This is a genomic window from Streptomyces sp. NPDC002671, assembly GCF_053592475.1.
Map to the genome: position 1 here is coordinate 1 of NZ_JBSFVU010000004.1, position 57,471 is coordinate 57,471.

47 protein-coding genes and 2 pseudogenes (1 of these 49 only partly in view) are annotated in these 57,471 nt (G+C 72.5%); 32 read left to right on the plus strand and 17 right to left on the minus strand.

The genetic code is table 11. The features are described from left to right. Positions 1-81: 81 nt before the first annotated feature. Positions 82-588 carry an ATP-binding protein gene (locus tag ACWD35_RS06820; RefSeq protein WP_451350086.1) on the minus strand — a complete coding sequence of 169 codons (507 nt, stop codon included), beginning with the start codon at positions 586-588 and terminating at the stop codon, positions 82-84. Positions 589-651: 63 nt separating this feature from the next. On the opposite strand from ACWD35_RS06820, the gene ACWD35_RS06825 reads away from it, so the two are divergent. The 3 genes and pseudogenes from ACWD35_RS06825 to ACWD35_RS06835 all read left to right on the plus strand — a co-directional run. Beyond that, positions 652-1,533, plus strand: a complete 882-nt coding sequence (locus ACWD35_RS06825) for a helix-turn-helix domain-containing protein (protein ID WP_451350087.1) — start codon at positions 652-654, stop codon at positions 1,531-1,533. 3 nt (positions 1,534-1,536) lie between these two features. Then, the gene (locus ACWD35_RS06830; RefSeq protein ID WP_451350088.1) at positions 1,537-1,740 is read left to right on the plus strand and encodes a DUF397 domain-containing protein; all 204 of its coding nucleotides are present in this window, start codon (positions 1,537-1,539) and stop codon (positions 1,738-1,740) included. Continuing rightward, positions 1,730-2,098: pseudogene (locus ACWD35_RS06835) on the plus strand (GNAT family N-acetyltransferase); the annotation flags it as partial. The gene ACWD35_RS06830 and the pseudogene ACWD35_RS06835, both read left to right, overlap by 11 nt. Here the strand turns inward: ACWD35_RS06835 and ACWD35_RS06840 are convergent. Both ACWD35_RS06840 and ACWD35_RS06845 read right to left on the minus strand, forming a co-directional pair. Continuing rightward, positions 2,048-3,439, minus strand: a complete 1,392-nt coding sequence (locus ACWD35_RS06840) for a glycosyltransferase (RefSeq protein ID WP_451350089.1) — start codon at positions 3,437-3,439, stop codon at positions 2,048-2,050. The pseudogene ACWD35_RS06835 and the gene ACWD35_RS06840 overlap by 51 nt on opposite strands. Before the next feature lie 149 nt (positions 3,440-3,588). After that, positions 3,589-5,337, minus strand: coding sequence for a TIGR03767 family metallophosphoesterase (locus tag ACWD35_RS06845; RefSeq protein ID WP_451350090.1), 1,749 nt, complete (start codon positions 5,335-5,337; stop codon positions 3,589-3,591). 483 nt (positions 5,338-5,820) lie between these two features. On the opposite strand from ACWD35_RS06845, the gene ACWD35_RS06850 reads away from it, so the two are divergent. After that, positions 5,821-9,132, plus strand: coding sequence for a S8 family serine peptidase (locus ACWD35_RS06850; protein ID WP_451350091.1), 3,312 nt, complete (start codon positions 5,821-5,823; stop codon positions 9,130-9,132). 52 nt (positions 9,133-9,184) lie between these two features. On the opposite strand, the gene ACWD35_RS06855 is transcribed toward ACWD35_RS06850, so the two are convergent. Both ACWD35_RS06855 and ACWD35_RS06860 read right to left on the minus strand, forming a co-directional pair. After that, a complete protein-coding gene (locus ACWD35_RS06855; protein ID WP_451350092.1) occupies positions 9,185-9,955 on the minus strand; it encodes a hypothetical protein in 771 nt (256 codons plus the stop codon). A gap of 1 nt (position 9,956) precedes the next feature. Then, entirely contained in the window at positions 9,957-10,508 is a 552-nt protein-coding gene (locus ACWD35_RS06860) for an RNA polymerase sigma factor (RefSeq protein WP_451350422.1), read from the minus strand. A 329-nt stretch (positions 10,509-10,837) separates the two neighbouring features. On the opposite strand from ACWD35_RS06860, the gene ACWD35_RS06865 reads away from it, so the two are divergent. Then, the gene (locus ACWD35_RS06865) at positions 10,838-11,857 is read left to right on the plus strand and encodes an aspartate-semialdehyde dehydrogenase (protein WP_451350093.1); all 1,020 of its coding nucleotides are present in this window, start codon (positions 10,838-10,840) and stop codon (positions 11,855-11,857) included. A gap of 126 nt (positions 11,858-11,983) precedes the next feature. After that, positions 11,984-14,620: an aminopeptidase N gene (gene pepN, locus ACWD35_RS06870; RefSeq protein ID WP_451350094.1), complete on the plus strand. Its 2,637-nt coding sequence runs from the start codon at positions 11,984-11,986 to the stop codon at positions 14,618-14,620. A 157-nt stretch (positions 14,621-14,777) separates the two neighbouring features. On the opposite strand, the gene ACWD35_RS06875 is transcribed toward pepN, so the two are convergent. Together ACWD35_RS06875 and ACWD35_RS06880 are read right to left on the minus strand one after the other, a co-directional pair. Further along, positions 14,778-15,791 (minus strand): hypothetical protein, encoded by a 1,014-nt coding sequence (locus tag ACWD35_RS06875; protein ID WP_451350095.1) that lies wholly within the window; start codon positions 15,789-15,791, stop codon positions 14,778-14,780. A 316-nt stretch (positions 15,792-16,107) separates the two neighbouring features. Continuing rightward, positions 16,108-16,236: pseudogene (locus tag ACWD35_RS06880) on the minus strand (alpha/beta hydrolase fold domain-containing protein); the annotation flags it as partial. Between the two features lie 87 nt (positions 16,237-16,323). Between ACWD35_RS06880 and ACWD35_RS06885 the strand changes: the two are divergent. Then, entirely contained in the window at positions 16,324-16,506 is a 183-nt protein-coding gene (locus tag ACWD35_RS06885) for a DUF6207 family protein (RefSeq protein ID WP_451350096.1), read from the plus strand. Next, a complete protein-coding gene (locus ACWD35_RS06890; RefSeq protein ID WP_451350097.1) occupies positions 16,503-16,979 on the plus strand; it encodes a DUF1203 domain-containing protein in 477 nt (158 codons plus the stop codon). Before ACWD35_RS06885 ends, ACWD35_RS06890 begins: the two co-directional genes overlap by 4 nt. Positions 16,980-16,984: 5 nt before the next feature. Here the strand turns inward: ACWD35_RS06890 and ACWD35_RS06895 are convergent, their stop codons facing one another. Beyond that, a complete protein-coding gene (locus ACWD35_RS06895) occupies positions 16,985-17,890 on the minus strand; it encodes a LysR family transcriptional regulator (RefSeq protein ID WP_451350098.1) in 906 nt (301 codons plus the stop codon). A gap of 9 nt (positions 17,891-17,899) precedes the next feature. After that, complete coding sequence (locus tag ACWD35_RS06900; RefSeq protein ID WP_451350099.1) at positions 17,900-18,772, minus strand: NAD(P)-dependent oxidoreductase; 873 nt, start codon at positions 18,770-18,772, stop codon at positions 17,900-17,902. A gap of 125 nt (positions 18,773-18,897) precedes the next feature. Between ACWD35_RS06900 and ACWD35_RS06905 the strand changes: the two genes are divergently transcribed. After that, a complete protein-coding gene (locus ACWD35_RS06905) occupies positions 18,898-19,755 on the plus strand; it encodes a helix-turn-helix transcriptional regulator (RefSeq protein WP_451350100.1) in 858 nt (285 codons plus the stop codon). On the opposite strand, the gene ACWD35_RS06910 is transcribed toward ACWD35_RS06905, so the two are convergent. Both ACWD35_RS06910 and ACWD35_RS06915 read right to left on the minus strand, forming a co-directional pair. Further along, positions 19,727-20,662 carry a DMT family transporter gene (locus ACWD35_RS06910; RefSeq protein ID WP_451350101.1) on the minus strand — a complete coding sequence of 312 codons (936 nt, stop codon included), beginning with the start codon at positions 20,660-20,662 and terminating at the stop codon, positions 19,727-19,729. The genes ACWD35_RS06905 and ACWD35_RS06910 overlap by 29 nt on opposite strands. Positions 20,663-20,698: 36 nt before the next feature. Then, positions 20,699-21,670 (minus strand): EamA family transporter, encoded by a 972-nt coding sequence (locus tag ACWD35_RS06915; protein WP_451350102.1) that lies wholly within the window; start codon positions 21,668-21,670, stop codon positions 20,699-20,701. 133 nt (positions 21,671-21,803) lie between these two features. Here ACWD35_RS06915 and ACWD35_RS06920 point away from each other — a divergent pair, with 133 nt between their 5' ends. Beyond that, positions 21,804-22,301, plus strand: a complete 498-nt coding sequence (locus tag ACWD35_RS06920; RefSeq protein ID WP_451350103.1) for a MarR family winged helix-turn-helix transcriptional regulator — start codon at positions 21,804-21,806, stop codon at positions 22,299-22,301. 24 nt (positions 22,302-22,325) lie between these two features. Here the strand turns inward: ACWD35_RS06920 and ACWD35_RS06925 are convergent, their stop codons facing one another. After that, positions 22,326-23,780: an FAD-dependent monooxygenase gene (locus ACWD35_RS06925; RefSeq protein WP_451350104.1), complete on the minus strand. Its 1,455-nt coding sequence runs from the start codon at positions 23,778-23,780 to the stop codon at positions 22,326-22,328. Between the two features lie 129 nt (positions 23,781-23,909). Between ACWD35_RS06925 and ACWD35_RS06930 the strand changes: the two genes are divergently transcribed. Further along, entirely contained in the window at positions 23,910-24,494 is a 585-nt protein-coding gene (locus ACWD35_RS06930) for a TetR/AcrR family transcriptional regulator (RefSeq protein WP_451350105.1), read from the plus strand. Positions 24,495-24,617: 123 nt separating this feature from the next. Here ACWD35_RS06930 and ACWD35_RS06935 read toward each other — a convergent pair whose 3' ends face one another. From ACWD35_RS06935 to ACWD35_RS06945, 3 genes are read right to left on the minus strand one after another with little or no spacing between them, the layout of a single operon-like run. Then, positions 24,618-24,878 (minus strand): hypothetical protein, encoded by a 261-nt coding sequence (locus ACWD35_RS06935; protein WP_451350106.1) that lies wholly within the window; start codon positions 24,876-24,878, stop codon positions 24,618-24,620. Positions 24,879-24,882: 4 nt separating this feature from the next. Continuing rightward, a complete protein-coding gene (malQ, locus tag ACWD35_RS06940) occupies positions 24,883-27,042 on the minus strand; it encodes a 4-alpha-glucanotransferase (protein ID WP_451350107.1) in 2,160 nt (719 codons plus the stop codon). Beyond that, positions 27,043-27,297 (minus strand): hypothetical protein, encoded by a 255-nt coding sequence (locus tag ACWD35_RS06945; RefSeq protein WP_451350108.1) that lies wholly within the window; start codon positions 27,295-27,297, stop codon positions 27,043-27,045. 193 nt (positions 27,298-27,490) lie between these two features. On the opposite strand from ACWD35_RS06945, the gene ACWD35_RS06950 reads away from it, so the two are divergent. The 3 genes from ACWD35_RS06950 to ACWD35_RS06960 are packed head-to-tail and all read left to right on the plus strand — an operon-like array spanning position 27,491 to position 30,136. Beyond that, a complete protein-coding gene (locus ACWD35_RS06950) occupies positions 27,491-28,024 on the plus strand; it encodes a PadR family transcriptional regulator (RefSeq protein WP_451350109.1) in 534 nt (177 codons plus the stop codon). Between the two features lie 16 nt (positions 28,025-28,040). Beyond that, positions 28,041-28,739: an ABC transporter ATP-binding protein gene (locus ACWD35_RS06955; RefSeq protein ID WP_451350110.1), complete on the plus strand. Its 699-nt coding sequence runs from the start codon at positions 28,041-28,043 to the stop codon at positions 28,737-28,739. Further along, on the plus strand, positions 28,736-30,136 hold the full coding sequence (locus ACWD35_RS06960) for an FtsX-like permease family protein (RefSeq protein WP_451350111.1): 1,401 nt from the start codon (positions 28,736-28,738) through the stop codon (positions 30,134-30,136). The genes ACWD35_RS06955 and ACWD35_RS06960 overlap by 4 nt, the downstream gene beginning before the upstream one ends. 76 nt (positions 30,137-30,212) lie before the next feature. Here the strand turns inward: ACWD35_RS06960 and ACWD35_RS06965 are convergent, their stop codons facing one another. After that, positions 30,213-30,749 (minus strand): HNH endonuclease, encoded by a 537-nt coding sequence (locus ACWD35_RS06965; RefSeq protein WP_451350112.1) that lies wholly within the window; start codon positions 30,747-30,749, stop codon positions 30,213-30,215. A gap of 304 nt (positions 30,750-31,053) precedes the next feature. On the opposite strand from ACWD35_RS06965, the gene ACWD35_RS06970 reads away from it, so the two are divergent. The 15 genes from ACWD35_RS06970 to ACWD35_RS07040 all read left to right on the plus strand — a co-directional run bounded on the left by ACWD35_RS06970 (position 31,054) and on the right by ACWD35_RS07040 (position 50,517). Then, positions 31,054-32,157 (plus strand): mechanosensitive ion channel family protein, encoded by a 1,104-nt coding sequence (locus ACWD35_RS06970; RefSeq protein WP_451350113.1) that lies wholly within the window; start codon positions 31,054-31,056, stop codon positions 32,155-32,157. A 140-nt stretch (positions 32,158-32,297) separates the two neighbouring features. Beyond that, the gene (locus ACWD35_RS06975) at positions 32,298-32,918 is read left to right on the plus strand and encodes a Uma2 family endonuclease (RefSeq protein WP_451350114.1); all 621 of its coding nucleotides are present in this window, start codon (positions 32,298-32,300) and stop codon (positions 32,916-32,918) included. A gap of 215 nt (positions 32,919-33,133) precedes the next feature. Next, the gene (locus tag ACWD35_RS06980; RefSeq protein WP_451350115.1) at positions 33,134-34,345 is read left to right on the plus strand and encodes an ROK family transcriptional regulator; all 1,212 of its coding nucleotides are present in this window, start codon (positions 33,134-33,136) and stop codon (positions 34,343-34,345) included. A gap of 55 nt (positions 34,346-34,400) precedes the next feature. Beyond that, positions 34,401-35,747 carry an ABC transporter substrate-binding protein gene (locus ACWD35_RS06985; RefSeq protein WP_451350116.1) on the plus strand — a complete coding sequence of 449 codons (1,347 nt, stop codon included), beginning with the start codon at positions 34,401-34,403 and terminating at the stop codon, positions 35,745-35,747. Between the two features lie 3 nt (positions 35,748-35,750). Next, positions 35,751-36,692 (plus strand): carbohydrate ABC transporter permease, encoded by a 942-nt coding sequence (locus tag ACWD35_RS06990; RefSeq protein ID WP_451350117.1) that lies wholly within the window; start codon positions 35,751-35,753, stop codon positions 36,690-36,692. Positions 36,693-36,694: 2 nt separating this feature from the next. Next, a complete protein-coding gene (locus ACWD35_RS06995; RefSeq protein WP_451350118.1) occupies positions 36,695-37,588 on the plus strand; it encodes a carbohydrate ABC transporter permease in 894 nt (297 codons plus the stop codon). Positions 37,589-37,594: 6 nt separating this feature from the next. Beyond that, on the plus strand, positions 37,595-38,860 hold the full coding sequence (locus ACWD35_RS07000) for a 6-phospho-beta-glucosidase (protein WP_451350119.1): 1,266 nt from the start codon (positions 37,595-37,597) through the stop codon (positions 38,858-38,860). Continuing rightward, positions 38,851-39,822, plus strand: coding sequence for an N-acetylglucosamine kinase (locus ACWD35_RS07005; protein WP_451350120.1), 972 nt, complete (start codon positions 38,851-38,853; stop codon positions 39,820-39,822). Before ACWD35_RS07000 ends, ACWD35_RS07005 begins: the two co-directional genes overlap by 10 nt. A 235-nt stretch (positions 39,823-40,057) precedes the next feature. After that, a complete protein-coding gene (locus tag ACWD35_RS07010) occupies positions 40,058-41,446 on the plus strand; it encodes a hypothetical protein (protein WP_451350121.1) in 1,389 nt (462 codons plus the stop codon). A 14-nt stretch (positions 41,447-41,460) separates the two neighbouring features. Then, complete coding sequence (locus ACWD35_RS07015) at positions 41,461-42,495, plus strand: glutamate ABC transporter substrate-binding protein (RefSeq protein ID WP_451350122.1); 1,035 nt, start codon at positions 41,461-41,463, stop codon at positions 42,493-42,495. A 55-nt stretch (positions 42,496-42,550) separates the two neighbouring features. Continuing rightward, a complete protein-coding gene (locus ACWD35_RS07020; RefSeq protein ID WP_451350123.1) occupies positions 42,551-43,840 on the plus strand; it encodes a hypothetical protein in 1,290 nt (429 codons plus the stop codon). Further along, a complete protein-coding gene (locus ACWD35_RS07025) occupies positions 43,837-46,323 on the plus strand; it encodes a tetratricopeptide repeat protein (RefSeq protein ID WP_451350124.1) in 2,487 nt (828 codons plus the stop codon). Before ACWD35_RS07020 ends, ACWD35_RS07025 begins: the two co-directional genes overlap by 4 nt. 3 nt (positions 46,324-46,326) lie before the next feature. Continuing rightward, positions 46,327-47,634, plus strand: a complete 1,308-nt coding sequence (locus ACWD35_RS07030; protein ID WP_451350125.1) for a PP2C family serine/threonine-protein phosphatase — start codon at positions 46,327-46,329, stop codon at positions 47,632-47,634. A 99-nt stretch (positions 47,635-47,733) separates the two neighbouring features. Continuing rightward, on the plus strand, positions 47,734-49,065 hold the full coding sequence (locus ACWD35_RS07035; RefSeq protein ID WP_451350126.1) for a vWA domain-containing protein: 1,332 nt from the start codon (positions 47,734-47,736) through the stop codon (positions 49,063-49,065). Between the two features lie 72 nt (positions 49,066-49,137). Next, positions 49,138-50,517 (plus strand): FHA domain-containing protein, encoded by a 1,380-nt coding sequence (locus ACWD35_RS07040; RefSeq protein ID WP_451350127.1) that lies wholly within the window; start codon positions 49,138-49,140, stop codon positions 50,515-50,517. Positions 50,518-50,539: 22 nt separating this feature from the next. Here the strand turns inward: ACWD35_RS07040 and ACWD35_RS07045 are convergent, their stop codons facing one another. Continuing rightward, complete coding sequence (locus ACWD35_RS07045) at positions 50,540-51,520, minus strand: methyltransferase domain-containing protein (RefSeq protein ID WP_451350128.1); 981 nt, start codon at positions 51,518-51,520, stop codon at positions 50,540-50,542. A 79-nt stretch (positions 51,521-51,599) separates the two neighbouring features. Here ACWD35_RS07045 and ACWD35_RS07050 point away from each other — a divergent pair, with 79 nt between their 5' ends. From ACWD35_RS07050 to ACWD35_RS07060, 3 genes are all read left to right on the plus strand, one after another. After that, complete coding sequence (locus tag ACWD35_RS07050) at positions 51,600-52,004, plus strand: globin (RefSeq protein WP_451350129.1); 405 nt, start codon at positions 51,600-51,602, stop codon at positions 52,002-52,004. 166 nt (positions 52,005-52,170) lie between these two features. Continuing rightward, positions 52,171-55,500 (plus strand): FtsX-like permease family protein, encoded by a 3,330-nt coding sequence (locus ACWD35_RS07055; protein WP_451350130.1) that lies wholly within the window; start codon positions 52,171-52,173, stop codon positions 55,498-55,500. A 1-nt stretch (position 55,501) separates the two neighbouring features. After that, positions 55,502-57,471, plus strand: the 5' portion of a protein-coding gene (locus ACWD35_RS07060) for an ABC transporter permease (RefSeq protein WP_451350131.1). Its footprint extends 763 nt past the window's final position; 1,970 of the gene's 2,733 nt are visible here — the first part of the coding sequence; it begins with the start codon at positions 55,502-55,504; the stop codon falls past the right edge of the window.

The following is a 57,471-nucleotide window of genomic DNA, read 5'->3' on the forward strand; positions in this document are numbered from 1 at the left end:
CTCAAGGGCGAACATGGCTCGGGCCCCCACTGCTCCCCCGGGCCGCTCGCTCGCTTCTCACCCGTGCTGGAGCGAGGCGAGTCAAGGGTGGCCCGCAGGGCCATCGCCGAAGGCGACGCGGGAGTGGAGCGCAGCGGAACGGGAGCGCCCTTTACTCGCCTCGCGGAAGCACGACACTGGCAAAGAAGCGAGTGGCCCAACGGCCACTTCTCGACCGGCCCCAGCTACAGCCACGGCCAACCGTGCGCGCACTGTCTTGCCTACCTCCGGCCGCAGGAACCACTCCAACTCCGCGGCGAGTTGAGCGACGACCAGGAGACCCCGCCCGCCCTCCCCTTCCTTCGCCCTGCCGACCGTCGGAAACACCCGCACCGGATCCGACACGTCCACGACGAGACCGCCGTCCTCCAACACCGTCATCCCGAGCCACAGTTCGTGCCCGGGGAGCTTTCCGTGCACCACGGCGTTGGCGACCAACTCCGCCGCGACGAGTACGGCGTCCTCGATGTCTCCGGCCCACCCCCACATCGTGAGTCTGCGGCGCACGTGCAGCCGGGCGAGGCCAACGCTGCGGGGCGCGGACCACATAGCCGATGTCACACTCTGCGCACAGCGCCGTACACAGAGCACTGAGGCAAGAGGGTGGTGCACATGGCAGCCAAACGCGGACGCACGGCTCAGCGGCTCGAACTGGGCTTGCAGCTACGCCAACTGCGCGAGAACTGCGCACTCGGCGACCGCGGGGGCGGGCTCACTCGAAAGCAGGCGATCCAGGGGACCCGCCTTTCCGAAGCCGCGCTGCAGAGGATCGAGACCGGATCCCTCAACTTCCGCAACGTAGGCGACCTTCGGAAATTGCTGGACAGGTACGCCGTCACCGACGAGGCTGTCGTCGAGTCGTTTATCAACCTCAACCACGAGTCCTCGAACCAGGATTGGCTTACGCAGTTCCGTGGTCTCATGCCCGCGGGCATGCCAGGGTTCGTCGGACTGGAGCCCGAGGCCCGCAGCATGAAGGCATATCACCCGACACTGGTCTACGGCCTTCTGCAAACCGAGGACTATGCGCTGGCGCTTCTTGAGATGCACAAGCCGATCGAAGAGCACACCTCGGAGTTCATCCGCAACAGCGTGGAGCTGCGGATGAGGCGTCAGGAGGTGATCAGCCAGGCTTGCCCGGTCAAACTGCACGTCATCCTCGGCGAGGCCGCCCTGCGGTATCCAGTCGGCGGCGACGAAGTGATGCGCGGCCAGTACGAGAAGCTCAAGGAGCTGTCGAAGCAGGACCACATCACCGTCCAGGTGCTGCCGTTCCGCCGCAGCTACCGCTCCACCAACGACTTCGCCATCCTCGACTTCGGCAGCGAACTACCACCGCGCGTACAGACGGACAGTGCCTGGGGGTCCGTATCCACCTCGGACAAGCCCCGTGAAGTGGACCGCTTCCACCGCCGGTTCGACGCCATGGCAGCATCGGCACTGCCTCCCGAGGACACCCCCGAGTTCCTGTCCCGACTAAACCGAGAGCTGTAGCCCATGCACCCGCGCCACACGGCCCCCGAACTCGCCCCCGAAGATGCCTGGTTCAAGTCCTCTTACAGCGACGGCACGGGAACCAACTGCATCGAAGCAGCCCGACTGACCCCCCACATCGCCATTCGCGACTCCAAGAACCCCGCCGGCCCCGCCCTTCTCATCCCCGCCCAGGCTTGGGCGGCGTTCCTCGCTCATGTCGGCTGAACCCATAACCCTCCGCCCCGTCGGTGAGGACGATCTCCCCCTGCTGGAGCGCTTCCTCACCGACCCGGACGCGGCAGGGCCCTTCCAGTGGTACGGGTACGCCGACCCCAGCCGCTTCCGCCGCCGGTGGGCGGAGAACGGGCTGCTCGGTGAGGACGGCGGGCAACTGGTCGTCACCGCCGGGGCGGAACCGCTCGGCTTCGTCGCCTGGCGGAAGGTCGTCGTCTCGCCGTCCACCTACTGCTGGAACATCGGCGCCCAGCTGCTGCCCGAGGCCCGCGGGCGGGGCATCGGCAGCCGGGCCCAGCTACAGCTCGTCCGCTACCTCTTCACCCACTCCCCCGTGATGCGGATCGAGGCCGACACCGAGGCCGAGAACCTCGCCGAGCAACGGGCCCTGGAGAAGGCCGGGTTCACCCGCGAGGGCGTACTGCGCGGCATCGTCTTCCGGGACGGGAAGTGGCGTGACGGCGTCGCCTACAGCGTGCTGCGGGACGATCCCCTGCCCGGCGACATATGAGGCGTACACCTCGTCCAGCAGCGTCGCGTACGCCGCGATCATCCTCGTACGGCTGAAGCGTTCCCGGCTCAGTTCCAGGGCCGAACCCAGCTCCGCGCGGCCGGTGATCGCGGCGGACCAGGCCAGGGCGACGGCTCCCGGGTCCGGCGGCGTGACAAAGCCGAGGCCCGCCACGATCGAGGCGCTGTCGCCGACGTCCGTGGTCACCGGGATCGCGCCGCACATCATGCCCTCGATCAGGCACAGCGGTGCCGCCTCCCCGGAGACGGAGGTCAGGGCGATGACGTCGGAGCCGGCGTAGACCGCCTCCATGTCGTGCCGTACGCCGAGGCGGTGCACACGGTCCGTGAGGGGCCGGTCACCGGCGAAGGCGTGCTCGATGTCCGCCTCCAGGGCGGGGTTGGCGTCGGTCATCCCGGCGCCGCACATCACGACGTGGCCGCCGCCCTCCTGGGCCAGCCAAGCCCGGGCGGCCCGCAGGAAGAGGGGGACGTTCTTCATGGGCGCGTAGCGGGCCGCGAAGACGACGACGGGGGCCGTGGCCGGGATGCCCAGGGAGGCGCGGAAGGCGCGGCGGGCGACCGCGTCCGGGCGGTAGCGGAGCAGGTCCACCCCGTTGGGGATGACGTGCAGCGCCTCGCCGGGGATGCCGGCCGCCTCGTACGCCTGCCGGGTCGACTCCGCGCAGCACACGGCCGCCGCCACCTTGCCGTCGGCGATCGCGGACCGCAGCTCGTCCAGGGCGGGGCCCTGGTTCTCGGGGTCGGAGCGGTGCAGGCCGACCACGACCGGGCGGCGGGGCAGTCCGCCCTGGTTGAGGAGGGCCAGCGGCTGCTCCTTCAGGGAGAGGATCACGTCCGCCCCGGCCATGGCCCGAGCGGTTTCGGCCAGCTCCGGTCCGCTGAAAACGGACGCCGCGACCGAGCCGTCCACCAGGCCCGCGCTGCGGCCCAGTGACGTGACCCCGACGCCACCGGCCGTGAGCGCCCGGTAACAGGGGTCGTCCTCCATCCGCTGCCGGGTGGCCTCGCGGTGGACCTCTCCGTGGATGCTGAGTACCTGGTGGGACTGGCCGCCCTCGGCCAGTCCCAGTACGACGTCGGTGTGTACGATCCTGGCTCCTCCGGAGAAGAAGCCCTCGTAGACCGACAGAACACGCAGTCCGCGCCTCGTGCGCACACGACCACCCGCCTTGCATAAATGATCGAGAAGATCGAGCCATCCCCGTCCATAGCGGGTTAGCCGATATGAGGCGGTACGGACATTACGGGCGGGTTAACACAAAGCGTCGCGCGTGAAACGTTGGCCAACAGAATCCCCGCCGATCTTCACCCCTTCTTGAGCACCAGCTCCGTGTTCCGGTCGGACGGGTTGCCCGCGAAGGTCTTGCTGGCGCCGGGGGCGTTGAAGGACAGCTCGCGGTAGAGGGCGGCGAGGCCGGTCTGGGAGAGGTCGGCGAAGTCGGTGCGGTGCGGGGCGGCGGACTCGATGAGGGTGGTGAAGACCGAGAGCGTGCCGTCCTTGTTGTCGACCAGCTCGACGACGCGGGCGAGCTGTGGGTAGTCGACGTGCGAGGCGGTGGAGATCTCCCAGAAGGAGCGGCCGTCGGAGGCCGCGTGCGGCGTGATGATGTTCTTGTGGACGTGGCCGTTCACCCAGGCCACGACGTTGGTGTGCGAGGCGAGGGCGGCGACCAGCTCGTCACCGGTGTGCCGGCGCTCGCCGGGGCGGGCCGGGTCGGGCCGGGTGTTGGTCATCGTCTTGCTGGTGTGGTGGCTGAAGACGATGGCGTGGGCGTCCCGGTTGTTCCGCAGCGTCCTGTGCAGCCAGTTCAGCTGGGCGGTGCCGATGGAGCCCTCGAAGTGGCCGCCGGCGTCGGTGGTGTCGAGGCTGATGCCGATGACGTCGTCGGAGATGCGGAAGGAGTAGTACTGGGTGCCGGCGTCCAGGTTCGCCGAGCTGTAGCCGTGGCCGACCGGGCCGGCGCCCTGGTAGGCGGGGTCCAGGTGGGCCTTCAGGTAGTCGGCCGGGGTGTACGGCACCCGCTGCTCGTCCGGAGTGACCGAGCGCATGGCGCGGGCGTGCGCCTTGAGGAACTCGCGGTAGCCGGAGCCCGTGGGGTCGAGGCCGTTCTTGTTGGTGTCCGCGAACTTCTGGGCCTCGGCGGCGGTGACGAGCATCAGCTTCTTGCCGCCGATGGCCGCTTCGGCGAGGTAGGGGTCGGCGTGGGAGCCGTAGACGCCGAGCTGGAGGCTGTCGTGGTTGCCGACGGTGGAGTACCAGGGCAGGTGCAGGCCGGGGCTCGTCGTCTCGCGGATCGCGGCGGCCAGGAAGCCCTTCAGATAGGGGAAGCCGAGCGCCTTGTCGCCGTCGCGGGCGGTGGAGTCGGGCTGCCAGTACAGCTTCAGGTCGCTGTTCTGGACGCCCTCGTAGTGCCGGGGGTCACCGGAGTTGGGGGTGATGCGGCCACCGCTCATCACCTTCATGTACCACTGGAGTTCGCACAGGGCGTTGTTGTCGGTGTTGTCGCCGGTGGCCATGACGAAGCTGAGCGGGGCGCCGGTGACGGGGGCGCCGCGCAGCGCGTTGACGCGCTCGACGAGCGAGATGGCGCCCTGCACGGTCAGCGCCTCCTGCGGGCGCCAGGCGTGCGGATCGGCGGCCCGGATGTACTCCGCGCGCAGCGGGTGCTGGACGTCCTGCAGGTGCATGTCGGTGAACTGCACGAACGCGGCGAGCGCCGTACGGCGGTCCGCGCGGCCGGACTTGGGGGCGGCCAGCTCGGTGCGCACGACCTGCGCCCAGCCGGGCCCGTCGCCCAGGCGCCGGTAGCCGGAGGGGTTCTGCGGGGCGGCGACGGAGGCGAGGGTGGTGCCCTTGGTGTAGGGCGCGAGGGGGGCCGAGGCACCGGTCCTGCCCGAGGCGGCGGGCGCCTCGTCGGCGGTGGCGGCCTGGCTGTCGGTGGGGCGCAGGGCGTATCCGACGCCCGCGGAGAGCGTGACCGCTCCGGCGGCGGCGAGGACGGTACGGCGGTTGGCCCCCAGCGCGGAGGTGGCTACAGAGCGTATGCGCGACATGGCGCGGTCTCCCCGAGTGCGAACGCGTCGGACGTGGTCGCGGGCCGTCGCTCACGCGAACACCCCGCTCACTTGGGATGCTTGGCACCGGGGATGACCTGCGCGTGAACGGGGCGGCAACGTGCAGCGCCGAACTGCGTACGTGGATCACGGGGCAGCAAGGACGCCATGGGGTGGATCACGGGCATCCAGGGGTCGGTCGCTCCCCGTTCATCTTCTCGGGTAGGGGAGGCGCTCCAGGTTCCTCAAGTCCGGTGAGAGGGCCTCACCTCAGCGCAGGGGTACGGCCGCTTCGGTCGCCACGGCCTCGGCTGAGCGCAGCCCTAAGCGCATCCGGACTCATTCAGCTCTTACCTGCACAAATCCCATCGCGGGTTTTCCCCATACATGGATCTCGATTCGGTCAACGGTCCCCAAAGTCCCAGGCCTTGGGTAAAGCTGAGCGCTCGCATTCGCTCGCTCCTTTACCTACAAGGGATGCCGATGACTCTCACCCCCGAGCGTGATCCCATACCCGGCCCGAGACGCCTGGCCCGCATAGCCGTGGCCGTGGGCGTGGTGGCCGCTCTCTCCGCGACCGGGCCGATACCCCTGGCCCTCGCCGCGGACGCGCCGCACGCCACGGCCGCCGACCCCGGCACCAAGTCCGCCGGTGAGAAGCTGGGTTCGGACGACACCGACCTGCTCGCCGAGGCCAAGGCCGACGGCGACAAGAACGTCACGATGATGATCGCGACGGCCCCGGGCCAGACCGACCAGGTCACCGAGGAGCTGGATGCGGTCAAGGGCGGCTCGGTGGGCCGTACCTACGACAAGCTCGGCTACGTCCGCGCCACCGTCCCCACCGCCCAGGCCGACTCGGTCATCAAGGCCGCGGCCAAGCTGTCCTCGGTGCACGCCATCGACCTGCGCCAGGAGATCCAGCTCGACGATCCGGCGCCGAGCGCGGACACCGCGAGGGACGCGAACAGCGCGGGGACGGCGGCCACTTACTCCGGTCCGGGCAAGGACACTCCGGCGGAGAACCCGTACAACCCGTCCTTCGAGACCGGTGCCGTCGACTTCGTGGACGAGCACCCGAAGGCCGACGGCCGGGGTGTCACCATCGGCATCCTCGACTCCGGCGTCGACCTCGGCCACCCGGCGCTGCAGAAGACCACCACCGGCGAGCGGAAGATCGTCGACTGGGTGACGGCGACGGACCCGATCCTGGACAGCGACGCGACCTGGCGTCCGATGATCACCTCCGTCTCCGGCCCGAGCTTCACGTACGCGGGCCAGTCCTGGACGGCGCCCGCGGGCGCGTACGGGATCAGCACCTTCAAGGAGTCCGCCACCACGGGCGGCGACGAGAAGGGCGACCTGAACCGGGACGGCGACACCACCGACAGCTGGGGCGTGCTGTACGACGCCGCGGCCGGCACGGTCACGCTCGACCTGAACAACAACCACGACTTCACCGACGACACGCCGATGAAGCCGTACAAGGACGGCTACCAGGTCGGCTACTTCGGCACCGACAACCCGGCGACCGACGTGGTCGAGCGGGTGCCGTTCGTCGTGCAGATCCGCAAGGACGTGGCGATGGACCCCTACGGCGGGTCCTGGGTCGGCAAGAAGGCCGACTTCGTCAACATCGGTGTCATCGAGTCCGAGCACGGCACCCACGTGGCGGGCATCACCGCCGCCAACGGCCTGTTCGGCGGGAAGATGAACGGCGCGGCTCCCGGCGCGAAGCTCGTCTCCTCGCGGGCCTGCACCTGGACCGGCGGCTGCACCAACGTCGCCCTCACCGAGGGCATGATCGACCTGGTCACCAACCGGCACGTCGACATCGTCAACATGTCGATCGGCGGCCTGCCCGCGCTGAACGACGGCAACAACGCGCGCGCCGAGCTGTACACGCGGCTCATCGACACCTACGGCGTCCAGCTCGTGATCTCCGCGGGCAACTCCGGCCCGGGTGCGAACACCATCGGCGACCCGGGTCTGGCCGACAAGGTGATCTCGGTCGGCGCCGCCATCTCCAAGGAGACGTGGGCGTCCAACTACGGCTCGGCCGTGGAGAAGAAGTACGCGATGATGCCCTTCTCCTCGCGCGGTCCGCGTGAGGACGGCGGCTTCACGCCGACCCTGGTCGCCCCCGGCGCCGCGATCAACACCACCCAGACCTGGCTGCCGGGCTCCCCGGTCGCCGAGTCGGGCTACTCACTGCCGGCCGGCTACTCGATGCTCCAGGGCACCTCGATGGCCTCCCCGCAGGCCACCGGCGCCTCCGCGCTGCTGCTGTCCGCCGCCAAGCAGAAGGGCATCGACCTGACGCCCGCGAAGCTGCGCACGGCACTGACCTCGACGGCCGACCACATCAAGGGTGTCCAGGCGTACGAGGAGGGCGCGGGCCGCATCAACATCGTGGACGCGTGGGACGCCATCCGCGACGACGCCGAGTCCCACGACTACACCGTGAAGGCCCCGGTCGACACCGCGCTCGACTCCGCGCTGAAGACCCCGGGCTTCGGCACCGGCCTGTACGACCGTGAGGGCGGCCTCCAGGCCGGCCAGAAGAAGACGTACGACATCACCATCACCCGTACGTCCGGCCCGGACCGCCCGGTCTGGCACGAGCTGGACTTCGCGAACAACGCGGGCGGCACCTTCCGGCTCGTCGGCGACGACATGGTGCGGCTGCCGCTGAACCAGCCGGTGACCGTCAAGGTCCAGGCGGCCCCGGCGTCGGCCGGCATCAAGAGCGCGATCCTTGAGGTCGACGACCCGTTCACGGAGGGGGTCGACAAGCAGATCCTCACCACCGTCGTGGTCGCCGCGCCGGTGAACTACACCTACTCCGCGTCGGGTTCGGTGCAGCGCAACAGCACGCAGTCGTACTTCCTGAACGTGCCCGCGGGCGCGAAGTCCCTCGAGGTCGCGATGAGCGGGCTCGCGGACAAGAGCCAGACCCGGTTCATCGCGATCCACCCGTACGGCACTCCGGTCGACACCACCGGCACCCCGTTCTGCTACAACAACTACCTCAACGGCAACGGCTGCAAGCCCGACGTGCGCTCCTACGCCGACCCGCAGCCCGGTGTCTGGGAGGTGGAGGTCGAGTCGCGCCGCACCTCGCCGCTGCTCGACAACCCGTACAAGCTGGACGTCACCGTGCTCGGCGCGGCCTTCGACCCGGAGACCGTGACCGTGCCCGAGGCCAAGGTCGGCACCCCGGCCACCGGCAGCTGGACGGTGACCGACAAGTACGCGGCCCTGGACGGCAAGCTCGTCGGCGGCCCGCTCGGCTCCTCGAAGACGGCCCGCCCGTCGATCAAGGAAGGCGAGACGCAGACCAGCACGGTGGACGTCCCGGCCGGCGCCACGTCCCTGGACGTCGCCATCGGCAACGTCTCCGACGCGTCCGCCGACCTGGACCTGACCGTGTACGACGCGAACGGCAAGCAGGTCGCGCAGTCCGCGGACGGCGACTCGGAGGAGGCCGTCTCCATCCCGAACCCGGCCGCCGGCACGTACACCATCAAGGTCGTGGGCTACTCGGTCCCGGCCGGCTCGACGGACTACGACTACCGGGACGTGTTCTTCTCCTCCGCGCTCGGCACCGTCTCCGTCGACGACTCGACGCCGGTCAAGCTCGGCACGGGCGACTCGGCCACGGTGAGCGGCCAGGTCACGGCCGCCACCGAGGCTCCGGCCGGCCGCGAGTTCTTCGGCCGGGTCCAGCTGGTGAACGCGCACGGCACGGTCGCGGGCCTGGGCAGCGTGAAGATCGAGAAGGTCACGCCGTAACGGTGTGAGTTCAGTTCGGTGAGGGGCGGACGTCCGGGGGGACGCCCGCCCCTCACTGTTCTCCGCACAGGTGGTGGCGGGACCCGGGCAGCGCCTCGGTGATCCAGGCCCGGTTGACGTCCACACGGTCGTCGCCGGCGGCCCACAGACTGGCGTTGTCCGCGTCCTGGTGGACCCCGATGAGCACGTGCTGGCCCACGCGGGGCGCCGGCCGGGCACCGTGGTCGAGGCGGAAGGAGACCTGGGCCGGGGTGCGCGCGGGCTTGTAGGCCTGGGACACGGTGAGCACGATCCGGGACCACGGCGACAGGTGCTCCGGCTCCACCTTCGCCACGGTGCCCTCCACGACCAGCCGGAAGCAGGCCAGCGTCAGCTCGGGGTCGTCCGGCCGGCCCCCGTCCCAGGAGTACTTGGCCGGCGCGTGGGCGTCGCTCTTCGCGCTGGCGTCCTGGCGGGACGCGCTGTCCCCCTGCGAGGCGACCCAGCCGAGCCCGACGGCCATCGTCAGGGCGGCGGCACCGGCGAGCGAGGCGAAGGCGATCCGCAGGGCCCGGCGGGGACCGGAGGGGCGGCCCGGACGCGGGGGGCGAGCAAGGCGGGCGGGGCTGACGGGGTGGGTGCTGCTCCGGGGGCGTCTGCCCGGCTTGACGCCGCGAGCCGGGGCGGTGGGCTCCGTGGACTCGGACTCCTCGGGTGCGGACTCCTGCGCCACCGAGGGTTCCTGCAACTCCCCCGTGAGCGCCTCCGCGAGCCAGGTCAGCTCTTCCTTCAGCAGGGCGTCCATACCGCCGTACTCCCCGCTGCCCTCGTGTTCGGCAGGCACGTCACACCACCTCGTCCTCGTGCAGGCGCTCGCGCAGCGCGCGGACCGCCGTGTGCAGCCTGCTCTTGACCGTGCCCTCGGGAATGCCCAGCTCGTCCGCGATGTCGCGCACCGGCAGGTCGGCGAAGAAACGCAGGATGACCACCTGCCGCTGGGTGCCGGGCAGTTCGTCCAGGCCCCGGGCGACGGCGAGGGAGAGCAGGCTGGTCTCCTCGCCGGAGGGGTGCGCGGGCTCACGCAGCGAGGCCAGCCGCTCCCCCAGCCGCTCCTGGCGCCGCTTGGCGCGGTGCCAGTCCATGGCGAGGTTGGAGGCGATCACCGCCGCCCACGCCGACACGTCGCGCGGCGCCTCGCGCCCGCTCGCGGCCCGCTCCAGCAGCCGCAGCCGGACCTGCTGCACCCCGTCCGGCAGGTCCGACTGCGGCACCCCGCCGAGCGCGAGCACCGCCCGCACCCGGCGTTCCTGAGCCGCGTCCAGCGGGTCGCCGCCGGTACGTCCGTCCGTACCGGCGGTGTACGCCCCCTGATCGCGGCGCGCCCCTCCGCGCAGCACACGCCACCCCCTCACACGTATGCACCTACGACGCGGCAGGCGGCCGAAACGTTCGGCCGTTCCTGGCGGTCCGCAGAGGCGTACGTCACACCCTCGCGTGGCCGGGGGCCGGGCGGGCAGGGGCGGGACAGCACAGCTTGCGGCGCGGAGCCCTCGGCGAGGGAATTTCTGCAGCTCAGCGAGGGGTTCGGCGAAGGTGTGGAACCGTCGGCCGGGTGTTCGTGTCCCACTCCTCGGGCACACCACGCAAAGAATTGGACAGGTGGACCGGGGTCGACCGCATGATGGACAGGCCCCGGTCATCCAAGAGACACGCAGAGGGAGTCACCGTGAGGGTCGGAATCGTCGGAGCCACCGGTCAGGTCGGCACGGTCTTGCGCAGCATCCTCACGGAGCGTAACTTCCCGGTCACGCAGCTGCGCCTGTTCGCCTCGGCCCGCTCGGCCGGGACCATGCTGGACGGCGTGACGGTGGAGGACGCGGCGACCGCCGACTACACCGGCCTGGACATCGTGATCTTCTCCGCGGGCGGCTCGACGTCGAAGGCGCTGGCCGAGAAGGTCGCCTCCCAGGGCGCCGTCGTGATCGACAACTCCTCCGCCTGGCGCAAGGACCCGGAGGTGCCCCTGGTGGTCTCCGAGGTGAACCCGCACGCGATCGCCGACCGGCCCAAGGGCATCATCGCCAACCCGAACTGCACGACGATGGCCGCGATGCCGGTGCTGAAGCCGCTGCACGAGGAGGCCGGCCTGGAGGCGCTGGTCGTCGCCACCTACCAGGCGGTGTCCGGCTCCGGCCTCGCGGGCGTCGCGGAGCTGCACGGCCAGGCGCAGAAGGTGGTCGCCGACGCCGACAAGCTGACCCACGACGGCGAGGCGATCGACTTCCCCGAGCCGCAGGTCTACAAGCGCCCGATCGCCTTCAACGTGCTCCCGCTGGCGGGCTCGATCGTCGACGACGGTCTGAACGAGACCGACGAGGAGCAGAAGCTGCGCAACGAGTCCCGCAAGATCCTGGAGATCCCGGACCTGAAGGTCTCCGGCACCTGCGTGCGCGTGCCGGTCTTCTCCGGCCACTCCCTCCAGGTCAACGCCCGTTTCGCCCGCCCGATCTCCCCGGAGCGCGCGACCGAGCTGCTCGCGGGCGCCCCCGGCGTCGTCCTCTCCGACATCCCGACCCCGCTCCAGGCGGCCGGCAAGGACCCGTCGTACGTCGGCCGCATCCGCCGCGACGAGACGTCCGAGCACGGCCTGGCGCTGTTCATCTCCAACGACAACCTCCGCAAGGGCGCCGCGCTGAACGCGGTCCAGATCGCGGAGCTGGTGGCGGCGGAGCTGTCCGAGAAGTAGGACGCCCAACTGGCGAAGGGCGGTCACCTGGGGTGACCGCCCCCATTCGCATGCCCGGGCTCATCGCGCTCCACGTGACCCGCATGGAAAGATGGCGCAATCCACACATCACGAGGAGATGACCGCGTGCCTGGCACAAACCTGACTCGCGAAGAGGCTCAGCAGCGGGCAGAGCTGCTCACCGTTGACTCGTACGAGATCGATCTCGACCTCTCCGGCGCGCAGGAGGGCGGCACCTACCGGTCCGTGACCACGGTGCGCTTCGACGTCGCGGATGGGGGCACCTCCCGGTCGAGCGGATTCGAGACTGGGGGAGGCGCGGCGTCCTTCATCGACCTGGTCGCGCCGACGGTCCACGAGGTGACCCTGAACGGCGACGCGCTCGACCCGGCCGAGGTCTTCAAGGATTCCCGGATCGCGCTGTCGGGGCTGCTGGAGGGCCGCAACGTCCTCCGTGTCGTCGCCGACTGCGCCTACACGAACACCGGTGAGGGCCTGCACCGCTTCGTCGACCCGGTCGACGAGCAGGCGTACCTGTACACCCAGTTCGAGGTCCCGGACGCCCGCCGGGTGTTCGCGTCCTTCGAGCAGCCGGACCTGAAGGCCACCTTCCAGTTCACCGTGAAGGCGCCCGAGGGCTGGACGGTCATCTCGAACTCGCCGACGCCCGAGCCGGCCGACAACGTCTGGACGTTCGCGCCGACCCCGCGCATCTCGACGTACATCACCGCGCTGATCGTCGGCCCGTACCACTCCGTGCACAGCGTGTACGAGAAGGACGGGCAGTCCGTGCCGCTCGGCATCTACTGCCGTCCCTCGCTCGCCGAGTTCCTCGACTCGGACGCGATCTTCGAGGTCACCCGGCAGGGCTTCGACTGGTTCCAGGAGAAGTTCGACTACCAGTACCCGTTCGAGAAGTACGACCAGCTGTTCGTGCCCGAGTTCAACGCGGGCGCGATGGAGAACGCGGGCGCGGTGACCATCCGCGACCAGTACGTCTTCCGGTCCAAGGTGACCGACGCGGCGTACGAGGTGCGTGCGGAGACGATCCTGCACGAGCTGGCTCACATGTGGTTCGGCGACCTGGTCACCATGGAGTGGTGGAACGACCTGTGGCTGAACGAGTCGTTCGCCACCTACACCTCCATCGCCTGCCAGGCCGCCGCGCCCGGCTCGAAGTGGCCGCACTCGTGGACCACGTTCGCGAACTCCATGAAGACCTGGGCGTACCGGCAGGACCAGCTGCCGTCCACGCACCCGATCATGGCGGACATCCGCGACCTGGACGACGTGCTCGTCAACTTCGACGGCATCACGTACGCCAAGGGCGCGAGCGTGCTGAAGCAGCTCGTCGCGTACGTCGGCGAGGACGAGTTCTTCAAGGGCGTGCAGGCCTATTTCAAGGCGCACGCATTCGGCAACACGCGCCTGTCCGACCTGCTGGGCGCCCTGGAGAAGACCTCCGGCCGCGACCTGAAGACCTGGTCGGGGAAGTGGCTGGAGACGGCCGGCATCAACATCCTGCGGCCCGAGGTGGCGACGGACGCGGACGGTGTCATCACCTCCTTCGCCGTCCGCCAGGAGGCCCCGGCGCTGCCCGCCGGCGCCAAGGGCCAGCCGGTGCTGCGCCCGCACCGCATCGCGATCGGCCTGTACGACCTCGACGAGGCGAGCGGCAAGCTGGTGCGCAGCGTGGGGGTCCCCCCGGCCGAAGGCTGGGGGAGGATCGAGCTGGACGTCGACGGTGAGCTGACCGCCGTACCGCAGCTGACGGGCACCCGCCGCCCGGCGGTCGTCCTCCTCAACGACGACGACCTGTCGTACGCCAAGGTCCGCCTGGACGAGCAGTCGCTGGCGTTCGTCACCGAGCACCTGGGCGACTTCGACGCCTCGCTGCCGCGCGCCCTGTGCTGGGCGTCGGCCTGGGACATGACGCGGGACGCGGAGCTGGCGACCCGCGACTACCTGTCCCTGGTGCTGTCCGGCATCGGCAAGGAGTCGGACATCGGCGTCGTGCAGTCGCTGCACCGCCAGGTGAAGCTGGCGATCGACCTGTACGCCGACCCGGCCGCCCGCGAGGCGCTGCTGACCCGCTGGACCGAGGCCACGCTGGCGCACCTGCGTACGGCGGAGCCGGGCGGCGACCACCAGCTGGCCTGGGCGCGGGCGTTCGCGGCGACCGCCCGCACGCCGGAGCAGCTGGACCTGCTGGAGGGCCTGCTGGACGGTACGCAGACGATCGAGGGCCTGGCCGTGGACACGGAGCTGCGCTGGGCGTTCGTGGAGCGGCTCGCGGCGGTCGGCCGCTTCGACGAGGCGGAGATCGCGGGCGAGTACGAGCGGGACAAGACGGCCGCCGGTGAGCGCCACGCGGCCACCGCCCGCGCGGCCCGCCCGACGCCGGAGGCCAAGGCGGAGGCGTGGGCGTCGGTCATCGAATCCGACAAGCTGCCGAACGCCGTGCAGGAGGCCGTGATCGGCGGCTTCGTCCAGACCGACCAGCGTGAGCTGCTGGCGGCGTACACGGACCGGTACTTCGAGGTCGTGAAGGACATCTGGGACGCCCGTTCGCACGAGATCGCCCAGCAGGTCGCTGTCGGCCTGTACCCGGCGGTCCAGGTCTCCGAGGAGACCCTGGCCAAGACGGACACGTGGCTGGCCGCGGCCGAGCCGAACGCGGCGCTGCGCCGCCTGGTCTCGGAGTCCCGCTCGGGTATCGAACGCGCGCTGAAGGCACAGGCGGCGGACGCGGCGGCGTCGTAGCCGACCGTACGGTCGTAGTGGTCCGTACGATCGCAGGGGCGCCCGGTGTTGCACCGGGCGCCCCTTCCGCTTGCGATCGCCGCGCCATCTACGCGGCGGGCGCCTCGGGGCCCACATGCGGCGGACAAAGACGCCGCACGGCGATAACCGGTCTCGATCAGCGTGCCGTGCGTACCGGAAGACCAGACGTGCCCGGGATGGTGGAGGTACCGGTGCCCGTGCCGTGACAGCCCTTCGGGACCGCCGGGAACGCTGTGACCGTCTCCGGCGCACCCTTGCCGCCCTCGACACGGCTGACCAGCTCAGGTGCCGCCGCGTTCGCACCCACTATCCGCGCCAGGATGCCGGCGTCAGCGGGCAGCGAGGGATGGTTCTTGTCCAGCGGCATCAGCACCGGCCCCTCCTTGCCGTCGTCGTAGACCGACGTGAAGGAGACCCGGGGCCCGCTGGGGCGGTTGCTCATGTGCGCCAGGATGCCCGCCCCGATGGACTTCACGCGGGTCGCGGTGCACTTGTCCGTCGGAGGCTCACCGCCCGTGGCGGCCTGCGGGTCGAAGGAGGTGATGACGCCGTCCGCGCTCAGGACGACGTAGATCGCCTTGCCGCCCGGGTCGACGATCTCCTGCCCGGCGTAGACGTGGGACAGCGTGCCGTGGCCGTCGTCGACCGCGTGCGTCTGAAGGGTCAGGAACGCACCGCCTGCGGGCCGACTCAGTTTCGCCCGCCACTGGTTCTTGCCGGTCTGCTCGACGATCGCGGTGTAACCGCGGGCGATCGTGAACGTGCCGGGCCCGCGGAACTGGTTCTTGCCCGAGACAGCGATCCAGTCCCCGAAGTGCCCCTGCGGGGTGAGGAACATGTACTCGCCGTTGTCCTGGAGCGCCACGGTCTCACCGTTCGCGTCGATGACGCTGGTGCCGTAGTAGGTGACGATCCGGCCCCAGTAGTGGGAGGCCGAGACACGGTAGATCTCCACGAATCCGCCACCGGAGGCGAGCTGCTCCGTACGGACCATGGTTCCGCCCGGGTTCTGCCCGGCCACGACACCCTGGTGCGCGGCGGCGGGTGCGGCCATGGCGGCAGGCACGGCGCCCAGGACCGGGACGAGGGCGGCGACCGTGGCGGCGCACAGCAGGCCGAGGCGCCGAGCGGTCGGACGGGTCAAGGACATGATTCCCCCCTGGGAATGGGTAACGGTCGGTGGTTCATCCCCTCGCGCGCTGTGCCTTCCGGCGCCGGAGCGGGCCATCCGGTCACGATGCCCCTCGGCCGCCGCAACACTGGTCAGGCGCACGACGTGATCATCCTCACCCGCCAGCTTGTGCCGGTCCGTGCCGGAATCGTCACTGCCACGTAACGGCAAGAGGGCCGCGTCGGAGTACTCCCGGCGGCACCATACGCGCGCGTCTGACCCTGGCAGCGGTCATGCCGCGACATCCATTCTGCGAAGTTCATCTGATGGGTTGTGGGGCATGGGTGCCAGCGGTGATGCCCTCGTCGCGGAACGGGTCGAACTCCGCGGTGGCGATGTAGGCCGGGGGCAGACCGGACAGGTCGTCGGCCCGGGCCGGGGCAGCATACGGTGTGGCAGGCTGGGAGCCCAGGTAGTGCCGCCACCGTCGTCGCCATGAGGCGACTTACTCGGTTGGCTGAACACGCCAGGCGAGCAGAACCTTGGACAGAGCCAGCGCGTAGTGCTGGGCATGAAGCCGATCAGCGAAGTGCATGTGGCGGAGCCGGGCCTGGCCGTTGTCGAGGTTGCGGCCTGTGACGAGCAGACGGTGTTCGCCGTCCAGGAGCTGCTTGGCTTTGCAGGCGCCGTGACGAGTACGACGTCCGAATCCCGCCGGTCGGCGGGCCCGCAGCGAGCCAGCCTGGCTTCATGACGACGTACACCGCAAGGCCGTTGACCCCCTCGGCCCTCAAGGAACTGCGCGACCTCGACGACGCCGGGCGCCCCCTGTCCCCCTTCACCGACGACGAGGGCGGCGCCCCGCTGCGCTGCTGTCTGCGCCGCAGCGAGCAGGGCGAGCGCATCGCCCTGGTCTCGTACGCGCCCCTGCGCCGCTGGGCGGCCGGCACGGGCGCCGAGCCGGGAGCGTACGACGAACAGGGGCCCGTCTTCGTCCACGCCGACGACTGCACGGGGCCGCGCGACGGCGCCCTGCCCTTCACCAACGCCCACCGCACGGTGCGCCGTTACTCGGCCGCCGGCCGCATCCTCGGCGGACGCCTGGTGACGGACCCCGCCGGCTTCGAAGCGGCCTTCGCGGAGGCTTTCGCCGACCCGGAGGTGGCACTCGTGCATGTGCGGGCGGTGGAGTACGGGTGCTTCCTGTACGAGGTGCGCAGGCCGTAGCCCAGTCACCCGGGCGCCGGCGCGGACGCGTCCCGCAGTGCCTGGAGTACGCGGGACAGTGCGCGGCCCGTCTCCGCGCCCTTGCGTACGGCCGCCAGTACGTGGCGTACCGGTTGGTCCGTGGCCAACTCCCGCATCACCACGCCGTCCCGGCGGCCCGCCGCCATCCTCGGTACCAGGGCCACGCCCATCCCCGTCTCCACCATCGCCAGGATCGTGGTCCAGCCGGAGGCCGAGTGGCCCTGGTGGGGGGTGAAGCCGGCGGATTCGCAGGCGTGGCGGGTGATGTCCGACCAGGGGCCGCTGCCGCCGAAGATCCATGGGTCGGAGGCGAGGTCGGTGAGGCGGAGTTCGGGGGTGGCGGCGAGGGGGTGGCCGGGCGGGAGGGCCACGTCCAGGGGGTCGGCCAGGAGGGGCAGGCGGGTGAAGCGGGCGTCGGCCGGGTCGGGGGTGCGGGCGGCGAGCGAGAGGGCGAGGTCCACCTCTCCGGCGGCCAGCAGGTCGTAGGCCTCGGCGGCCTCCGCCTCCCGGACGCGTACGGTCACGCCGGGGTGCGTGGCCCGCAGCGCCCGTACCGCCGGTACGACCAGGGCCGGGACCGCCGTGGAGAAGGCGCCGACCCGCACCTCCCCTGCCTCGCCGTGCGCGTACTCCGCCAACGCGGCGTCCGCGCGCTCCAGTTGTTCGAAGACCGGTTCGGTGTGGCGGAGCACCAGCCGGGCCGCGTCGGTCAGCCGGACCCTGCGGCCGTGCGCCTCCAGCAGAGGCACGCCCAACTGGGCGGCGAGGTTGGTGAGCTGCTGGGACACCGCGGACGGGGTCATGTGCAGCGCCTCGGCGGTCGCGGTGACGGTGCCCCGCTCGCGCAGGGTGCGCAGGATCTGCAGCTTACGAAGGTCCCACTCGGCCATGCGCGCACGCTACACGCGAGGCTCTACCACCACTGGGTTGACGGTGCTCCAGTCCTCCTTGCCACGTCCGTCGGCGAGCGCGGCGGAGAAGAGCGAGAGCACGCCGTCGAGGAGGGGGTGCTGGTCCTGGCCGGTCCCGTCGGCCAGGCGGGCCGCGTAGGCGAGGTCCTTGTGGGCCCATTCGGCGGAGAAGTTGGCCGGCTCGGGCGGGGTGAGATAGCTGTCCCAGGCGAGGCGGGTGACCACGCCTCCGGGGCGGTCCAGCAGGGCCTCCCCGACCTGATGCGGGTCCAGGCCCGCCGCCTCGGCGAGGCGCAGCGCCTCCCCGAATCCGGCCAGGTGGACGGCCTGGAGCGCGTTGAGGATCAGCTTGAAGCGGGTGCCCGAACCGGCAGGACCGAAGTGCCGTACGTCCCGGGCGATCGCGTCGAACACCGTCTGCAGCGCGGGCAGTCCGCTCGCGTCGCCGCCCGCGAGGAGGACCAGGTTGCCAGTGCGGGCTCCGACGGCACCGCCGGTGAGCGGCATGTCGTAGAAGGCCGCCCTCTGCTGCACGCACAGCCCGGCCAGTTCCTCGACCCAGGCGACCGACAGCGTGGCGGATGCGATGAGCACGGCGTGCTCGCGGGACCCGGCCAGGATGCCGTCCGGGCCCTGCCACACCGCGCGGGAGGAGTCGTCGTCGGCGGTCACCTCGAAGACGATGTCGGCGCGCGCCGCGGCCTCGGCGGGGGTGGCGGCCACCAGCGCGCCCGCGTCAGCGAGTTCGGCCGCGCGGTGCGGGCTGCGGTTCCAGACGGTCACCGTGTGCCCGTGCTTGAGCAGGTTCTCCGCCATGCCCCGGCCCATGATGCCCAGTCCCACTACGGCCACGTTTGCCATCTCCGGCTCCCTTCGATCGCTGTTCCTCAAGTCTGCGGGGACGGGCCTTGCTTCAGGGACACCCGCTCAAGAGGGGCCCTGACAGAGCCCCTCACCGGGAGCAGGGTGATCGTCATACTCGATGCGTGGACATAAAGCTGGGAGAGTTCCTGCGGACGCGGCGGGCCCGGGTCACGCCCGAGGAGGCCGGCCTGCCCTCCACCACCGGCCGCCGCCGTACGGCGGGCCTGCGCCGTGAGGAGGTGGCGCTGCTCGCGGGGGTGAGCATCGAGTACTACCGGCGGCTCGAGCAGGGTAAGCAGCACCGACCGGGGCCGGCTGTGCTGGAGGCGGTGGCCCGGGTGCTGCGGCTGGACGAGGACGAGCACCGGCATCTGTTCGAGCTGGCCCAGGCGCCGGACGCTCCGGCACCGGCCCGGGCCCCGTCCCGCACCCTGCGCCCCGACGTGCTGCGCATGCTCGACATCGTCGACCCCTGCCCGGCGTACGTCCTCAGCCGTTCCAACGACCTGCTCTCCGCCAACCCCCGCGGCCTGCGTCTGCTCCCCGGCATCGAGGAGTGGCCCGAGCAGCGCCGCAACACCGCCCGCTACACCTTCCTTCATCCGGCCGCGCGCCGCCTGTACGGCAACTGGGAGGAGGTCGCCGCTGCCACCGTCGCCCATCTACGCGCGGCGGCCGGCCGCCATCCGGACGCGCCCGACATCACGGGGGTCGTAGGGGAACTCGTGGTGAAGAGCGAGGCGTTCGCGGCTCTGTGGCAGGGGTACGAGGTGCACAGCCGCACCAATGGCCGCAAGTGCTTCGCGCATCCGTCCACCGGCACCATGACGCTGAGCTATGAGGCGTACGAGGTCGCCCGCACCGACGGGCACCGGCTGATCGTGTATCAGGCCGAGCCGGGCAGCCCCGACCACGACGCGATGGTGCTGCTCGGGATGGCGGACGCGGCCGTCAACGACGGGACCCCGCGCCCAGCATGACTCCGCCCAGGATCAGCGCCATGCACAGGAGTTGGGGCCGACCGGTCCTCTCGCCGAGCAGGGCCCAGGAGAGCAGGGCCACGCACACGGGCTGGAGGTAGTAGACGATGCCCGCGCGGGCCGCGCCGATCAGGGAGATGGCCTTGCCCCAGGCGAAGAAGGCGATCGCGGAGGAGGCCACGCCCACGTAGAGGAGGGGCAGCAAGGTGCCGGGGGTCGGGTGGAAGCCGCCCTGGACGGTGAGGCTCACCGCCTGTACGGGCAGCAGGAGGACCGTGCCGACCAGGAACGTGGTGAACAGGAAGGCGGTGCCGCCGAGTTCGGCGGGGCGGCGGCGGAGCAGGGCGCTGTAGCCGGCGAAGCAGCAGCTGGCGGCGATCATCCACAGGCTGCCCGCGGAGAAGCCCGACCCGCCGCCGACCAGCAGCACCACGCCCGAGCAGGCCGTCAGCAGCCCCGCGGTCCGGCGCGCGCCGAGCCGTACGCCGCCCAGTCGTTCGAACAGCGCCATCAGCACCGGCGAGGCGGCCATGATCATGCCCATGGTGGCGGCCGGGGTGGTCAGCCCGGCCTGGTTGACGAGGGTGTTGTAGACGGCCACGCCGAGGAGGGAGGCGAGGAGGACGTAGCGGGCGTGGCGGCGGAACAGCGCCCGTTGCCGCCAGGCCTGCCGGGCGCCGAAGGGGGCGACGGCGGCGAGGGCGATCACCCAGCGCCAGAAGGCGTGCTGGACGGGCGGGATGCTGTGGGCCAGTCCGCGGGAAGTGACGAAACTGCCTGACCAGACGATGGTGGCGAGCGCGGCGAGGAGCAGGCCGAACGCGGCGCCGCCCGCCTCCCGGGTGCGGGAGGCGGGCGTGGGGGCAGAGGAGGAAGTGCGGGTGGTCTGGGGCAGGGGTGCTGCCACTTGGGTCCCTTCGCCGGGTCGTGGAGTGGTGTGCACCTACCGTCGCAGCGCCGGAACCGTCCGGTCCATCGAATCCTTCTGAGCCTTCTTTTCAGCAGAACTGAACGATACGACGCGGCCCGCAGGCCGGCTCTCACGCTTGCCGGTGCCACCCAGCTGGCCCGCCACCGTCGCCCCGAACGCCACCGCCATGCCCGCCACCTGAACCGGCGCCAGCGTCTGGCCGAGGGCGGCCCAGCCGACGACGGCCGCGGTCAGCGGGGAGAGCGGGCCGAGGAAGGTGACCTGGGTGGCGGTGAGCCGGCCGATGCCGCGGAACCACAGGAAGTAGCCGATGGCCGTGTTGCCCAGCATGAGGTAGAGGTAGCCGCCGACGGCCGGGCCGTCGAGCGCGGGCGGGGCGCCCTCGACCAGGAAGGCGACGGGCGCGATGAGCAGGCCGCCCGCGGTGAGCTGCCAGCCGGTGAGCGCCAGCGGGCCGACCCCCTCCGGCCGGCCCCACCGCTTGGTCAGCACGGTCCCGGCCGACATGGAGGCGGTGGAGGCGATCGACGCGAGCACACCCACGAGGTCGAGGGCGCCGGCCCCCTTGAGGACGACGAGGCTGACACCGAACGCGGCGGCGACCCCGGTGAGAATGTTGCGCGCGGTCGGCCGCTGCTTGAGCAGCAGTGCCGAGAGACCGACCACGAACAGCGGCCCGACCGAGCCGACGACCGCGGCCATGCCGCCGGGCAGCCGGTACGCCGCCACGAACAGCAGCGGGAAGAAGGCCCCGATGTTCAGCGCGCCGAGCACCGCCGCCTTGAGCCACCAACTGCCGCGCGGCAGCACCCGGGTGAGCGAGAGCAGCAGCAGCCCGGCGGGCAGGGCGCGCACGAGAGCCGTGAACAGGGGACGGTCCGGCGGCAGGAACTGGGTGGTGACGGCGTAGGTCGTACCCCAGGAGACGGGGGCGAGGGCGGTGGCTGCGATGAGGGTGGTTCTGGTCGCGCGGCTGGTGGCCATGGGAGGCACCCTTCGGGAGAGACCAAGAGATCGGGCGAGACCAAGTAGGTCAACGCTGATTAGCTTAGCGCTAAGCTACTTACTGTCAAGCCACTTACTTGCGGGCGATCGGAACCGGATGGATACTCGCCGCATGCAGCAGCACAGAGACCCCGTCGACGCGATCATCGGCCAGTGGGCGCAGGTACGGCCCGACCTCGACACCACGGCGATGGAGGTCTTCGGCCGCATCACCCGGCTCTCGCGCACGATGGCCGACCGGATCGAGAAGGCGTACCAGCCCTACGGCATCTCGCGCGGCGAGTTCGACGTCCTGGCCACCCTGCGCCGCTCCGGCGAGCCCTACACCCTCTCGCCCCGCCAGCTGTCGGCGACGCTCATGCTGACCACCGGCGGAATGACCGGCCGCCTCGACAAGCTGGAGCGCGCGGGGCTGCTGCGCCGCTCCCCCGACCCGAACGACCGGCGCGGCCTCCAGGTCACACTCACCGAGGAAGGGTTGCGGCTGATCGACGAGGCGGTCGGCGTCGGCCTCGCGGAACAGACCGACGCCCTGTCCGGCCTGAACGCGGAACAGGCCGGCCAACTGGCCGACCTGTTGCGGGAACTGCTGCGTTCAGCGGTCAAGTAGCCCTCCGGGCCGAACCGTTCGCGTTCAGGCCTTCGTGCCGACGTACCGGGTGAGGGCCGCCTCGATCGCCGCCGGGTCGGCGGTGTCGGCCGCCCAGGCCACGTATCCGTCGGGGCGCACCAGCACGGTCGTGCGGCGGTCGCTCGCCCAGCGCGCCAGGGCCAGCCGGCCCGCGCGCCCGGCCTCGTACGACGCCTGCTCCTGCTCCGGGGTGATCAGCACGAACCGGCCGCCGCGCAGGGCCTCGTAGAGCCGGCCGCCGCCGGCCAGGGCGATGTCCGGGACGCGGGTGCCGGTGAGGCGGTGGGCGCCCCGTGGGGCGGGGTAGCGGTAGCCGATGCCGGTGACCTGGCCGGTGACCTTGCGGCGGGCGGGGCCGACGGCGTTGAGGAACGTGAGGAGCAAGGCGCGGCCCGTCAGCTGCCAGGGGCCCTTGGCCATGGCGAGGCGCACCAGGCCGCCGCTGCTGCGCAGCACCGTCTTGCCGATCGGGTGCCGCTCGGCCTGGTAGGTGTCGAGCAGCTCGGGGTCGGCGTGCCCGGCGACCACCGCGGCCAGCTTCCAGCTCAGGTTGGCCGCGTCCTGCAGGCCGATGTTCATGCCCTGCCCGCCGGCCGGGGTGTGCACATGGGCGGCGTCTCCGGCGAGGAAGACCCGGCCGACCCGGTAGGCGGGTGCCTGGCGCTCGTCGCTGTGGAAGCGGGACATCCAGCGGGCGTCGTGCATCCCGTAGTCCCGGCCGAGCGCGAGGCGGGTGATCTCCTTGACCTCCTCCAGGTCCAGCGGCTCCTTGTCGGGGACGTTGCGGCCCCGGTGCCAGCCGATGACCCGGTAGTAGCCGTCACCGAAGGGCGCGAGGAAGGCGAAGGCGTCGCCGACGGCGTCGGCGGTGAGCAGCGTCGCGGGCTTCTCGGCGAGCAGGACGTCGGCCAGGACGACGGACCGGATCACCGACTTGCCCGGGAACGGCAGCCCGATCGCGTCCCGTACGGCACTGCGCATGCCGTCGGCGCCGACGACGTACGCGGCCCGCAGGCTCTCCGCGCGCCCCTCGGGACCGCGGACCTCCACCGTCACGCCGTCCGCGTCCTGGGTCAGGCCGGTCACCTCGGTCTCGTGGCGGAAGTCGACCCCCGCCTCGGCCGCCCGCCGCTCCAGCACCTTCTCGACCTCGTACTGCGGGATCAGCAGGACGTGGTTGAAGCGGGAGGGGAGGGTGTCGAGGTCGAGGGTGAGCCGGGAGAACAGGCGCAGCCGGTCCAGGGGCTGCCCGACGGCCTCCAGGTCGTCCGCGACTCCCCGGGCGTCGAGCTGCTCCAGGCTGCGGGCGTGCAGGACGAAGGCGCGGGAGAGGTTGCTGATCTTGCGGGGCCGCTTCTCGATGAGGGTGACCGGGACGCCGGCGGTGGCGAGGTCACCGGCGAGGAGGAGGCCGGTGGGGCCGGAACCGACGACGATTACGCGAGAGGTGCTGGTCATGGTGGCCTCCCAGAGTGCCAACGCTCGTTTGCCAACATGTGTTGGTCAACGCTTGTTGGCAACCGTAGAACCGAGCGAGAGCGGAGTCAACAGTTGTTGGCCCACGCGTGTTGGCCTACGCTCGTTGGCATGAATGGCAACGGCAGCACGCACACAAGCGGGGGGCGGCGCTCCGACGCCACCCGGAGCGCCATCCTCGACGCCGCCCGCGAGCGCTTCGCCTCCGACGGGTACGACCGGGCCACGATTCGCGCGATCGCCAAGGACGCACGCATCGATCCGTCGATGGTGATGCGCTACTTCGGCAGCAAGGAGGGGCTGTTCGCGGCGGCCGTGACCGTCGATCTGCGGCTGCCCGACGTTCGCGAGGTGCCGCGGGACGAGGTCGGGCGGGCACTGGTGCGCCATTTCCTCGGGCAGTGGGAGGAGAACGAGGAGCTGACGGCCGTGCTCCGGGTCGGCGCGACCAACCAGGCCGGGGCCGAGCGCATGCAGAGCATCTTCCGGGAGCAGCTGTTCGCGGTGGCCGAACGGTTGTGCCCCGACCCCGAGCAGGCCCCGGCGCGGGCCGCGCTGTGCGCCGCGCAGCTGCTCGGGCTCGCCCTCACCCGTTATGTGCTGCGGCTGCCGCCGACGGTGGCGCTGTCGCGCGAGGAACTGGTGGCGTGGCTGGGCCCGACCGTGCAGCGGTATCTGACGGCACCGAGCCCCTGACCCCACGGGGCAGGCCGGACGCGCGCGGAAACGCCGAGGGCGCCGGCCTCACCCGGGTACGGCGACGTCACGCACGTACGGACGGGAGGACGGGCGCCCTCGGCGAGAAAAGTTGTGGTGCGGTCAGGCGGCCTTGGACGAGGTGCCGGGCTTCCGGTGCCTGATCTTGGACTTGTCCAGGACCATGACCAGGCCGGCGATGACCCCGAAGATCACCAGCGGGGCCAGCACGTACAGACCCAGCGTCTGGGCGACGTTCAGGCCCTTGCCGGGGTCGTCGCCGTCGTCGCGGGTCAGCGCGAGCGCGGGGGACGACATGAGCAGCATCATCAGCGTCGTACCGGCGGCCAGGGCGCCGGCGCGCAGGGCGTTCTTCTTGTCCACGGTCTCAAGTTAGCGAACCCTCCTGAGGGCCGCGCGTCCGGGGTGCCATATGAACTCCCCCGGGGGCGGCACGCCCGGTCGGGCTGTTCGTGCGCAGCACCTCCAGCAGCGCCCGCACCCTCCTCGACGCCGTCAGCTCCTCCAGCGCCACCGGCCGCCCCTCCCGGCCCGCGATCGGCAGCCGCCAGTTCGGGTACTCGTCCCAGGTGCCGGGGAGGTTCTGCGGGCGGCGGTCGCCGACGGCGTCCGGGAGCCAGACACCGATCAGCCGGGCCGGGGTGCGCAGCAGGAAGCGGTGGACGGCACGGATCTCCGCCTCCTCGTCGGAGCCGGGCGGGCCCACCGCGATGCTGTCCAGCAGGCCGAGGCTGCCGAGCAGGGCGAGCCACTCCGCGGCGTCCGCGGTCGCCTCCGCACGCTCCACGGCGGCAGGGCGGGTGAGCAGGCCCAGGCGGTCGCGCAGGTCGACGTGTTCGCCGGTGAGCCGGGCGGCGGTGGGCGGCAGGTCGTGGGTGGTGGCGGTGGCCAGGCAGTCGGCGCGCCAGCGGTCGGGCGGCAGGGGGCGGCCGTCGCCGGCCCAGTCCCGTTCGAACCACAGCACCGAGGTGCCGAGGACCCCGTGCCGCTGCAGGGTCTCGCGTACGCCGGGCTCGACGGTGCCGAGGTCCTCGCCGATCACCACCGCCCCGGCGCGCGTGGCCTCCAGAGCGAGCAGGGCGAGCATGGCGTCGGCGTCGTAGCGGACGTAGGTGCCCTCGGTGGGCGCGCTGCCCCGGGGCACCCACCAGAGCCGGAACAGGCCCATGACGTGGTCGATGCGCAGGGCGCCCGCGTAGCGGAAGAGGGCGCGCAGGAGGTGGCGGTAGGGGGCGTGGCCGGAGGCGGCGAGGCGGTCGGGGCGCCACGGAGGCAGGCCCCAGTCCTGGCCGCGGGCGTTGAAGGCGTCCGGCGGGGCGCCGACCGACATGCCGGCGGCGAACACGTCCTGCTGCGCCCAGGCGTCGGCGCCGCCGGGGTGCACGCCGACGGCGAGGTCGTGCACGATCCCGACGGGCATCCCGGCTTCCTTCGCCGTGCGCTGGGCGGCGCGCAGCTGGCCGTCGGTGAGCCAGGCGAGGCGGGCGTGGAACTCGATGCGGCCGGCCAGTTCGGTGCGGGCGCGGGCGGTCGCGGCGGAGTGGGGGTCGCGCAGGCCCTCCGGCCAGCTCTGCCAGTCGGGGCCGTGGGTCTCGGCGAGGGCGTACCAGGTGGCGTGGTCCTCCAGCGCCTGCCCCTCCTCGGCACGGAAGGCGTCGTACGCGGCCCGCCGGCCCGGCCCGAGAGGCACCCGGAGGACCAGCTCCAGGGCCTCCCGCTTCAGCTCCCACACCGCGTCCCGGTCGATGAGGGCGCCCTTGTCGAGCACGGCGGCGCGCAGCCGCCCGGCGCGTTCCAGCAGCACGCGGACCCGGGCCCGGTCCTCGACGTACGCGAACTCGGGGATCTCCTCGATCCGCAGGTGCACGGGGTCGGGGTAGCGGCGGGAGGAGGGCCGGTACGGCGAGGGGTCGGTGGGGGCGCCGGGTACGGCCGCGTGCAGCGGGTTGACCTGCACGAATCCGGCGCCTGCGGTGCGCCCGGCCCAGCCGGCCAGCTCGGCGAGGTCGGCGAGGTCGCCCATGCCCCAGGAGCGGCGCGAGAGCAGGGAGTACAGCTGGACGAGGAGGCCGTAGGAGCGGCCGGCCGGGGTGGGCAGCCGGTCCGGGGCGACGATGAGGTGGGCGTGGCCGGTACGGCCGTCGGGGGCGGCGGCGCTCACCCGGTGGACGCCGGCGGGCAGGCCGTCGGCGGTGTCCCGGGTCTCCCCCTGCTCGGTCTCGACACGCAGACGGGTGCCGGGCGGCAGCGCGGCGAAGGCGGGCGGCGGCTCCTCGGCGCCGGCCCACTGGACCACCGTCGGCGGCAGCAGCCGTTCCCGCAGCTCGCGTTCGCGCGCGGCGAGCGCGGTGCGGACGGCGTCCGGGGTGCCCGCGTCGACGCCGAGGGCGGCCAGGGCGGCGACCACGGCGGAGGCGGTGACGGCGACCGTGCGGTCCGGGGCGGGGCTGTAGGAGGTGGCGACCCCGTGCAGCCCGGCGAGCCGGGCCAGCTGCGCGTCCTCGTGGTCCTCGCGCGCCGCGGGCATCTACAGTCCCGCGCCGAAGGAGTCCGGGACCGGGTCGGACTCGCTGGTCAGCGGGGCGGCGTCGGCGAGCGGCGGCTCGCTGGTCAGGGGCTCGGCGTCGGGCAGCGGCGGCTCACTGGTCAGCGGCGCCTCGGCGCACGCGCGCTCCGCGCTGAAGACGCACGCCTGCGCCGCCCGGGTCTCGGCGGACGGCTCCGCCAGGGGTTTCCACTGGGCGGGGATCGGGCGACGGGAGAGATGAGCCGGTGCGGCCACGGAGGCCTCCTTGTCGGTGCGTCGGACGGATATCGGCAGGCCTACCCCGTGGGCGCGATGCCAGACGTAATTCGGACGAACAACGCGCTTCTTCCGACATACCGGCCACCCTGCCGGATGTTCACCCGCCACTGTTCCCCCTGTTCCCCACCACTATTCACTCAGTACATGTACCCAGTGCATACTGGTCTCCATGAGCACCCGGCACATCCTCCTGGGGCTGCTCGAGGCGGGGCCGAGCCATGGCTACGACCTCAAGCGACGCCATGACGAACGCTTTCCGCAGGCCCGGCCGCTGGCCTACGGGCAGGTCTACACGACCCTGCAACGCCTGGTCCGGGACGGTCTCGCCGAGGTCGACGGGACCGACGCCGACGGGGGGCCGGAGCGGACGCTGTACCGGTCGACCGGGGACGGGGCGCGCGAACTGGCCCGGTGGGCCGGGGAGATCGCCCCGCCCGCACCCTTCGTGGCCAACGAGATCTTCGCCAAGGTCGTCGTCTCGATCCTGGCCGGCGGCGATCCGGCTGCCTATCTGCGCGCCCAGCGTGCCGCGCACATGGACCGGATGCGGGAACTCACGGCCGTGAAGACGGCCCGGGGCGCCGATCTGGCGACCGTGCTCTCGGCCGACTACGCCCTCAACCACCTCGACGCCGACCTCCGCTGGATGAACACCACGGCGGCCCGGCTGACCACTCTGACCACAGAGGTCGACACAGCATGAACAAGAAGGGGGACTCGTGATCAACAAGGGGGCATCCTCGGTGCCGCTTCTGGCGGGCCGGGGCCTCGTCAAGGCGCACGGCAGGACGCAGGCACTGCGCGGCGCCTCGGTCGAGCTGCGCGCCGGCGAGATCGTCGCCGTGACGGGGGCCAGCGGCAGCGGCAAGTCCACGCTCCTGCACTGCCTGGCCGGGATCGTCCGCCCGGACGCGGGCTCGGTGACGTACGCCGGTGAGCGGCTCGACCAGCTGCCGGAGCAGCGGCTGAGCGAGCTGCGGCGGACCGACTTCGGGGTGGTGTTCCAGTTCGGGCAGCTGATTCCGGAGCTGACGGCGCTGGACAACGTGGCGCTGCCGCTGATGCTCGCAGGCACCGCGCGTACGGACGCCCGGGCGCGGGCCGCGGAATGGCTGGAGCGGTTCGGGGTGCGCGGACAGGAGGAGCTGCGGCCGGGTGAGCTGAGCGGCGGGCAGGCGCAGCGGACCGCGCTGGCCCGTGCGCTGGTCACGGGCCCGAGGATCGTCTTCGCGGACGAGCCGACCGGGGCGCTGGACTCCCTGGCGAGCGAGCAGGTGATGACGGCCCTGGTGCACACGGCCCGCGAGACGGGGACCGCCGTCCTGCTGATCACGCACGACACCCAGGCGGCGGCGTACGCGGACCGCGAGGTGCGGCTGAGCGACGGGGCCGTACTGCCGGCGGAGGTGCCGGCATGACGGCCAGGGGGGCCAAGGGGTCCATGACGTCCGATCTGCGGCTGGCCTGGCTGCTGACCCGGAGGTCGGACCGACAGGAGTGGTGGCGGGTCACGCTCACGGGGATCGGCGCCGCCCTCGCGACCGGTCTCGGGCTGGTGATCGCGGTCATCGCTCCGATGGACGGGCAGTACAGCGCGGGGGTCGGGGGCGGGCTCCTGGACCAGCCCGGCACCCGCGACGGAGTGGTCATCGCGCTGTTGCTGCTGCTCGTCCCGGTGTTCGGCTTCCTCGGCCAGTGCGCGCGGATCGGCGCGGTGCACCGGGACCGGCGGCTGGCCGCGCTGCGGCTGGCGGGGGCCGCCCCGGCCCAGGTACGGCGGATCGCGGCGCTGGAGTCGGGGCTGGCCTGCCTGACCGGCTCGACGGTGGCCACGGTGTTCTCCGTACTGTCCCTGCTCCGGCTGTGGCAGCACCCCGCTCCCCTGGCCTGGGCCGGAATCGCCCTGGTGGCGGCCCTGGTACCGGTGCTGGGCGCGGCGGTCAGCGCCCTGTCGCTGCGCCGGGTGGTCTCCTCACCGCTGGGGTGGATACGGCGGGTGCGTCCGGCCAGGGGGCCGGGGCGGGTGTTCCAGGTGGCGACCGGGCTGCTGGCGGTGCCCGCGGTGTGCGTCGCACTGGCCCCGCTCGCCGGCGCCCCCTTCACCTTCCCCTTCTTCGGCCTCGCCGTCGGCCCGCTCACCGTCCTCGCCCTCTGCCTGCTGGTCGGCGCCACGGCGGTGTGGCTGACGGGCTGGTCCGCCCGGTGGCTCGGCGCGCGGTTCGCCGCCCGGACCGAGAGCCCGGCCGTACTGATCGCGGCGGAACGGCTGCGCGACGACCCGTGGGCGGCGGCCCGTACGCACGCGGCCGTGCTGCTGGTCACCGTCGTGGGCACCGGGTTCGTGGGGGTGCGGGAGGTGCTCCTCGCGGACCTGCACGCCTCGCAGCGCAAGGGCCAGCTCGGGGAGAGCCTCTCCTACTACACCGACGGGCTCGATCTGACGGCCGCCGCGATCCTCGTCGCCCTGGCGATCGTGCTGTCCGCGCTCGCCGTGGGCACCGCCGAGTCCCTCGCCACCCGGCGCCGGGGCCTCGCGGCCCAGACCGCCGCCGGGGTGCCGCACGGGGTGCTGGCCCGGGCGCTGCTCCTGGAGACGGCGCTGCCGCTGGCGCCGGCGGTCACGGTGGCGGGCGCGGGCGGCATGGGGATCGGCGTCTGGTACGCCTCGGTCACGTCGGAGCACACGGTCCCGGCCGTGCCGTACGTCGCCCTGCTGGTCCCGCTCGCGGTGTACGCCTGCTGTCTGCTCGCCGCGGCCACCTCGCTGCCGCTGCTGCGCCGCTCCGTCCACCCGGCCGAGCTGCGCTACGCATGACGGTCCGACCCCGGGAGTACGGGGGCTCCCAGGGCCGGACCCCCTGTGATCAGGGGGTACGCGAAGGCCCGGATCGTCAGGCGGAGATGCCGTCGATCCGGGCCATGGCGTCGTCCGCGCCGTACGGCTGCAAGTAGGGCAGCCAGCGCGGGTCCCTATGGCCGGTCCCGATGATGCGCCAGGCCAGACCGGTGGGCGGGGCGGGTTTGTGCCGCAGTCGCCAGCCCAGTTCGACGAGGTGGCGGTCGGCCTTGACGTGGTTGCACCGGCGGCAGGAGGCCACCACGTTGTCCCAGACGTGCTTGCCCCCGCGGCTGCGCGGGATGACGTGGTCGACGCTGGTTGCGACGCCACCGCAGTACATGCACCGGCCCCCGTCGCGGGCGAACAGGGCCCTACGGGTCAAAGGAACGGGCCCCCGGTAAGGAACCCGTACGAATCGCTTGAGCCGGACCACGCTGGGTGCGGGGACTGTGACGGTTGCGCTGTGCATGAAGGCGCCGGATTCCTCGAGGCAGACTGCCTTGTTCTCGAGGACGAGGACGAGCGCGCGGCGGAGCGGTACGACGCCGAGGGGCTCGTACGACGCGTTGAGGACCAGGACATGCGGCACGGATGCCTCCTTGTACGCCGGCGGCGCGTGGCTCGCGCCGGGACGATCTGCTTCAGTCTCCCCTCATGCCTGGTGAACGCGCCACCATGTCCCGGTAACGGGCTGGGAGTGTTTTCGACCACACCGCATTCATCCCCCGGATCATGGCCTGTTCAAGCCCGGGTGAGAACGGTCTCTCCTTTGCAGATCGGCACGGAGCACACACAATGCCCCGTTAGTGTGTTGGTTCTGTCCGCCCGGTGACCTTTTCGTGACCTTGACCGCCCCGCCGGAACGGACCGCGCAGCACCTGGAGGTACCTGCCGTGTCGTCCTTGCCCGTCGTCCTGTCGGCCGTCGGCGCCACGCCCACACCGTCCCCCTCGGGGTCGGCGCCGGCCGTGCCGACGCTCCAGGACGCCCAGGAGAGCGCGACGAACGCAGCGAGCTGGGTCGAGCAGAACTGGTCGACCTGGCTGGCGATGGGTCTGCAGATCCTGCTGATCGTGGTGGTCGCCTTCGTACTCAGAGGGGTGGTGCGGCGGGCGATCACCAAGCTGATCGACCGGATGAACCGGACCGTGGAGTCGGTGGACGGCACAGCGCTGGGCGGCCTGCTGGTCAACGCCGAGCGGCGGCGGCAGCGCTCGCAGGCGATCGGCTCCGTGCTGCGCTCGGTGGCCAGCTTCCTGATCCTCGGCACGGCCGCGCTGATGGTGCTGTCCACCTTCAAGATCAACCTGGCGCCGCTGCTGGCGTCCGCCGGTGTGGCGGGCGTGGCGATCGGTTTCGGCGCCCGCAACCTCGTGACGGACTTCCTCTCCGGCGTGTTCATGATCCTGGAGGACCAGTACGGCGTCGGCGACAAGGTCGACGCGGGTGTGGCTTCCGGCGAGGTGATCGAGGTCGGACTCCGCGTGACCAAGCTGCGCGGCGACAACGGTGAGATCTGGTACGTCCGCAACGGCGAGGTCAAGCGCATCGGCAACCTCTCCCAGGGCTGGGCGACGGCCGGGGTCGACGTGACCGTCAGGGCCTCGGAGGACCTGGACAAGGTGAAGTCCACGATCGACGAGGTCGCCGCCCGGATGGCCAAGGAAGAGCCCTGGAACGAGTTGCTGTGGGGCCCGATCGAGGTGCTGGGCCTGGACAGCGTGCTCATCGACTCGATGGTGGTCCGTGTCTCGGCGAGGACCATGCCGGGCAAGTCGGTAGGGGTCGAGCGAGAACTCCGCTGGCGGATCAAGCGGGCGTTCGACGCGGCGAGCATCCGGATCGTGGGCGGGGTGACGGCGGCGGAGGATGTGCAGGACACCCCGGACCCGACGGCGACGGTGTCCGCGCCGTCGGCGTACTCCAACGCCGACTCCCCACAGTCGGTGGCGGCGGCACCGATTGCTCCACAGCGGCCGACGCCTCCGGGCAAGTAGCGAGCGGAACGGTTCAGCACACTCGTTCGAGTGAACGCGTGGGGCATTCCGGCGCCGAGAGCGCGCGGGGTGCCCCATCGTTCTGCCGGGGCGCCCGAGGCGGGCTTAGCCTGGCATCAGCGTGACGAGGAGAACCAGGGATGAGCGCCGAACCGATCATGGAGAAGGTCATGACGGAGCAGGACCCCATCGATCTGTTGATCGCGTTCGAGGAGGCGTCCGTGCCGCCGATTCGGCCCGAGTACGTCGAGGGGACGGTCATCGTGCCGCCGCAACCGAACCACGAGCACAACGACGGCGCCTTCAAACTCACCGTCCAGTTCTTCACGGCAGGGCTCGACCTGGCGGGTATGGGCAACGGCTACCGGGGCGCATACAAAGACGGCAGCACCATGGCTCTTGTCATCCCGGACTTCTACGTCCTGCGCCGCCCACCGTCAGACCTCGACGAGGCCTACCGGAAAGCCCACAAGGGCTGGTATCCCATCGACATGGTCACTCTGGTCGGCGAGGTCACGTCGACCAATCACGCGGTTGACACCGGTCCCAAACTGGCCACGTATGCCGCCGTCGGCATCCCCGTCTACGTCCTGATCAACCGCGATACGAAGACAGCCCATTGCTACACCGATCCCGTCCTCCCCGGTGACGACCCCACCGAGGCCTACTACAAGACCGACACCAAAGTCGCCCTCGGCGACCCCCTCCCCCTCCCGGCGCCGTACCCCACCCTCGACACCACCCCCTTCCTCGGCAACTGAGCCCCCAGGCCATCCCGCCCCCGAGGTAACGACTCTGTCGCCTCGGGGGCGTCGTCTATTGACGCCCCCTTCGTGCCGGGCTTACCTTCCTCCCACCACAATAGGAAAGTTTCCTAACAGTGATCTGTGTTCCACCGGCCGCCGGTGATCACCGCTGGACTGCATGGCCAGGTCACTGGAAAGCTGGGCGGCTGGAAAGGCAGGTGTCGACCCCCATGGCAGGAACCGCCGGTACGCCGGGCACTCCTCGCGTGCTGCGCGCCATGAACGACCGCGCCGCCCTGGACCTGCTGCTGGAGCACGGGCCCCTGTCGCGGACCCGGATCGGCAAGCTCACCGGCCTGTCCAAGCCGACCGCCTCCCAGCTGCTGGCCCGCCTGGAGGCCGCCGGGCTGGTCCGGGTCACCGGCACCAGCGAGGGGCGGCCGGGGCCCAACGCCCAGTTGTACGCCGTCAACCCCGGTGCCGCGTACGCCGCCGGGCTCGATGTCACGCCGGAGCGGATCCGTGCCGCCGTCGCCGACATCACCGGCCGCACGGTCGGGGAGTACGAACTGGCCACGCCGGGGCGGCGGCCCGCACAGCCCGTCGTACGGCAGGTGACCGACGCGCTCGACGGGGCCGTCAAGGCCGCCGGGCTCTCGCGGGGCGACGTGCACCGGGTGGTCATCGGAACCCCCGGCGCCTTCGACCCCAACACCGGGCGGCTGCGCTACGCCTCCCATCTGCCCGGCTGGCACTCCCCCAGCCTGCTCGACGAACTCGCCGCGGCGCTGCCGATGCCCGTCGAGTACGAGAACGACGTCAACCTCGTCGCCCTCGCCGAACAGCGGCTCGGGGCCGCCAGGGGTCACGGGGACTTCGTGCTCCTGTGGAACGAGGAGGGCCTCGGCGCCGCCCTGGTCCTCGGCGGCCGGCTGCACCGCGGCTGGACCGGCGGTGCCGGCGAGGTCGGCTTCCTGCCGGTGCCCGGAACCCCCCTGGTCCGCCAGGTGACCAAGGCCAACAGCGGCGGCTACCAGGAGCTGGCCGGCGCCCAGGCCGTACCGAAGCTCGCCCGCGAACTCGGCATCACCGAGGTGCGCCCGGGGCCGTACACCGAGGCCGCCGCGGACCTCGTGGCCCGCGCCGCCGACCACGCGAGCGGGCCGTACCGGGAACTGCTCCAGACCTACGCGACCCGGCTGGCCACCGGTCTCGCCTCGCTCGTGTCCGTCCTCGACCCCGAACTCGTCGTCCTCAGCGGCTCCGCCCTGACGGCCGGCGGCGAGGTGCTGCGCGCCCTCGTCCAGGCCGAGCTGGAGGAGCTGGCGGCGGCCCGCCCCCGGCTGGTCGTCGGCGACGTCCGCGAACACCCCGTGCTGCGCGGCGCGTTGGAGAGCGCGCTCGCGGCCACCCGTGACGAGGTCTTCGACACCTCGCGCTGAGCCCGCCCCCGCAGTCCCGCTCCTCTCACCCACCCCTGCCCCGGGAGACCTCGCCATGCCCGAAGTCATACCCTCAGCTGCCCGAAAGACGGCTTTTGCCCTGACCGCCGCCTCCCTCGTCCTCCTCTCCACCGCCTGTACCGGCCAGTCGAACTCCGGCGCCACCGACGACGCCTCCAAGGACACGACGATCAACTTCTGGCACGCGTGGAGCGCGCCCAACGAGGTGAAGGCGGTCAAGTCCCTGGTCGCCGGCTTCGAGAAGGCCCACCCCAACATCCACGTGAACATCGTCGGCAACATGACCGACGACAAGATCAACCAGGCGCTGCGCACCGGCGGCGACCGGGCCCCGGACGTCATCTCCTCCTTCACCACGAACACCGTCGGCAAGTTCTGCTCCTCGGGTGCCCTCGTCGACCTCAACCCCTTCTTCAAGAAGTCGGGCATCGACCCGGAGAAGACGTTCCCGAAGCCGATGAACGAGTACACCCAGTTCGACGGAGACCGCTGCTCCGTACCGCTGCTGGGCGACGCGTACGGCCTCTACTACAACAAGACGGCCTTCAAGAAGGCGGGCATCGCCGGCCCGCCCAGGACCTGGTCCGCATTCGAGGCCGACGCCAAGAAGCTGACCATCACCGACGGCGACAGCTACAGGCAGCTCGGCTTCATGCCGGATTACCACGGCTGGGAGACGACGACCGAGCACTACTTCGGCCAGTTCTCCCCGACGTACTTCGACAAGGACGGCAAGTCGAACCTGGCCGAGGATCCTGCTTTCGAGGCCGGTTTCAAGCTCCAGAAGAGGCTCGTCGACGAACTCGGGGGCTTCAAGAAGCTGGAGACCTACCGCTCCAGGCTCGGTGACGAGTGGGGCCCCAAGCACCCCTTCCACACCGGCCAGGTCGCCATGCAGCTCGACGGCGAATGGCGGCTGGGCATGGCCCTGGACGCCAAGCCGAAGTTCGAGGTCGGCGTGGCCCCGCTGCCCGTCCCCGACGACCAGGCCGACCAGTACGGCAAGGGCTACATCACCGGCACCATCGCCGGCATCGCCGCCACCAGCCACAAGCAGAACGCGGCCTGGGAGCTGGTGAAGTACATGACCACGAACACGGACGCCGTGGTCGGCTTCTCCAACGCCATCCACAACGTGCCCTCCACCCTGGCCGCCCTGAAGTCCCCGAAGCTCACGTACGACCGGCGCTTCAAGACGTTCCTGGACATCGCGGCGAACCCGGATTCGACGACGGCCCCCGCGTCGATCAACGGCGGTGTGTACCTCACGACCGTCCAGCAGCTCGGATTCGACTACGAGAGCGGCAAGCTCACGGACCTCAGGGCCGGTCTGGCAAGCGCGGCCAAGCAGATCGACACGGACATCGCGCAGGCGAAGTAGCCGATGAGTACGGTCACTCTGGCGTCGAAGCGCCGCAGGGCGGCGCTTCGGACGGTCGCCTTCATGTCGCCCTGGCTGATCGGCTTCGCGGTGTTCTTCGCGTACCCGCTGATCTCGACGGTCTACTTCTCGTTCATGCACTACGACGGCTTCAAGCCGCCGACGTGGAGCGGAACGAAGAACTGGACGTACGTCTTCGAGCACTACCCCTTCTTCTGGCCCGCCCTGCGCAACACGCTTTGGCTCGTGCTGGTCATGGTCTCGCTCCGGGTCGTCTTCGGACTCGGCGTCGGCCTGCTCATCACGAAGATCAAGACGGGCACCGGCGTCTTCCGCACCCTCTTCTACCTGCCGTACCTGGCCCCGCCGGTGGCGGCGACGATGGCCTTCGCCTTCCTCCTCAACCCCGGTACGGGACCGGTCAACTCGATCCTGGAGAAGCTCGGCATCCCGGCGCCGGGCTGGTTCAACGACCCCGCCTGGTCCAAGCCGGCGCTGACCCTGCTGGCCCTGTGGGGCGTCGGCGACCTGATGGTCATCTTCATGGCCGCGCTGCTCGACGTGCCGACGGAGCAGTACGAGGCGGCCGAGCTGGACGGGGCCTCGGCGTGGCAGCGGTTCCGGTACGTGACGCTGCCGAACATCTCCCCCATCGTGATGTTCGCCGTCGTCACCGGGGTCATCCAGACCATGCAGTACTACACGCAGCCGCTGATCGCGGGGAAGGTCGCCTCGGGGGTGATCCAGGGCGCGGGCACCCAGTTCGAGCCCGGCTACCCGGACAAGTCCACGCTCACCCTCCCCCAGCTCGTCTACAACCTCGGCTTCCAGCGCTTCGACTACGGCTCGGCCTGCGTGGTGGCCCTCGTGCTGTTCGCCCTGTCGATGGTGTTCACCGCGTTCCTGATGCGGCGCCGGGGCGGTCTCATCCAGGCAGGTGGCTGACCATGACCCGAGTACTGGACCAGCCGGTGGAGCTGACGGCCCCTGCCTCGGCCGCCGAGCGGACCGCCCGGCGCAGGGCACTGCTCGAATGGGTCGCCGTGCACTCCCTCGGCGTCGCCGCCGCGCTCTTCTTCACGCTCCCCTTCGTGTTCGTGTTCCTCACCTCGCTGATGAGCGACAGCCAGGCCCTCAGCCGGGATCTGATCCCGCACACCTGGGAGTGGGGCAACTACACGAAGGTGTTCGACACGCCCGGCTTCCTGACCTGGTGGAAGAACACCCTGATCTACGCCGGCCTCGGCACCGTGCTGACCGTGGTGTCGTCCGTCCCGGTGGCGTACGCGCTCGCCAAGTTCCACTTCCCGGGGCGCAATCTGGCGCTCATGCTGGTCATCTCGATGATGATGCTGCCCCCGCAGGTGGTCATCATCCCGATGTACCTGTTCTGGGCGAAGCAGCTGGACCTGTCCGGCACGCTGTGGCCGCTGATCATCCCGATGGCGTTCGGCGACGCGTTCTCCGTCTTCCTGCTGCGCCAGTTCCTGATGACCATCCCGAACGAGTACCTGGACGCGGCCCGCGTGGACGGCTGTGGCGACCTCAGGACCCTGCTGCGCGTCGTCCTGCCGATGGCGAAGCCCGGGATCACGGCCGTGGCCCTCTTCCAGTTCTTCTACGCCTGGAACGACTACTTCGGCCCCCAGATCTACGCCTCGGAGAACCCGGGCGCCTGGACCCTGTCGTACGGCCTGGAGTCCTTCAAGGGCGCCCACCACACGGACTGGAACCTCACCATGGCCGCCACCGTGCTGGTCATGGCCCCCGTCATCGTCGTCTTCTTCTTCGCCCAGAAGGCGTTCGTCGAGGGCGTCACGCTCACCGGAGTGAAGGGTTAAGCACGTATGAAACTCACCGTGGTCGGCGGCGGCTCGACCTACACCCCCGAACTCATCGACGGCTTCGCCCGGCTCAGAGACACCCTGCCCATCGAGGAACTGGTGCTGGTCGATCCGGCCGCCGAGCGCCTGGAACTGGTCGGCGGGCTGGCCCGGCGCATCTTCGCCAAGCAGGGCCACCCCGGCCGGATCGTCACCACCTCCGACCTGGACGCGGGCGTCGACGGCGCCGAGGCCGTCCTGCTCCAGCTGCGCGTCGGCGGGCAGGCGGCCCGCGAGCAGGACGAGACCTGGCCGCTGGAGTGCGGCCGTGTCGGCCAGGAGACGACCGGCGCGGGCGGGCTCGCCAAGGCGCTGCGCACGGTTCCGGTGGTGCTCGACATCGCCGAACGGGTCCGCCGTACGAACCCGCGCGCCTGGATCATCGACTTCACCAACCCGGTCGGCATCGTCACCCGCGCCCTGCTCCAGGCGGGGCACCGGGCGGTCGGGCTGTGCAACGTGGCGATCGGCCTCCAGCGGAAGTTCGCGGCCCTGCTGGGCACCGAGCCGAGGGACGTCCACCTCGACCACGTCGGTCTCAACCACCTCACCTGGGAGACAGGTGTGCGGCTCGGCGGCCCGGAGGGCGAGAACATCCTGCCGAAGCTGCTCGCCGAGCACGGCGCGTCGGTCGCCGAGGACCTGCGCCTGCCCCGCCCGCTCCTGGACCGCCTGGGCGTCGTCCCCTCCTACTACCTGCGCTACTACTACGCGCACGACGAGGTCGTACGAGAGCTGCTCACGAAGCCCTCGCGGGCGGCCGAAGTGGCCACGATGGAACGCGAGTTGCTGGCGATGTACGCCGACCCGGCCCTGGACGAGAAGCCGGAGCTGCTCACGAAGCGCGGCGGCGCCTACTACTCGGAGGCGGCGGTGGACCTCGCCACGAGCCTGCTGGGCGGCAACGGCAGCACCTACCAGGTGGTGAACACGTACAACAAGGGCACGCTGCCCTTCCTCCCGGACGACGCCGTGATCGAGGTGCAGGCGGCCGTGGGCACGACGGGGCCCGTGCCGCTGCCGGTGCCGGACCTGGACCCGCTGTACGCGGGCCTGGTGGCGAGCGTGACGACGTACGAGGACCTGGCCCTGGAGGCGGCCCTGCGCGGCGGCCGGGACCGCGTTTTCCGCGCGCTGCTCGCCCATCCCCTGATCGGCCAGTACGCGTACGCCGACCGCCTCGCCGACCAGCTGATCGCGCACAACCGGGAGCACCTCGCGTGGGCCTGACCTCGACCGTTCTTGCCATCGACGCGGGCAACAGCAAGACCGACGTGGCCGTGCTCACCGTCGCCGGGACGGTCCTGGCGACGGCCCGCGGCGGCGGCTTCCGGCCGCCGGCGGTGGGCGTGGCGCGGGCGCTGGACGCGCTCGCCGAGCCGGTCGGGCGGGCGTTCGCGGACGCCGGGGTGACGTCCGTGGCGCACCTGTCGGCCTGCCTGGCCAACGCCGATCTGCCGGTGGAGGAGGAGCAGTTGGCGACCGCGCTGCACGCGCGCGCGTGGGCCGCGTCGGTGGAGGTGCGCAACGACACCTTCGCGATCCTGCGCGCGGGTGTCGCCGAACCCCGGGGCGTGGCGGTGGTCTGCGGCGCGGGCATCAACTGCGTGGGCATGCGCCCCGACGGCCGTACCGCGCGCTTCGCGGCGCTCGGGCGGATCTCCGGCGACTGGGGCGGCGGCTGGGGCCTGGCGGAGGAGGCGCTGTGGCACGCGGCGCGCGCGGCGGACGGGCGTGGCGGGCCGACGGCGCTGTCCCGGACGCTGCCCGCGCACTTCGGGCTGCCGTCCATGTACGCGCTGATCGAGGCCCTGCACCTGGAACAGGTCGACCCGGGCCGCCGGCACGAGCTGACGCCGGTGCTGTTCGCGACGGCCGCCGAGGGGGACCCGGTGGCCCGCTCGATCGTCGCCCGGCTCGCGGAGGAGGTGGCGACCATGGCGACGGTGGCGCTGACCCGCCTGGACCTCCTCGCCGAGGAGACCCCGGTGCTGCTCGGCGGCAGCGTCCTGACGGCCGGGCATCCCCTCCTCAACGACGGCGTCCGCGACCTGCTGTCCGCCCGCGCCCCCAAGGCGGACGTCCGGTTGGTCACCGCGAATCCGGTCCTGGGAGCGGCCCTGTTGGGCCTGGACCACCTCGGGGCGGGAAAGCGGGCGCAGGAGCAGGCACGGGCGTTCTGGGAGGGGTAGGCGGCAGGCGGACATCAGGAGACAGCGGCGGCGGAACCGAACACGCGCGCACGGCGTATACATGTGCGGCAGATACATGTGCGGCGGACACTGCGATCCGATCAAGATCCAGTGAAGGGCCGTGCGCACGGCGGCCCGGTACGGCGATACTTGGCGGCGACCCGAAGACCATGGGGGAGGTCGAGTGACACACCCGCCGCAGAGCAGCACGACGCCGCCGACGGTGGGCTCCGTCATGCCCACGATCCCGGCGCAGCCCGGCCGGCCGCCCGCGGCACCGCCCGCCGCGCCTCCCACCGCGCCGCCCGCGCGGCGTTCCGCCTTCGCCGAGGGCGTCGACAAGGTGCGGGCCGCGGCGACCACCGAGCCGGGGCGGCTGCGGATCATCGGTGCCGTACTCGCCCTGCTGGTCGTGGCGTTCGGCGCGGTCACCGCCTATCAGACCAGCGAGCGCGCGGCGGCCGCCGACGACGTGCTGCACCGCAGCCAGCCGCTCAGCTCCGGCGCCGCCGACATCTACCGTTCGCTGGCGGACGCCAACACCGCGGCCTCCAGCGGGTTCCTGGCCGGCGGGCAGGAGACGGCCGGCTCCCGCGACCGGTACGAGAACGACATCCGCACCGCCGCCTCGGGGCTCGTCACGGCCGCCGCCAACGCCGAGCCCGGCTCCGCCTCCGAGTCGACGGTCGCCAAGCTCAACACGCTGCTGCCCGAGTACAAGGGCCTGATCGAGCGGGCCCGGACCTACAACCGGCAGGGGTATCCCGTCGGCGGGGCGTATCTGCGCTACGCCAACGAGAAGATGCAGAAGGAGATGCTCCCGGCGGCCGAGGATCTCTACACCAAGGAGAACCAGCGGCTGCGCGCGGACTACGGCGACGCGACTCCCTACCCGTGGGCGGCGATCGCGCTCGGCCTGATCGCCCTGGCCGCGCTCGGGTGGGCCCAGCACCGCACGTACCGCCGCACCAATCGCGTCCTGAACCAGGGCCTGGTCGCCGCCACCGCCGCCACCGCCGTGGTGCTGCTGTGGCTGGTCGTCGGCCACACGGTGGCGCGCTCGGGGCTCAACGGGTCGTACGACAACGGCATCCGCTCGCTGAACGTCCTGCACGAGGCCCGGATCGCCTCGCTGAAGGCACGCGGCAGCGAGAACCTGAGCCTGGTGGCGCGCGGCGCCGAGACCGTGACGGTCGACGGGCAGACGTACGACGCGTACTACTACGACTTCGACCAGGACATGACCGTGCTCGGCAAGGGGCTGAGCGAGGCCGAGAAGCTCGCCGACGACGACGCGGGCACGAAGCCGGTCAAGGCGGCCGAGGGCAACATGGCGGTGTGGAAGCAGCGCCACGGCGCGGCCCGCACCGAGGACGAGAACGGCAACTTCCAGCAGGCGCTGGACAAGGTGATCGGTGCGAAGGGTGCGACCGGCCAGTGCTTCGACGGCGTCGACAGCAACCTCGCCCAGGCCATCGACCACGAGCAGCACGAGTTCCGGCAGTCCGCCGGTGACGGGCGGGACGCGCTGACCGGGCTGGCCGTCGGCGCCGCCGTCCTCGCCCTGCTCGGCGCGGCGGGCGCGGTGGCCGGCATCGGCCGCAGGCTTTCGGAGTACCGGTGACAGGGGGCAAGGCAATGTACGCAGCACGTGCCCGGGCCGCCCTGCGGGGCTGGGGCGGGGTCGGTGTCATGGCGGTCCTGTGCGCCCTGGCGCTGGCCTTCGTCCTGCTGCTGCCGCGCACCCAGGCTTCCGACGGGGGCGGCGGCACGACGTCCGGTCCGGGCGTGGCCGAGGGCAGCCAGGCCCGCGCGGACAACTGCACGGACGCGGACGCGCAGAAGCAGACGCTGTCGCCGTCCGGCGCGGACGGCCCGACGATCGACGCCATCAAGTCCCGTACGGGCGCCAAGCGCAAGCTGATCGTCGGCGTCGACCAGAACAGCTACCACTGGGGTTACCGCAACCCGAACACCAAGGGCGCGGAGCTGGAGGGCTTCGACATCGACCTCGTGCACAAGATCGCCGCGGACATCCTCGGCGATCCGGACGCGGTCCAGTTCAAGGCGATTCCCACCAGCCAGCGCATTCCGGCGATCCAGGACGGCCGGGTCGACATGGTCGTCCGGACGATGACGATCACCTGCGACCGGCTGCAGCAAGTGGCGTTCTCCGCGCCCTACTTCAAGACCGGCCAGCAGGTGCTCGCGCCCAAGTCGTCGTCGATCACCGGGTACGACAGCTCGCTCGCGCACAAGAGGATCTGCACGGCGACCGGTTCGACGGCGTACACCAAGCTGGACGCCGACAAGAAGCTGGGCAAGCTGCCCGCCTCCGCCGACGTCTCCGGGACCGTCCCCAACCAGCTCGACTGCCTGGTGCGGCTGCAGCTCGGCGAGGCCGACGCGGTCGTCACCGACGGCGCGCTCGCCGCGAGCCAGGCCGCCCAGGACCCGACCGTCGAGCTGAAGGGCGAGGCGTTCACCACCGAGTACTACGGCGTGGCGATGAAGAAGGACGCCACCGATCTGGTACGCCGGGTCAATCGCATTCTGGTGGACTACCGCGGCGGCGGCTGGCAGGCGTCGTACGACAAGTGGCTGGCGGCGACGCTGGGTTCGGACCCGGCGGCGTCCAAGCCGCCCGCGCCGCAGTATCTGGGCACGAGCTGACCCCTTGACCGCAAGGTTTCCCACCAGGGCCGACACAGGAAGCGAGAGGTGATCGATGGGCGTCACGGACCCCGCCGGGCCGGTGATGGACCGGGACGAGGTGGACCGTGCGCTGGCGCGGCTCGGCGCCGAGCACGAGGCGATCGAGACCTCGCTGTTCGCCCTGCAGGACCACGCGGGCCGCAGGCTCCTCGAAGGCGCCCGGCTGACCGGCGTCACCCAGGAGCGCTGGTCGGCGACGGAGGCGTCGGTCACGCTGCTGTGGGCCTACTTCGAGGCGTACGCGGCGGCGCTGCGCGGCGCCCGGGAGATCCGCGCCCGGCGCCGCTGGTCCAGCCGCGAGGACCTGGTGGAGCTGACCGAGCTGCTGCGCGGCGAGTCCGTCACCGTGCCCGGTGCGGGCCGGCTCAGCGAGCGTTTCTCGCTGTCCGCCCTCGTGGACCGGATGAACGAGCTGTACGCGACGAGCCTCGACATGGTCGTCACCGCCGACGCCGTCTGGTCGGCGCTGCCCGCCCGGATCGATTTACTCGCCGCGGAACTCCAGCGCACCCGCAAGCTCGCGCACTCCGTCGGCGTACGCCCCGGCGAGCACCCCTCCGGCGACGACCTGGAGCGCATCACCCGGATACTGACCAGGCTGCGGGAGGACGTCGTCTCCGACCCGCTCGCCTTCTGGGTGCCCGCCGAGGGCAGTTCGGCGCCCGGCGGCGGCCGGCCGGACACCACGGTGTACGACCGTGAGGCGCGCGCCCTGGAGGAGGTGCGGCGGGAGATCGACGCCGTGCTGACCGTCCGGCAGGACGCGGAGGCGCGGCTGATCCGGCTGCGGGACGTGCTCTCCCGCGCGGACCGCACCCTCGCCGAGGCGCGCACCGCGCGCGGGGAGGTGCTGGCGAAGATCGCCGCGACCGAGGTGCCGGTGGTCAGCGGGCCGCCGACCGTGCTCCAGGAGCAGCTGGCGACGGCGGCCGAGTACCGCCGGCAGGCGCAGTGGCACCGGCTCTCCCCGCTCCTGGAGTCCCTGGAGGAGAAGGCGGAGGACGAACTGCTGCGCGCCCGCGAGTCGTTGACTGCGGTCACCGCGCCGCTCGCGGTCCGAGCCGAGCTGCGCGGTCGCCTGGACGCGTACAAGGCGAAGGTCGCCCGGCACGGGCTCGCCGAGGACCCGCTGCTGGTGGAGCGGTACGACGCGGCCCGGCGCATGCTGTGGAGCGCGCCGTGCGACCTGCGCGTCGCCGAACAGGCCGTCCTGCGCTACCAGCAGGCGGCGGCCGAGACGCTCGGCACACCGAGGATCCCCGGACAGGGCGGACCTCAGGATCGTAGGAGTGAGTCGTCATGAGTCAGGCACAGCAGACGTGCCAGCGGCCGGGCTGCGGCGGGTCGTACGAGGACGTGGGCGGCGGTGAGCTGTACTGCGACACCTGCGGTCTGGCCCCGGTCGTGTCCGCGAACGGCATGGTCGGCTCGCCGCCCACCGGTCTGACCAGGGGCTCGTCGCAGAGCGGCGGTTCGCACTCCAGCTCGCGCAGCAGTTCGCGTACCTCGTCGCAGTCGTCGAAGTCGCGGCGCTCGGTGTCGGGGCGGCTGTCCCGCTCGCTGTCCGGCGCGTCCACCGGCCGCTCGGTGTCGGTGCGCAGCTCCGGCTCCTCCTCCGGTGCGTCGTCCCGGGGGCGGCTCGGTGCCGGTCTGGTCTCGGTGCCGCAGGTGCCGCGGCCCGATCCGCGCGCAATGGTGCTGGAGAACCCCGAGGTGCCCGAGCGGAAGCGATTCTGCTCGCGCTCGGACTGCGGTGCGCCGGTGGGGCGTTCGCGCGGTGAGCGGCCGGGGCGCACGGAGGGCTTCTGCACCAAGTGCGGGCACCCGTACTCGTTCGTGCCCAAGCTGCGGGCCGGGGACGTCGTGCACGGCCAGTACGAGGTCGTGGGCTGTCTCGCGCACGGCGGGCTCGGCTGGATCTACCTCGCCGTGGACCGGGCCGTGTCCGACCGCTGGGTGGTGCTCAAGGGCCTGCTGGACACCGGCGACCAGGACGCGATGGCCGCCGCGATCTCCGAACGGCGCTTCCTCGCGGAGATCGAGCACGCCAACATCGTGCGGATCTACAACTTCGTGGAGCACCTCGACCAGCGCACCGGCTCCCTCGACGGCTACATAGTGATGGAGTACGTCGGCGGCAAGTCGCTGAAGGAGATCGCCAACGCCCGGCGCACCCCGGACGGCCGCCGGGATCCGCTGCCGGTGGAGCAGGCGTGCGCGTACGGCATCGAGGCGCTGGAGGCGCTCGGCCATCTGCACAGCCGCAACCTGCTGTACTGCGACTTCAAGGTCGACAACGCCATCCAGAGCGAGGACCAGCTCAAGCTGATCGACATGGGCGCGGTCCGCCGGATGGACGACGACGAGTCGGCCATCTACGGCACGGTCGGCTACCAGGCGCCCGAGGTCGCCGAGGTCGGCCCGTCCGTGGCGAGCGACCTGTTCACGGTGGCCCGCACCCTGGCCGTGCTCACCTTCGACTTCCAGGGCTACACGAACGTCTTCGCGGACTCCCTGCCCGACCCGGACAACATCGAGGTCTTCCGCCGCTACGAGTCCTTCTACCGGCTCCTGGTCCGCGCCACCGACCCCGACCCGGCCCGCCGGTTCGCCTCCGCGCAGGAGATGGCCGAGCAGCTGACCGGTGTGCTGCGCGAGGTCGTCTCGCTGCAGACCGGGCACGCGCGGCCCGCGCTGTCGACCCTGTTCGGACCCGAAGTCAAGGTCACGGACACGGAGTTGTTCCCCAGAATGGACGGGGACGTGTCGCGGCTGGGCGCGCGGGCGGTGCGCAGGAACGGCGCCACGAGCCCGCTGCCCGCGCTGCCCCCGGCCTCCCTCGTCCGGCCCGTCGTCACCCCGGCCGCCGCGCTGGCGCTGCCGGTGCCGCTGGTCGACCCGGGCGATGCCAACGCCGGGTTCCTGGCGGGCCTTTCGGCCTCCGCGCCGGCCGAGCTGATCTCCGCGCTGGACGCGGCGCCGAAGCAGACCGTGGAGACCCGGCTGCGGCAGGTCCGCGCCCGGCTGGAGAGCGGCGACCACCAGGCCGCGCTGATGTCCCTGGCCAAGCTGGAGGACGAACGGCCCGACGACTGGCGGGTGGTGTGGTACCGGGGCGTGGCCGCCCTGGTCACCGGCGACTTCGAGGGCGCCGCGCTCTCCTTCGACGCGATCTACGACGCCTTCCCCGGCGAGGCCGCGCCGAAGCTGGCGCTGGGCCTGTGCGCCGAGGTGCTGGGCCAGCTGGACAACGCCGCCGAGTACTACCACCTGGTGTGGGCGACCGACCCGAGCTATGTGAGTGCCGCGTTCGGCCTGGCCCGGGTGCAGCTCGCGGCCGGGGACCGGCGCAGCGCCGTACGGACGCTGGAGTCGGTGCCGGAGTCCTCCATCCACTACACGGCAGCGCGGGTGGCCGCCGTACGCGGGCGGCTGCGGCAGCGCACGGCGACCGCGGGCGACGTACCGTTCGTGGAGGACCTGACGGCCGCCGCCGGGCAGGTGGAGGCGCTGGACGCGTACGGTCTGGACCCGGCCCGGCGCGAGCAGTTGTCGGTGGAAGTCCTCGGCTGCGCGCTGGACTGGATACTCTCCGAAGGCCAGGGCACCGCCCCGACCGCCATCGCCGGCGGACGGGTGCTGCTGGGCAGCGGCCTGGACGAGCGGGGCCTGCGCTTCGGACTGGAGCGCTCCTACCGCACGCTCGCCCGGCTGGCGCGCGGTGGCGAGGAGAGGATCGAACTGGTGGAACGGGCCAACCGTTACCGCCCCCGGACGTGGGTGTAGTTGATGTCGCAGATGCCCCAGCAGGCCGCACTGTCCGAGTGCCCGAGCTGCGCGGAGCCGATCGAGTCGGGTGACCTGTTCTGCGGCGCGTGCGGACACGACCTCTCGGTGGTGCCCGCCTCGTCGCCGGACCACCCGACGCTCACCCTGTCCGGCCCGGCCGCCGCCGGGGACGGCGTGGACTGGCCCGCCCCCGAGCCGGCCGGCTCCGGCGCGCCGCCCGCGGCGCATCTGCCGGCCGACCTGCCCGGCGCGGAGGAGCCCCCGGCCTCCGGGGTGCGCTTCGACCGGGTGCCGCAGGAGCAGCCCGACGAGTACCCGTTGCAGGCACCGGACCCGCGCCAGGCGCCCGACCCGCGCGTGGCGGACCCCGCTGCCGCCGCCCCCGCCGAGGCGGCGCGGGTGTGCGTGGCCTGCCGGGCGGGCCGGGTGGACGACGACGGCTACTGCGAGAACTGCGGGCACGCCCAGCCCCGCGAACGCGACCACGTGGAGCGGGAGTCGGGCCCGGTGGCCGCCGTCAGCGACCGCGGTCTGCGCCACCACCGCAACGAGGACGCCTTCTCCGTCGGCCACACCGCGCTGCCCGACGGCACCCCGGCGGCCCTCGCGATCGTCTGCGACGGCGTGTCCTCGGCGACCCGCCCCGACGAGGCGTCGACGGCCGCCTCGAAGACGGCCGGTGACATCCTGCTGGCCGCCCTGCCGCGCGGCACGCACCCGCAGACGGCGATGCACGAGGCGATCGTCGCCGCCGCGCAGGCCGTCAACGCGCTGGCCGGGGAGCCCGCTTCGGCCCGCGAGCACAGCCCGCACACCAACGCCCCGGCCTGCACCATCGTCGGCGCGGTGGTCACCGCCGGGCTGCTGGTGGTCGGCTGGGTCGGCGACAGCCGCGCCTACTGGGTGCCCGCGGACCGCTCGGCGCCCCCGGCCCGGCTCACCGAGGACGACTCCTGGGCCGCGCAGATGGTCGCCGCCGGGCTGATGAGCGAGGCCGAGGCCTACGCCGACGAGCGCGCCCACGCGATCACCGGCTGGCTCGGCGCGGACGCCTACGAACTGGAGCCGCACACCGCTTCCTTCAAGCCGGACCGGCCTGGTGTCGTGGTGGTGTGCACCGACGGGCTGTGGAACTACGCGGAGACGGCCGAGGAGATGTCCGAGGTCGTGCCCGCGGACGCCGCCGAGCGCCCGCTGCACAGCGCCCGCGTCCTCGTCGGCCACGCCCTGGACGGCGGGGGCCACGACAACGTAACAGTGGCCGTCCTGCCGTTCCCGGCACCGTCTCAGGGGGCAGGATCGGCCTGAGGCCGGTACGACGGGGAGCCTCACAGGACCGGAGGGGACCGGTCCGCATACAGTCGTCACCCACAAGACCCGTGGGTTCAGAGGGGGATCAGAGTCAGCATGGCCAATTTCTCCAAGTCGAGCGCGCCCGCGTTCTCCATGGACGTGTACCAGAACGAGTACCTGCCGGAGGGCGGTCGCGAGGTCAACGCGATCGTCACGGTGACGTCGACCGGCGGCGGCACGATCGGGAGCGCGGCCGGCGCGACCGGGTACGGCCCGTCCGCGGCGGTGGCGCTCATGGTCGACTGCTCGGGTTCGATGGACTACCCGCCGGTCAAGATGCGCAACGCCCGTGACGCCACGGCCGCCGCGATCGACACGCTGCGCGACGGCGTCCACTTCGCGGTGATCGGCGGCACGCACGTCGCCACGGAGGTGTACCCGGGCGGCGGGCGGCTGGCCGTCGCCGACGCCACGACGCGCCGGCAGGCCAAGGACGCGCTGCGCAGGCTCAGCGCGGGCGGCGGTACGGCCATCGGCACCTGGCTGCGGCTCGCCGACCGGCTGCTGTCCTCGGCGGACGTCACCATCCGGCACGGCATCCTGCTCACCGACGGCCGCAACGAGCACGAGTCCCCGGAGGACCTGCGCGCGGCGCTCGACGCCTGCGCCGGACGGTTCACCTGTGACGCGCGCGGTGTGGGCACCGACTGGGAAGTGAAAGAAGTCACAGGGATCGCCTCGGCCCTGCTCGGCAGCGCCGACATCGTCGCCGACCCGGCCGGTCTCGCCGCCGACTTCACCCGGATGATGGAGACGGCGATGGGCAAGGAGGTCGCGGACGTCGCCCTGCGCGTGTGGACCCCGGTCGGCACGACGATCCGGTTCGTCAAGCAAGTGGCGCCCACGGTCGAGGAGTTGACCGACCGCCGCACCGAAGCCGGCCCGCGCGCCGGGGACTACCCCACCGGGTCCTGGGGGGACGAGTCCCGGGACTACCACATCTGCGTCGAGGTGCCCACGGCCGGACTCGGCCAGGAGATGCTGGCCGCCCGGGTCTCCCTGGTCGTGCCGCAACCGGACGGCAGCGTCCAGAACTTGGGCGCCCAGGGCCTCGTACGGGCCGTGTGGACCGACGACATGGTGGCCTCGACCGCGATCAGCCCCCAGGTCGCCCACTACACCGGGCAGGCCGAACTGGCGCAAGCCATCCGGCAAGGGCTCGATCTGCGCAAAGCGGGCGATTTCGATGGCGCAACGGCGAAACTGGGGCGCGCTGTTCAGCTCGCGAGCGCCTCGGGGAACGCGGATACTGCGAAACTGCTTGCGAAGGTGGTGGACGTTGTCGACGCCGCGACAGGTACTGTGCGGTTGAAGACGAAGGTTGCCGAGGCCGACGAAATGACCCTCGACACCCGGTCCACAAAGACTGTTCGTGTAAAGAAGTAAGCCAGTAGGGCTCAGCAGGACCAGCACGACACCGAGAAGGACATCCGGAGAAGGAGAAGGGGAAGCGCCGACATGCCGACCTGCCCGAACGGACACCAGTCGGGTTCCGACGACTGGTGCGAGGTCTGCGGTCACCGCATGGCCGGTGCCGTACCTCCGCCCCCTCCGCCGCCGCCCCCGGCCGCCGGCGGCTACGGCTTCCCGCCGCAGGGCGCCCAGCCCGGCGGACGCCCGCCGGGTGGCGGGCCCGCGCACGAGCCGGAGCTGTGCCCGCAGTGCCGTACGCCCCGTGAGGGCGGCGCGCCCTTCTGCGAGGAGTGCCGGTGGAACTTCCTCACCAACACGGCCACCTCGTACACCCCGGCCGCACCGCGCCCGCCGCAGCCCCGCTTCGAGCCGCCGAGCGCGACCTACGGCGGCGGTGACGGGTACGAGTACCAGGGCTCGCGGCCCTCGCAGGTGAACCGGCCCGCCGAGCCGATCCCGTCCTTCGGCAGCGAGCCCTCGGGCCCGATGCCGTTCGGCGGCCAGCGCCCGGCCGGCCCGCCGCCCACCTCGGCCGGCCCCTCGGGCCCGTCCGCCTTCGGTGCCCGGCCGCCGGCCGGTCCGCCCTCCGGCTTCCCCGGCGCTCCGGGGCAGGGTCCCGGCGCGCCCGGGGGTCCTGGTGTGCCCGGCCCGTCCGCGCCTCCCGGCCCTCCCGGCCCCTCCGCCTTCGGCGGCGACCCCTCGCGTCCGGTTCCGCCGCCGCCCGGGCCGACTCCGCCTCCGCCGCCCGGCGGCGGCCCGCAGGCGTTCCAGCCGTCCGGGCCGCCCGCGCCGCCCGCATTCCCGCAGGAGAGCGGCCGTCCGCCGACCGGCGGTCCGCCCTTCGGTGGCGGTGGCGACGACTGGGTGATCTCCCCGCCGTCGTCGGCCGGCCCTGGCGGCCCCGGCGGTCCTGGCATGCCTGGCGGTCCCGGTGCGCCCGGCGGCGGCTACGGCTACCCGCCGCCCGGGGGCACGCAGGCTCCGCCCGCCCCCGGCTTCCCGCAGGCTCCGCAGGGCCCGGCCACCTGGATCGCGACGATCGGCCCGGACCGCGACTACTTCATGGCGATGATGCAGCGCTCGGGTCCCGAGGCCGCGGGCCTCAACCTGCCCGCGTACTCGCCCGAGCAGCAGCGCACGCTCAGCGGGAACCAGGTCACCATCGGCCGCCGCCGCCACTCCACCGGCGACACCCCCGACATCGACCTGTCGGTGCCGCCGGAGGACCCGGGCGTCTCGCACCAGCACGCGGTGCTGGTCCAGCAGCCCGACGGCGGCTGGGCGGTCGTCGACCAGAACTCGACCAACGGCACCACGGTCAACGGCTCGGACGAGCCGATCCAGCCGTTCGTGCCGGTGCCGCTGCGGGACGGCGACCGGGTGCACGTGGGCGCCTGGACGACGATCACGATCCGCCGCGGCTGAGCACGCGGTTCTGTGCGGACGGTCACGGGAGGGGCCAGACGTACGGCCCCTCCGGATCGTCCAGCCAGGCCCACGCGCGTTCGCCGTCGACCGTGACGCCGTAACGCTCGCGGTCCGGTCTGCCCTCGCGCTCCCACAACGCGAGGGCTTCCCGCGCTTCGAGGGCGCCCCGGGCCAGCGCCAGCAGGAAGCGCAACGGCTCCTGCCCACGCGCCCGGCGGGGCAGCCCGCGCAGGGACACCGCGCCGGGGCCCGCCCGGCCCGTGCCGCGCAGCGGCACGAAATGGGCGGGCAGGTCCAGGAAACGGCCCTCGGCGTGCCCGGGGTCCGGGACGGTCAGGACGACCAGGCCCGTGGCGAGCGGGGTCAGCACGCGGGCGCCGGGGCGGCACTGGGCGAGCCAGGCGCGCGGCACCGTGCGCAGCTCGCAGGTCGCGATGATCCGGTCGAAGGGAGCGCGTTCGGGCACCCCGCGCGCCCCGTCGCCGGTGACGACGAGCGGGCCGTGTCCGGCCTCGGCCAGGTGCCGGCGGGCCGACTCGGTGAACTCCGGCTCCAGGTCGACCGTGGTGACCAGGCCGTCGTCGCCTAGGCGGTGGCAGAGCAGGGCCGCGTTGTAGCCGGTGCCGGCGCCCACCTCCAGCACCCGGTGGCCGTCCTCGACCCGCAGCTCGGCCAGTATCCGCGCCATCAGCGAGGGCCGGCTGCTGGAGGAGAGCAGCTCGCCGTCGCGCAGCCGGGTGGCCAGCGGGACGTCGGCATAGGCGCCGCGCACCCAGCGCTCCCGGGCCGCCCGCTCCGGACTCTCGCCCCAGCGGCGCTCGTGGCCGCCCCCGGCCCCCACGTCGTAGTAGTACGGCACGAACAGATGCCGGGGCACCGCCGCGAACGCCTCCCGCCACACCGGGTCGGCGGCCCAGACCCCCTCGGCGTCGATCTCCCGCACCAGCGCGGCCCGCGCCTCGGCGGCGAGACGGTCGATCCCGGTGTCGTAGGCACGCATATGCCCACAGTAGGGGCGCTTCGGTACCGGTAGTCCTCGGCCTTGAGTCCTAGGTCACTCCGTCTGAGACGATGGAGCCGTGAATGAGATTCGGCGTGGGACGCTTCAGGAGCAGACCTTCTACGAGCAGGTCGGCGGGGAGGAGACCTTCCGCCGTCTCGTCCACCGTTTCTACGAGGGTGTCGCCGGGGATCCGCTTCTGCGGCCGATGTACCCGGAGGAGGACCTGGGCCCGGCCGAGGAGCGGATGGCCCTGTTCCTCATGCAGTACTGGGGCGGCCCCACGACGTACAGCGAGAACCGCGGCCACCCGAGGCTGCGCATGCGGCACGCCCCGTTCACCGTGGACCGGGCCGCGCACGACGCGTGGCTGAAGCACATGCGGGTGGCCGTCGAGGAGCTCGGGCTGTCCGAGGAGCACGAGCACACGCTGTGGAACTACCTGTCGTACGCCGCCGCTTCGATGGTGAACACCCCCGAGTGAGCCGCGCCCGCTGAAGGGCGCCCGCTGAACGTCGGATTCCGGTCACAGCTCGCCGAAATCCGGTCACGATCCGGTATAGACCTGCTGACGACCGCTTACCCGTGGGCGGATTCCTCTGCCACCATCGCCCGAAACTCCGGAAGTACCGGACGAACACGGGGGCAGCGTGACGGGGTTCGTCGTCTTACGCGCACGGGCGCACCGCCCGCTGCTCGGTGCCGCACTGCTCACGGTGCTGCTCACCGCCGTCGTGCTGGCGACGCTCACGGCCTACTCGGGCGCACTCGGTGACGCGGCGCTGCGCCATGTGCTGCGGGACCCGCGCAACGCGGCCGACACCGCGCTGATCGTCAAGGCGGACGTGCCGCCCCAGGAGCGTGCCGCCGCCGACAAGGCCGTACGCGAGGGCAGCCGCAAGGTCTTCGACGGACTGCCGGTGACCGTGCGCACCCTGCGCCGCTCGGGCCCGTACGCCCTGCCCCGCTCCCTGCAGCCGCTGGCGGCGCGCGCGGGCGACCCCGATCTCACCTACTTCGCCGCCCTGGACCCCACCCAGATACGGCCCTCCGCCGGCCGGCTCCCGGGCCACTCCGCCTGCGGCGCGATCGAGGTGGCGCTCCCGCAGGCCGCCGCCCGGCAGCTGGGCCTCGCGCCCGGCGACCGGCTCACCCTGGCCGACCGCCTGGACGGCCCGCCCGTGCACGTACGGATCACCGGCCTGTACCGCCCCGTCTCCGTCTCGGCCCCCTACTGGCGGCTCGACGACCTGCTCGGCCGCGGGGCGAAGAAGTCCGGCTTCACGACGTACGGCCCCCTGCTCGCCGATCCGACCGTGCTCGGCGGCGGGCGGGTGAGCGTGGGGCCTGTGGCCTGGCTCGCGTCGGCCGGCTTCGGGACGACGACCACAGGACGGATCGGCGAACTGCGCACGGCGGCGCGGAAGGCCGGACCGGCGCTGCGCGCGCACCAGGCCCTGCGCGGCACGACGGTGGCGACGACCGGGCTCCCGGACGTCCTGGACCGGATCGACCGCGCGCTGCTCGTCTCGCGCGCCACGTTGCTGATCGTCGCGCTGCAGCTCGTGCTGCTGGCCGGGTACGCGCTGCTGCTGGTGGCCCGGCTGCTGGGTGCCGAACGCGCGGGCGAGACCCGGCTGTTGCGAGCCCGGGGCGCCTCCCGCGCCCGGATCGCGGCCCTCGCCGCGGCCGAGGCCCTGCTCCTCGCGCTCCCGGCCGCCGTGTGCGCCCCGCTCCTGTCCGGCCCGCTCACCACCCTGCTGGCCGGACACGGCCCGCTCGGCCGGCTCGGCCTCCATCTGAACACCCCCGCCGGCGCCCGCCCCACGGTGTGGCTGGTGTCCGCCGCGGTGGCCCTGGGCTGCGCGCTGGCGGTGACGGCACCGGCGGTGGCGAGCGCGGACGGGGGACGGCCGGACCCCGCCCGGGGCAACGGCGCCCGGCGGACCCTCCGGCTGCCCATACGCCGTTCCGCCACCTCCCGGCGCCCCCGTCCCGCCGGCCGTCGCCCCGCACCCGTGCGCGCCGGAGCCGATGTCGGGCTGCTGGTGATCGCCGCGGTGGCCTACTGGCAGCTGGGGCGGCAGAAGTCGGGGGGTGTGACCGCCGACCGGACGGGAACCCTCGGGGTCGATCCGCTGCTGGTGGCCGCGCCCGCGCTGGCGCTGCTCGCCGGGACGGTGCTGACCCTGCGGCTGCTGCCGCCCGTGGCGCGGCTCGCGGAGCGCTGGGCCGCGGCCGGGCGCGGGCTGCCGGTGGCGCTGGCCGGCTGGCAGTTCAGCCGCCGTACCGCGCGGGGCGCGGGCCCGGTGCTGCTGCTCGTGCTCGCCGTCGCGCTCGGCATGCTCGCGATCGGGCAGGCCGCCTCCTGGAACCGCTCTCAGGACGACCAGGCCGACTTCCGCGCCGGGGTGCCGGTGCGGGTGCTGGCCGCCGGGGAGGGCGGGCTCGGCCGTACGGACGAGTTCGCCTCCCTGCCGCACGTGCGCGCCGCCGCCCCCGCCGTCCGGACCGCGCAGCCCCTGTCCGGCGACCGCACCGCGACCGTGCTGGCCCTGGACACCGCGCGCGCGGCGGACGGGGTGCTGATGCGTCCGGACCTGGCGGACGTGCCGGTACGGCCGCTACTGTCCGGGCTGGCGGCCAAGGGCGCCCCGGCGGGCGCCCGGGTGCCCGCCGGCACGACGCGGCTGCGGCTGGCGGCGAACCTGCACAGCTCCACCGGCCCGGGGACCACCGTCGACGTGACGGCCACGCTGACCGACCACTACGGGGTGCCGTACGACGTGCCCTTCGGGCTGCTCCCCGCCGACGGCCACCGGCACGCCCTCGACGTGACCCTCCCGGGCTCCCTCGGCTCGCTCACCCTCACCGGGCTCCGGCTGGACATGTCCCAGCCCGCCCTGCGTTCCGAACAACACCGGCTCACCCTCGACGAGTTGACGGCCGTCTCCGCCGACGGGACGCGGCACCGGGTCGCGTTCCCGGCCGACTGGACCACCGCCGTGCACGCGGGCGGCGCGGCCGTCCCGAACTCCACCACCAGTCCCACCCGCCCCCGGCTCACCGCGCACCGGCCGCTGACCTTCACCTACGGCACCGGCTGGCTGCCGGACGCGAGCATCTGGACGGTCGCCTCCGTCACCGTCCAGCTCACGGCGACGCAGCCCGCGCCGCCCGAGCTGACGGCCGTCGCCACCGACCGCTTCCTGTCCTCGGCGAGCGCCCGCACCGGGCAGCGGGTGGACCTGACGATCGCCGGCCAGAACCTGCCGGTGCGGATCGTCCGCTCGGTACGGGCCCTGCCCGCGACCGCCGAGCTGGCCGACCCCGGCGCCGGCGACGGCGGTGCCGTCCTGGTCGACCTGCGCGCCGTGAACCGGGTGTTGCAGGCCCGGTACGGGACCGGCGCCACGCCCACCGAGTGGTGGCTGCGCACCGCGCCGGGCGCCGCGACAGAGGTGGCCGCGGCGGTGCGGGCACTGCCGGACGTGGACCCGGGGCAGGTCGTCGTACGCGACGAGATCGCCGCCGGGCTGCGCGACGACCCGTTCGGTGCCGGCCCCGAGGCCGCGTTCGCGGCGGCGGCCGTGGCGGCGGCGCTCGCCGCGGTCGGCTTCGCCGTGGGCACCGCCGGATCGCTGCGGGCGCGCTCCGCGGAGTTCGCGGTCCTGCGCGCGCTCGGGGTCCCGCGCCGCCGGCTGGCCCGGACGGTCGCCGCCGAACAGGGCGTGCTGGTGGGGCTGGCGCTGGCGGTGGGCCTCGGCCTGGGCGCCGTACTGGCCCGCGCCGTGCTCCCGCTGATCGTCCTGACCGCCGAGGCCGACCGGCCGGTGCCGGACCTGCTGGTCAAACTCCCGGCCGGGCAGGTGGTGTTGCTGCTCGCGGCCGTCGCCGCGACCCCGCTGGCCGTCACGGCCCTGCTGTCCGTACGCCGCGCGGACCCGGTACGGGCGCTGCGGGAACAGGGAGGTGAGTGACGTGAACCGGCATCCGGCGTCTGCGGTCGCGCCCTGGGTGCGGACCCGGCTGCGGGCCGCGCCCGGCGCCGCCGTCGCGCTCGCGCTGCTCGTCGCGCTGGCCGCCGCGCTGGCCGGTGCCTTCCCGCGCGCGGTCGACCGGTACGAGGACGCCGGGCTGCACCGCACCCTCCACCAGGCCCGCCCCGACCGCACCACCGTGCGGGTGACGGCACCCCAGCCCGACTACAGCCTGCCGGAGGACCGGCGGGGCGCGGCCCTGCTGCCCCGCGCGATGGAACCGCAGTTCGACCGGGTGCTCGGCCTGGCCGGCGGTGCGCTGTCGGTGGACCGGGAGCAGTCGTCGTACGGCGTCGGCACCAACAACAGCCTCGCGGCGCCCGACCCGTGGCTGCCGCGCCCGAGCGGCCTGCCCGCCCGTTTCCACCTGGTCGCACAGAGCGGACTGGCCGCACACGCGCAGGTCCGCGAGGGCCGGCTGCCGCGCACCTCGGGCCGGGTCGGCGCGTGGGTCCCGGGGGTGGAGGCCGCCGTGAGCGCCGACACAGCCGAACGCCTGCACATCAAGGTGGGTTCGGTCATCCACGTGCCCGGGATCTCCCGCCCGCCGATCGCCGTCCGCGTCACCGGCATCCTCGCCCCGCGCGATCCGGCCGGCGCCTACTGGTCGACCGTCCCGCTGCTGCGCACCGCGACCCTGGTGACCCTGCCCACGCCGGGCCCGGACCCGGTGCGGTACTGGCTCGGCGCGCTCCTGCTGCCGCAGGACACGGCCCCCGTCCTGCTGGGGACGGCCGGCGACCCGGGCCGCTACTGGTTCCTCGCCCCGCACCTCGCCGACCTGCGCGCGCACGACCTGGACCGGCTGGACTCCGCCATCGCCGCGCTGCAGTCCGGCCCCAAGCTCCAGCGCGCCCGCGCCGCCATCGACCCCGGTGTCGGCGTCGACAGCGGCCTGGACGACGCCCTCGGCTCCTTCTCCCGGCTGCGCTCCGGCATCTCCCCGCTGGTCGCCGTGGCCGCCGCCGGCACCGCGACCGTGCTCGGCGTGGTGCTGTTCATGGCGGCCGGCCTCGCCGCGGACCGGCGCCGGACCGAACTCGCCCTGCTGCGCGCCCGGGGCTCCTCCCTGCCCGCTCTCGCCGGGCGGCTGCTGGCCGAGACCGCCGTGGTCGCCGTGCCGGCGGGCGCGCTCGGCCTGGCGGTTGCGCTGCTTGTTTTGCCCGCCGGCCGCGCCCGGTACGCCGTCGCCGCCGCCGTGGCCGTCACCCTCACCGCCTGCGCCGCCCTGCCGCTGCGCGCCGCCCTCGCCCATCGCCCGGTCCGGGTGACCGGGCCGCGCGAGGACGTGACGGCCCGGCGGCCCTCGCGGCGCCGCACGGTCGCCGAGCTGACGCTGCTGGTCCTGGCGGCGGGCGCGGTGGCGGCGCTGCGCCGGCAGGGCACCTCGGGCGGTCGACTGGTGGCGCTGGCACCGGTGTTGTCCGGGGTCGTGGCGGCCCTGGTGCTGCTCCGGCTCTACCCGCTGCTGCTGCGCCGGCTGGCCCGCCCGGCCGGGCGGCTGCGCGGGGCGGTGGGCCAGCTGTCGCTGGCCCGCGCGGCCCGTACCCAGGTCTCCGCGGTGCTGCCGCTGCTGGCCCTGCTGACCGCGCTGACCACGGCCGCGTTCGGCGGCTCGGTGCTGGCGGGCGTGGCCCAGGCCCGGGACCGGGCGGCCCTGCTCACCGTCGGCGCCGACGCCCGCGTGGACTCCGACGGCCCGCTGCCGGCCGCTGCCCCGGGCCGGGTGCGGGCCGTGCCGGGGGTGCACGGGGTGGCGGCGGTGAGCATCGCGTACCAGGCGAAACCGGCGGACGGGCAGGACTCGGTGCCGCTGGTCGGCGTGGACCCTGACCCGTACGCGCGGCTGGCGGCCCGCACCGGCCTGGGCGCTTTCGACGCGGGCGAGTTGCGGGGCCATAAGGGCTCTGC

What these genes read in the sequence shown, in the direction of transcription:
- ACWD35_RS06820 (WP_451350086.1), bottom strand. Translation starts at nt 588, where the DNA reads ATGTGGTCCGCGCCCCGCAGCGTTGGCCTCGCCCGGCTGCACGTGCGC.
- ACWD35_RS06825 (WP_451350087.1), top strand. Translation starts at nt 652, where the DNA reads ATGGCAGCCAAACGCGGACGCACGGCTCAGCGGCTCGAACTGGGCTTG.
- ACWD35_RS06830 (WP_451350088.1), top strand. Translation starts at nt 1,537, where the DNA reads ATGCACCCGCGCCACACGGCCCCCGAACTCGCCCCCGAAGATGCCTGG.
- ACWD35_RS06845 (WP_451350090.1), bottom strand. Translation starts at nt 5,337, where the DNA reads ATGTCGCGCATACGCTCTGTAGCCACCTCCGCGCTGGGGGCCAACCGC.
- ACWD35_RS06850 (WP_451350091.1), top strand. Translation starts at nt 5,821, where the DNA reads ATGACTCTCACCCCCGAGCGTGATCCCATACCCGGCCCGAGACGCCTG.
- ACWD35_RS06875 (WP_451350095.1), bottom strand. Translation starts at nt 15,791, where the DNA reads ATGTCCTTGACCCGTCCGACCGCTCGGCGCCTCGGCCTGCTGTGCGCC.
- ACWD35_RS06885 (WP_451350096.1), top strand. Translation starts at nt 16,324, where the DNA reads ATGAAGCCGATCAGCGAAGTGCATGTGGCGGAGCCGGGCCTGGCCGTT.
- ACWD35_RS06890 (WP_451350097.1), top strand. Translation starts at nt 16,503, where the DNA reads ATGACGACGTACACCGCAAGGCCGTTGACCCCCTCGGCCCTCAAGGAA.
- ACWD35_RS06895 (WP_451350098.1), bottom strand. Translation starts at nt 17,890, where the DNA reads ATGGCCGAGTGGGACCTTCGTAAGCTGCAGATCCTGCGCACCCTGCGC.
- ACWD35_RS06900 (WP_451350099.1), bottom strand. Translation starts at nt 18,772, where the DNA reads ATGGCAAACGTGGCCGTAGTGGGACTGGGCATCATGGGCCGGGGCATG.
- ACWD35_RS06915 (WP_451350102.1), bottom strand. Translation starts at nt 21,670, where the DNA reads ATGGCCACCAGCCGCGCGACCAGAACCACCCTCATCGCAGCCACCGCC.
- ACWD35_RS06920 (WP_451350103.1), top strand. Translation starts at nt 21,804, where the DNA reads ATGCAGCAGCACAGAGACCCCGTCGACGCGATCATCGGCCAGTGGGCG.
- ACWD35_RS06925 (WP_451350104.1), bottom strand. Translation starts at nt 23,780, where the DNA reads ATGACCAGCACCTCTCGCGTAATCGTCGTCGGTTCCGGCCCCACCGGC.
- ACWD35_RS06930 (WP_451350105.1), top strand. Translation starts at nt 23,910, where the DNA reads ATGAATGGCAACGGCAGCACGCACACAAGCGGGGGGCGGCGCTCCGAC.
- malQ (WP_451350107.1), bottom strand. Translation starts at nt 27,042, where the DNA reads ATGCCCGCGGCGCGCGAGGACCACGAGGACGCGCAGCTGGCCCGGCTC.
- ACWD35_RS06950 (WP_451350109.1), top strand. Translation starts at nt 27,491, where the DNA reads ATGAGCACCCGGCACATCCTCCTGGGGCTGCTCGAGGCGGGGCCGAGC.
- ACWD35_RS06960 (WP_451350111.1), top strand. Translation starts at nt 28,736, where the DNA reads ATGACGGCCAGGGGGGCCAAGGGGTCCATGACGTCCGATCTGCGGCTG.
- ACWD35_RS06975 (WP_451350114.1), top strand. Translation starts at nt 32,298, where the DNA reads ATGAGCGCCGAACCGATCATGGAGAAGGTCATGACGGAGCAGGACCCC.
- ACWD35_RS06980 (WP_451350115.1), top strand. Translation starts at nt 33,134, where the DNA reads ATGGCAGGAACCGCCGGTACGCCGGGCACTCCTCGCGTGCTGCGCGCC.
- ACWD35_RS06985 (WP_451350116.1), top strand. Translation starts at nt 34,401, where the DNA reads ATGCCCGAAGTCATACCCTCAGCTGCCCGAAAGACGGCTTTTGCCCTG.
- ACWD35_RS06990 (WP_451350117.1), top strand. Translation starts at nt 35,751, where the DNA reads ATGAGTACGGTCACTCTGGCGTCGAAGCGCCGCAGGGCGGCGCTTCGG.
- ACWD35_RS06995 (WP_451350118.1), top strand. Translation starts at nt 36,695, where the DNA reads ATGACCCGAGTACTGGACCAGCCGGTGGAGCTGACGGCCCCTGCCTCG.
- ACWD35_RS07000 (WP_451350119.1), top strand. Translation starts at nt 37,595, where the DNA reads ATGAAACTCACCGTGGTCGGCGGCGGCTCGACCTACACCCCCGAACTC.
- ACWD35_RS07010 (WP_451350121.1), top strand. Translation starts at nt 40,058, where the DNA reads ATGCCCACGATCCCGGCGCAGCCCGGCCGGCCGCCCGCGGCACCGCCC.
- ACWD35_RS07015 (WP_451350122.1), top strand. Translation starts at nt 41,461, where the DNA reads ATGTACGCAGCACGTGCCCGGGCCGCCCTGCGGGGCTGGGGCGGGGTC.
- ACWD35_RS07020 (WP_451350123.1), top strand. Translation starts at nt 42,551, where the DNA reads ATGGGCGTCACGGACCCCGCCGGGCCGGTGATGGACCGGGACGAGGTG.
- ACWD35_RS07025 (WP_451350124.1), top strand. Translation starts at nt 43,837, where the DNA reads ATGAGTCAGGCACAGCAGACGTGCCAGCGGCCGGGCTGCGGCGGGTCG.
- ACWD35_RS07030 (WP_451350125.1), top strand. Translation starts at nt 46,327, where the DNA reads ATGTCGCAGATGCCCCAGCAGGCCGCACTGTCCGAGTGCCCGAGCTGC.
- ACWD35_RS07035 (WP_451350126.1), top strand. Translation starts at nt 47,734, where the DNA reads ATGGCCAATTTCTCCAAGTCGAGCGCGCCCGCGTTCTCCATGGACGTG.
- ACWD35_RS07040 (WP_451350127.1), top strand. Translation starts at nt 49,138, where the DNA reads ATGCCGACCTGCCCGAACGGACACCAGTCGGGTTCCGACGACTGGTGC.
- ACWD35_RS07045 (WP_451350128.1), bottom strand. Translation starts at nt 51,520, where the DNA reads ATGCGTGCCTACGACACCGGGATCGACCGTCTCGCCGCCGAGGCGCGG.